The 54,078-nt window shown below is 72.4% G+C and carries 52 protein-coding genes (1 of these 52 running past the window's edge); 24 read left to right on the top strand and 28 right to left on the bottom strand.

What is annotated here, in order from left to right:
• Positions 1-54: 54 nt before the first annotated feature.
• Positions 55-891 (bottom strand): aldo/keto reductase, encoded by an 837-nt coding sequence (locus PT931_RS34830; protein WP_456249976.1) that lies wholly within the window; start codon positions 889-891, stop codon positions 55-57.
• Positions 892-999: 108 nt separating this feature from the next.
• Here PT931_RS34830 and PT931_RS34825 point away from each other — a divergent pair, with 108 nt between their 5' ends.
• The gene (locus PT931_RS34825) at positions 1,000-1,227 is read left to right on the top strand and encodes a DUF6289 family protein (RefSeq protein WP_456249975.1); all 228 of its coding nucleotides are present in this window, start codon (positions 1,000-1,002) and stop codon (positions 1,225-1,227) included.
• 20 nt (positions 1,228-1,247) lie between these two features.
• Here PT931_RS34825 and PT931_RS34820 read toward each other — a convergent pair whose 3' ends face one another.
• The 8 genes from PT931_RS34820 to PT931_RS34785 form a co-directional block, all read right to left on the bottom strand.
• Entirely contained in the window at positions 1,248-1,715 is a 468-nt protein-coding gene (locus PT931_RS34820) for an N-acetyltransferase family protein (protein ID WP_456249974.1), read from the bottom strand.
• Positions 1,712-2,329 (bottom strand): hypothetical protein, encoded by a 618-nt coding sequence (locus PT931_RS34815; RefSeq protein ID WP_456249973.1) that lies wholly within the window; start codon positions 2,327-2,329, stop codon positions 1,712-1,714. The genes PT931_RS34820 and PT931_RS34815 overlap by 4 nt, the downstream gene beginning before the upstream one ends.
• Positions 2,314-3,813, bottom strand: coding sequence for an alpha/beta hydrolase (locus PT931_RS34810; RefSeq protein ID WP_456249972.1), 1,500 nt, complete (start codon positions 3,811-3,813; stop codon positions 2,314-2,316). Before PT931_RS34810 ends, PT931_RS34815 begins: the two co-directional genes overlap by 16 nt.
• 13 nt (positions 3,814-3,826) lie before the next feature.
• Positions 3,827-4,018, bottom strand: coding sequence for a hypothetical protein (locus tag PT931_RS34805; RefSeq protein WP_363726226.1), 192 nt, complete (start codon positions 4,016-4,018; stop codon positions 3,827-3,829).
• An 80-nt stretch (positions 4,019-4,098) separates the two neighbouring features.
• Positions 4,099-5,028 (bottom strand): DNA double-strand break repair nuclease NurA, encoded by a 930-nt coding sequence (locus PT931_RS34800; protein ID WP_456249971.1) that lies wholly within the window; start codon positions 5,026-5,028, stop codon positions 4,099-4,101.
• Between the two features lie 3 nt (positions 5,029-5,031).
• Positions 5,032-7,461, bottom strand: coding sequence for an AAA family ATPase (locus PT931_RS34795; protein WP_456249970.1), 2,430 nt, complete (start codon positions 7,459-7,461; stop codon positions 5,032-5,034).
• Positions 7,461-8,591 carry a metallophosphoesterase family protein gene (locus PT931_RS34790; protein ID WP_456249969.1) on the bottom strand — a complete coding sequence of 377 codons (1,131 nt, stop codon included), beginning with the start codon at positions 8,589-8,591 and terminating at the stop codon, positions 7,461-7,463. Before PT931_RS34790 ends, PT931_RS34795 begins: the two co-directional genes overlap by 1 nt.
• A 97-nt stretch (positions 8,592-8,688) precedes the next feature.
• Complete coding sequence (locus PT931_RS34785; protein ID WP_456249968.1) at positions 8,689-10,407, bottom strand: ATP-binding protein; 1,719 nt, start codon at positions 10,405-10,407, stop codon at positions 8,689-8,691.
• A gap of 120 nt (positions 10,408-10,527) precedes the next feature.
• On the opposite strand from PT931_RS34785, the gene PT931_RS34780 reads away from it, so the two are divergent.
• On the top strand, positions 10,528-11,421 hold the full coding sequence (locus tag PT931_RS34780; protein ID WP_456249967.1) for a 2OG-Fe(II) oxygenase family protein: 894 nt from the start codon (positions 10,528-10,530) through the stop codon (positions 11,419-11,421).
• Here the strand turns inward: PT931_RS34780 and PT931_RS34775 are convergent.
• Complete coding sequence (locus PT931_RS34775) at positions 11,411-12,412, bottom strand: potassium channel family protein (RefSeq protein ID WP_456249966.1); 1,002 nt, start codon at positions 12,410-12,412, stop codon at positions 11,411-11,413. The genes PT931_RS34780 and PT931_RS34775 overlap by 11 nt on opposite strands.
• A 38-nt stretch (positions 12,413-12,450) precedes the next feature.
• Between PT931_RS34775 and PT931_RS34770 the strand changes: the two genes are divergently transcribed.
• Both PT931_RS34770 and PT931_RS34765 read left to right on the top strand, forming a co-directional pair.
• The gene (locus PT931_RS34770; protein ID WP_456249965.1) at positions 12,451-12,774 is read left to right on the top strand and encodes a hypothetical protein; all 324 of its coding nucleotides are present in this window, start codon (positions 12,451-12,453) and stop codon (positions 12,772-12,774) included.
• A 154-nt stretch (positions 12,775-12,928) separates the two neighbouring features.
• A complete protein-coding gene (locus tag PT931_RS34765; RefSeq protein WP_456249964.1) occupies positions 12,929-14,671 on the top strand; it encodes an ABC transporter substrate-binding protein in 1,743 nt (580 codons plus the stop codon).
• Positions 14,672-14,708: 37 nt separating this feature from the next.
• Here PT931_RS34765 and PT931_RS34760 read toward each other — a convergent pair whose 3' ends face one another.
• The gene (locus PT931_RS34760; protein ID WP_456249963.1) at positions 14,709-15,437 is read right to left on the bottom strand and encodes an ArsR/SmtB family transcription factor; all 729 of its coding nucleotides are present in this window, start codon (positions 15,435-15,437) and stop codon (positions 14,709-14,711) included.
• 248 nt (positions 15,438-15,685) lie between these two features.
• On the opposite strand from PT931_RS34760, the gene PT931_RS34755 reads away from it, so the two are divergent.
• Both PT931_RS34755 and PT931_RS34750 read left to right on the top strand, forming a co-directional pair.
• A complete protein-coding gene (locus PT931_RS34755) occupies positions 15,686-16,570 on the top strand; it encodes a GNAT family N-acetyltransferase (protein WP_456249962.1) in 885 nt (294 codons plus the stop codon).
• Positions 16,571-16,686: 116 nt separating this feature from the next.
• Positions 16,687-17,241 (top strand): Uma2 family endonuclease, encoded by a 555-nt coding sequence (locus PT931_RS34750; RefSeq protein ID WP_456249961.1) that lies wholly within the window; start codon positions 16,687-16,689, stop codon positions 17,239-17,241.
• An 86-nt stretch (positions 17,242-17,327) separates the two neighbouring features.
• Here PT931_RS34750 and PT931_RS34745 read toward each other — a convergent pair whose 3' ends face one another.
• Positions 17,328-17,765, bottom strand: a complete 438-nt coding sequence (locus PT931_RS34745; RefSeq protein WP_456249980.1) for an Lrp/AsnC family transcriptional regulator — start codon at positions 17,763-17,765, stop codon at positions 17,328-17,330.
• Between the two features lie 132 nt (positions 17,766-17,897).
• Between PT931_RS34745 and pdhA the strand changes: the two genes are divergently transcribed.
• From pdhA to PT931_RS34730, 3 genes are read left to right on the top strand one after another with little or no spacing between them, the layout of a single operon-like run.
• Positions 17,898-19,052: a pyruvate dehydrogenase (acetyl-transferring) E1 component subunit alpha gene (gene pdhA / locus PT931_RS34740; protein ID WP_456249960.1), complete on the top strand. Its 1,155-nt coding sequence runs from the start codon at positions 17,898-17,900 to the stop codon at positions 19,050-19,052.
• Positions 19,049-20,071 carry an alpha-ketoacid dehydrogenase subunit beta gene (locus tag PT931_RS34735; RefSeq protein WP_456249959.1) on the top strand — a complete coding sequence of 341 codons (1,023 nt, stop codon included), beginning with the start codon at positions 19,049-19,051 and terminating at the stop codon, positions 20,069-20,071. The genes pdhA and PT931_RS34735 overlap by 4 nt, the downstream gene beginning before the upstream one ends.
• The gene (locus tag PT931_RS34730) at positions 20,068-21,462 is read left to right on the top strand and encodes a dihydrolipoamide acetyltransferase family protein (RefSeq protein WP_456249958.1); all 1,395 of its coding nucleotides are present in this window, start codon (positions 20,068-20,070) and stop codon (positions 21,460-21,462) included. Before PT931_RS34735 ends, PT931_RS34730 begins: the two co-directional genes overlap by 4 nt.
• Before the next feature lie 61 nt (positions 21,463-21,523).
• Here the strand turns inward: PT931_RS34730 and PT931_RS34725 are convergent, their stop codons facing one another.
• Complete coding sequence (locus PT931_RS34725; protein ID WP_456249957.1) at positions 21,524-21,706, bottom strand: hypothetical protein; 183 nt, start codon at positions 21,704-21,706, stop codon at positions 21,524-21,526.
• 631 nt (positions 21,707-22,337) lie between these two features.
• Between PT931_RS34725 and PT931_RS34720 the strand changes: the two genes are divergently transcribed.
• Complete coding sequence (locus PT931_RS34720; protein WP_456249956.1) at positions 22,338-24,860, top strand: LuxR C-terminal-related transcriptional regulator; 2,523 nt, start codon at positions 22,338-22,340, stop codon at positions 24,858-24,860.
• A 43-nt stretch (positions 24,861-24,903) separates the two neighbouring features.
• On the top strand, positions 24,904-25,467 hold the full coding sequence (locus tag PT931_RS34715) for a hypothetical protein (protein WP_456249955.1): 564 nt from the start codon (positions 24,904-24,906) through the stop codon (positions 25,465-25,467).
• 27 nt (positions 25,468-25,494) lie between these two features.
• Here PT931_RS34715 and PT931_RS34710 read toward each other — a convergent pair whose 3' ends face one another.
• From PT931_RS34710 to PT931_RS34695, 4 genes are all read right to left on the bottom strand, one after another.
• Positions 25,495-25,800 carry a hypothetical protein gene (locus PT931_RS34710; RefSeq protein ID WP_456249954.1) on the bottom strand — a complete coding sequence of 102 codons (306 nt, stop codon included), beginning with the start codon at positions 25,798-25,800 and terminating at the stop codon, positions 25,495-25,497.
• A 65-nt stretch (positions 25,801-25,865) separates the two neighbouring features.
• On the bottom strand, positions 25,866-26,606 hold the full coding sequence (locus PT931_RS34705; protein ID WP_456249953.1) for an IclR family transcriptional regulator: 741 nt from the start codon (positions 26,604-26,606) through the stop codon (positions 25,866-25,868).
• Positions 26,607-26,773: 167 nt separating this feature from the next.
• Entirely contained in the window at positions 26,774-28,126 is a 1,353-nt protein-coding gene (locus PT931_RS34700) for a hypothetical protein (RefSeq protein ID WP_456249952.1), read from the bottom strand.
• A 104-nt stretch (positions 28,127-28,230) separates the two neighbouring features.
• Complete coding sequence (locus tag PT931_RS34695; RefSeq protein ID WP_456249951.1) at positions 28,231-28,677, bottom strand: hypothetical protein; 447 nt, start codon at positions 28,675-28,677, stop codon at positions 28,231-28,233.
• Positions 28,678-28,959: 282 nt separating this feature from the next.
• On the opposite strand from PT931_RS34695, the gene PT931_RS34690 reads away from it, so the two are divergent.
• Positions 28,960-29,643: a response regulator transcription factor gene (locus tag PT931_RS34690; RefSeq protein ID WP_197004746.1), complete on the top strand. Its 684-nt coding sequence runs from the start codon at positions 28,960-28,962 to the stop codon at positions 29,641-29,643.
• A 76-nt stretch (positions 29,644-29,719) separates the two neighbouring features.
• Here the strand turns inward: PT931_RS34690 and PT931_RS34685 are convergent, their stop codons facing one another.
• A complete protein-coding gene (locus PT931_RS34685) occupies positions 29,720-30,985 on the bottom strand; it encodes a sensor histidine kinase (protein ID WP_363726183.1) in 1,266 nt (421 codons plus the stop codon).
• A 534-nt stretch (positions 30,986-31,519) separates the two neighbouring features.
• Here PT931_RS34685 and PT931_RS34680 point away from each other — a divergent pair.
• Positions 31,520-32,773, top strand: coding sequence for a glutamate-cysteine ligase family protein (locus tag PT931_RS34680; protein WP_456249950.1), 1,254 nt, complete (start codon positions 31,520-31,522; stop codon positions 32,771-32,773).
• An 11-nt stretch (positions 32,774-32,784) separates the two neighbouring features.
• Complete coding sequence (locus PT931_RS34675) at positions 32,785-33,384, top strand: TetR/AcrR family transcriptional regulator (RefSeq protein WP_456249949.1); 600 nt, start codon at positions 32,785-32,787, stop codon at positions 33,382-33,384.
• A 144-nt stretch (positions 33,385-33,528) separates the two neighbouring features.
• Here PT931_RS34675 and PT931_RS34670 read toward each other — a convergent pair whose 3' ends face one another.
• Entirely contained in the window at positions 33,529-34,662 is a 1,134-nt protein-coding gene (locus tag PT931_RS34670; protein WP_456249948.1) for a CaiB/BaiF CoA transferase family protein, read from the bottom strand.
• A 77-nt stretch (positions 34,663-34,739) separates the two neighbouring features.
• Between PT931_RS34670 and PT931_RS34665 the strand changes: the two genes are divergently transcribed.
• Genes PT931_RS34665 through PT931_RS34650 form a run of 4 tightly spaced genes read left to right on the top strand, consistent with a single transcriptional unit; the run spans position 34,740 to position 40,679 of the window.
• Complete coding sequence (locus PT931_RS34665) at positions 34,740-36,314, top strand: AMP-dependent synthetase/ligase (RefSeq protein ID WP_456249947.1); 1,575 nt, start codon at positions 34,740-34,742, stop codon at positions 36,312-36,314.
• Positions 36,307-37,407 (top strand): acyl-CoA dehydrogenase family protein, encoded by a 1,101-nt coding sequence (locus PT931_RS34660; protein WP_456249946.1) that lies wholly within the window; start codon positions 36,307-36,309, stop codon positions 37,405-37,407. Before PT931_RS34665 ends, PT931_RS34660 begins: the two co-directional genes overlap by 8 nt.
• On the top strand, positions 37,407-38,618 hold the full coding sequence (locus tag PT931_RS34655; RefSeq protein ID WP_456249945.1) for an acetyl-CoA C-acetyltransferase: 1,212 nt from the start codon (positions 37,407-37,409) through the stop codon (positions 38,616-38,618). The genes PT931_RS34660 and PT931_RS34655 overlap by 1 nt, the downstream gene beginning before the upstream one ends.
• 3 nt (positions 38,619-38,621) lie before the next feature.
• Positions 38,622-40,679, top strand: a complete 2,058-nt coding sequence (locus PT931_RS34650; protein WP_456249944.1) for a 3-hydroxyacyl-CoA dehydrogenase NAD-binding domain-containing protein — start codon at positions 38,622-38,624, stop codon at positions 40,677-40,679.
• Between the two features lie 42 nt (positions 40,680-40,721).
• Here PT931_RS34650 and PT931_RS34645 read toward each other — a convergent pair whose 3' ends face one another.
• Positions 40,722-41,288: a TetR/AcrR family transcriptional regulator gene (locus tag PT931_RS34645; protein ID WP_456249943.1), complete on the bottom strand. Its 567-nt coding sequence runs from the start codon at positions 41,286-41,288 to the stop codon at positions 40,722-40,724.
• Positions 41,289-41,346: 58 nt separating this feature from the next.
• On the opposite strand from PT931_RS34645, the gene PT931_RS34640 reads away from it, so the two are divergent.
• On the top strand, positions 41,347-42,477 hold the full coding sequence (locus PT931_RS34640; RefSeq protein WP_456249979.1) for an FAD-dependent monooxygenase: 1,131 nt from the start codon (positions 41,347-41,349) through the stop codon (positions 42,475-42,477).
• Positions 42,474-42,944, top strand: a complete 471-nt coding sequence (locus tag PT931_RS34635) for an LIC_13387 family protein (RefSeq protein WP_456249942.1) — start codon at positions 42,474-42,476, stop codon at positions 42,942-42,944. The genes PT931_RS34640 and PT931_RS34635 overlap by 4 nt, the downstream gene beginning before the upstream one ends.
• A gap of 267 nt (positions 42,945-43,211) precedes the next feature.
• On the opposite strand, the gene PT931_RS34630 is transcribed toward PT931_RS34635, so the two are convergent.
• The 3 genes from PT931_RS34630 to PT931_RS34620 all read right to left on the bottom strand — a co-directional run bounded on the left by PT931_RS34630 (position 43,212) and on the right by PT931_RS34620 (position 45,843).
• Complete coding sequence (locus PT931_RS34630; RefSeq protein WP_456249941.1) at positions 43,212-44,090, bottom strand: hypothetical protein; 879 nt, start codon at positions 44,088-44,090, stop codon at positions 43,212-43,214.
• A complete protein-coding gene (locus PT931_RS34625; protein WP_456249940.1) occupies positions 44,083-44,580 on the bottom strand; it encodes a sigma-70 family RNA polymerase sigma factor in 498 nt (165 codons plus the stop codon). Before PT931_RS34625 ends, PT931_RS34630 begins: the two co-directional genes overlap by 8 nt.
• A 339-nt stretch (positions 44,581-44,919) precedes the next feature.
• A complete protein-coding gene (locus PT931_RS34620) occupies positions 44,920-45,843 on the bottom strand; it encodes an aminoglycoside phosphotransferase family protein (protein WP_456249939.1) in 924 nt (307 codons plus the stop codon).
• 192 nt (positions 45,844-46,035) lie between these two features.
• Here PT931_RS34620 and PT931_RS34615 point away from each other — a divergent pair, with 192 nt between their 5' ends.
• Positions 46,036-46,983: an SCO2522 family protein gene (locus tag PT931_RS34615; protein ID WP_456249938.1), complete on the top strand. Its 948-nt coding sequence runs from the start codon at positions 46,036-46,038 to the stop codon at positions 46,981-46,983.
• A gap of 8 nt (positions 46,984-46,991) precedes the next feature.
• Here PT931_RS34615 and PT931_RS34610 read toward each other — a convergent pair whose 3' ends face one another.
• Positions 46,992-48,938: an SCO2521 family protein gene (locus PT931_RS34610; RefSeq protein WP_456249978.1), complete on the bottom strand. Its 1,947-nt coding sequence runs from the start codon at positions 48,936-48,938 to the stop codon at positions 46,992-46,994.
• 144 nt (positions 48,939-49,082) lie between these two features.
• Here PT931_RS34610 and PT931_RS34605 point away from each other — a divergent pair, with 144 nt between their 5' ends.
• Positions 49,083-49,391, top strand: coding sequence for a hypothetical protein (locus PT931_RS34605; protein ID WP_456249937.1), 309 nt, complete (start codon positions 49,083-49,085; stop codon positions 49,389-49,391).
• A 646-nt stretch (positions 49,392-50,037) separates the two neighbouring features.
• On the opposite strand, the gene PT931_RS34600 is transcribed toward PT931_RS34605, so the two are convergent.
• Entirely contained in the window at positions 50,038-51,108 is a 1,071-nt protein-coding gene (locus tag PT931_RS34600; RefSeq protein WP_456249936.1) for a helix-turn-helix domain-containing protein, read from the bottom strand.
• A gap of 438 nt (positions 51,109-51,546) precedes the next feature.
• Here PT931_RS34600 and PT931_RS34595 point away from each other — a divergent pair, with 438 nt between their 5' ends.
• Both PT931_RS34595 and PT931_RS34590 read left to right on the top strand, forming a co-directional pair.
• Positions 51,547-51,759: a hypothetical protein gene (locus tag PT931_RS34595; RefSeq protein ID WP_456249935.1), complete on the top strand. Its 213-nt coding sequence runs from the start codon at positions 51,547-51,549 to the stop codon at positions 51,757-51,759.
• The gene (locus tag PT931_RS34590) at positions 51,752-52,120 is read left to right on the top strand and encodes a hypothetical protein (protein WP_456249934.1); all 369 of its coding nucleotides are present in this window, start codon (positions 51,752-51,754) and stop codon (positions 52,118-52,120) included. Before PT931_RS34595 ends, PT931_RS34590 begins: the two co-directional genes overlap by 8 nt.
• Before the next feature lie 213 nt (positions 52,121-52,333).
• Here the strand turns inward: PT931_RS34590 and PT931_RS34585 are convergent, their stop codons facing one another.
• The 3 genes in view from PT931_RS34585 to PT931_RS34575 are tightly spaced (at most 16 nt apart) and all read right to left on the bottom strand, a layout consistent with a single transcriptional unit that may run on beyond the window.
• Entirely contained in the window at positions 52,334-53,086 is a 753-nt protein-coding gene (locus tag PT931_RS34585; RefSeq protein ID WP_456249933.1) for an alpha/beta fold hydrolase, read from the bottom strand.
• Positions 53,087-53,102: 16 nt separating this feature from the next.
• A complete protein-coding gene (locus PT931_RS34580; RefSeq protein WP_456249932.1) occupies positions 53,103-53,978 on the bottom strand; it encodes a ribonuclease Z in 876 nt (291 codons plus the stop codon).
• On the bottom strand, positions 53,971-54,078 hold the 3' portion of the coding sequence (locus PT931_RS34575; protein ID WP_456249931.1) for an N-acetyltransferase family protein. Its footprint extends 390 nt past the window's final position; only the last 108 of its 498 coding nucleotides appear in the window; its start codon lies off the right edge, out of view — the gene reads right to left on this strand; the stop codon is at positions 53,971-53,973. The genes PT931_RS34580 and PT931_RS34575 overlap by 8 nt, the downstream gene beginning before the upstream one ends.

Below are 54,078 nucleotides of genomic sequence, written 5' to 3'. Positions count from 1 at the left end.
SCCCCCCCCCCCGCCGGSGGGGCCGCCGGGCGCCCGGCGCCCCCCACGGCTCGGTCAGCGGGTCAGGGCCGAGATGGCCGCGAACTCCTCGTCGGTCAGCTCGACCGCCCGGGCCCCCATGTTCTCCTCCAGGTGCGCCACCTTCGACGTCCCCGGGATCGGCAGCATCACCGGCGACCGGCGCAGCAGCCACGCCAGCGCCAGCTGCACCGGCGTCGCGGCGTGGTTGCGCGCGATCTCCTCCAGCGGGCCGCCGGGCCGGGCCAGGTCGCCGGTCGCGATCGGGTACCACGGGAAGAACGCGATCCCGTGCTTCTCGCAGTGGTCGACGACGGGCTCCCAGTCCCGTTCGACCAGGTTGTACATGTTCTGCACGCTCACGACCGGCACGTACTCGCGGGCCTGCTCGATCACCTCGACCGTCACCTCGGACAGCCCGACGTGCCCGATCTTGCCCTCCCGCCGCAGGTCGGCCAGCTCGCCGAACTGCTCCTCCGCCGGCCGGGTGGGGTCGACCCGGTGCAGCTGGTAGAGGTCGATCCGCTCCAGCCTCAGCCGGCGGAGGCTGTCCTCGACCTTGGCCCGCAGGTCGTGGCCGTCCATCACCCACCGCCCGGGGCCGGGCCGGTTGAAGCCGCCCTTGGTCGCGATGACCAGATTCTCCGGGTACGGGTACAGCGCCTCGGCGATCAGCTCCTCCGACACCGCGGGCCCGTACGAGTCGGCCGTGTCGATCAGGTTCACCCCGAGGTCGACGGCGCGGCGCAGCACCCGGACCGCCTCGTCGTGGTCGGCCGGCGGGCCCCAGACGCCGGTGCCGGTGATCTGCATGGCCCCGAACGCGAGCCGGTTGACCGTGTGCTCTCCGCCGAGCACGAAGGTAGATGTCATGTCGGAGACGATACCGGGCCGTACCCGACGGACATTGAGGTTGGTCATTGACCTGGGGGTGGTGGGGCGCGACGATGACGGCACCCACCGTCCAGAGAGGACTCAGACATGATCCGTCGCGCGATGCTCGTCGGCGCACTCGTCGTCGCGGGGCTCACGGCCACCGCCGTCCCCGCCCAGGCCTTTCCCGAGGGCCCTTTCATGGTCGTCTACGCCTACTTCTCGGACGCCGCCAAGACGCAGCTCATCGGCCAGACGTGGAATGCGGGCTGCGGCTCCGCCGGCTCGTGGGGCGCGACCACCGGCTACCGGACCGTCTACTTCACGGCCTGCTGACCACGGTCGGGCAGGGGGCACTACACGGGCGCGCCCGGTCCCGCCGGCAGGGTGAGCTTCATGCCCTCGTGGCTGGCCACGAACCCGAGGTCCGTGTAGAACCGCTGCGCGTCGGTCCGCGACTTGTCCGTGGTCAGCTGGACCAACGCGCAGCCGTGCTCCCGGGACGTCTCGATCAGCCACTCGAACATCCGCCGGCCCAGGCCCCCGCCCCGCCGGTCGGCCCGGATCCGGACCGCCTCGATCAGCGCCCGCTCCGCGCCCTGCCGGCTGATCCCGGGGATGAACGTCAGCTGCGCGCAGCCGACCACCTCCCCGTCGTCGTCCAGCACGATCAGCCGGTTGCGCGGGTCGGCGGAGATGTCGGCGAACGCCTTCTCGTGCCGGGCGTCGACCACCCCGGTCTCGCGGCGGGCGCCGAGCGGGTCGTCGGCGAGCAGGGCGAGGATCGTGGGCAGGTCGGCCCGGGTGGCGTCGCGGAAGATCATGTCCCGATCCTACGATCCATGATCCGTTCGGTGGCCTCGAGGACCTGCCACCACCAGGACACCGCCCGGTACCGGTGCGGGGCCGCCACCGCGCCGAGCACCCCGGCGTCGAGCCGGCCGGCCCGCTCGGCGGCCTCCGTGACCAGGCTCGTCGCGGACAGCACCCGGGGCGCGGCCAGCAGCGCGAGGGGCCGGCCGCGGCTGGCGAACAGCGCGCCGAGCATCGTCACCGCCGCGTCGAGCGCCTCCGGGGCCACCGAGCCGGTGCTGTCGGCGGGCAGCGGCTCCCACCCGCCGGCCGGGTTCAGATACTGCGGGCGGGCCTCGGTGGGCAGGGACGCGGCGAGGATCCGGCCGATCCCGAACAGATCGAAGACCTCGACGACGGGTACGGGTGCGGTGTCCCGACCCTCCTCCGGAGGAGGGCGGTCGGCCGGGGTCCCCTCCGGCGCCTCCGCCGGGCTGGACGGCGCGGGGCGCCCGCCCAGGTGCCCGGCCAGGGCCTCGGCCGTGGGGAACAGGTACACCGTGTCGGGGCCGCCGAGGAAGTCCCGCCCCGACCACAGCACGTGCCCCGACCCGGACGGCAGCCGCAGGATCAGGTGGCGGGGCATACCGTGTCCGGGGCCGGGGCCACCAGCTCGATCAGGTACCGGTTGACCGCCTCGGTCACGCACCGCGTCTCCGGGTACGCCGTGTGCCCCTCGCCGTCCCAGGTCAGCACCCGCCCGGTCCCGAGCAGCCTCGCGAGCGTGGGCGTCTGCTCGTACGGCGTCGCCGGGTCGCCCCGGGTGCCGACCACGAGCAGGGGCGGCGCGCCGGTGGCGGCCCCGGCGGCGTACGGGTCGCGCCCGCCCGGCCAGTAGACGCAGCTCAGCAGCCCGATGGCGAGGTTCGCGCCGAACAGCGGGTACTTCGCCCGCCACTGGCCCTGCAACGCCCGGACCTGCTCGGCGGTCGGGTCCTTCGCGGAGTCCGCGCAGTTCACGGCGGTGTTGGCGTCCAGCAGGTTGGAGTAGTGCCCCTTGGCGTCGCGGCCGTAGTACCCGTCGGCGATCGTGAACACCCGGTCGGGGTTCCCGTCGCGCACGTCGGCCAGGGCGCGGGCGAGTTCGGGCCAGTCGCCCCGCTGGTACAGGGAGCCGACGATGGCCAGGAACACCCAGCCGGCGGTGGCCTTCCGGGAGCCGCGCGCGGCAGGTTCCCGGCGGGCGGCGGCCATGATCCGGTCCACTGTGGCCCGGGCGTCGCCGCCGAGCGGGCAGGTCGAGCCCGCCGTCCTACACCAGGCGGCGAAGTGGGTGAACGCGCGCTCGAAGCCGGCGGCCTGGCCCTCGGCGGAGGCGACGGCGTCCTTGTCCGGGTCCACGGCCCCGTCGAGCACGGCGGCCCGGACCTTCCCCGGGTACCGGTGCGCGTAGACCGCGCCGAGCAGCGTGCCGTACGAGTAGCCCAGGTAGGTGAGCTTCTCGTCGCCCACGGCCACCCGGATCGCCTCGATGTCCTGGGCGGTCTGCCGGGTCGAGTACACCTTGAGGGTGGTGCCGTACTTCGCCCCGCAGCCCTCGCCGATCCTGCGGAACTGCGCGGCCACCTCGGCGAACTGGGCGTCGCTCACCGGGTCGGGCTCGGCGGCGGTCGCGGCGTCCTTGTCGGCGTCGGACACGCACTCGACCGGGGTGGACCGGCCCACGCCGCGCGGGTCGAACCCGATCACGTCGAACCGGCGGAGCAGCTCGACGGGGGCGGCCGAGGCGAAGTACGCCGCGTAGTCCACGCCCGAGGAGCCCGGCCCGCCCGGGTTCAGCACGAGCGAGCCGATCCGGTCCCGCTGGCCGGTGCGGCGGGCCCGGATCAGTGCCAGGTCCAGGGTCGCGCCGGCCGGCTGGGCCCAGTCCTGCGGGACGGTGAGGGTGCCGCAGTCGAGGGCGGTGTTCGCGGGAACCCGCAGGCCCCGGCACGGGGTCCACTCCAGAACCCGGGCCGCGCCGGACGGTTTCGGGGCCGGCTCGTCCCACCGGCCCGTCGGGCCGGTACAGCCGGCGAGTGCCGCCGTCAGGACGAGCAGGACCGCGACACTTCTGTTCCCCGTGGACATCCGGGCAACGGTATCAGCGCAGCGGGTCGCGGCCCGTCACGTCGAGGACGAGTCGCCGCAGGTCGGCCAGGTCGCCGGGCGGCGGGGGATACACCCCGGTGAGCACCTGGGCCAGGCAGTCGGACTCGGCGGCGTCGAGGGGCACCTGCCACCGGCGGCCGTCCGTCCGGACGTCGAGGAAGTGACCGTGATTGTCGTGATGCACAAAGGCGTACATGAATATGACCTCCCAAATTGGAAAACGAGAACATATCCAGGAGGTGACGGGTACGAACCAAGACTTGTTCAGACCACGGCGAGTCGCAGCGAACGGTGCAGGAGTCGCGCGTCGCCGAGCAGCGCCCGGAGCCGCCGTTCCAGGCCGCCGATCGGCAGCAGGTTCTGCGGGGCGCGCGGGTCCTTGTAGGGGCTGGACGCCAGCCGGGGCAGGGTCACGGCCGACAGGTCGGCGAGCGCGACGGCCTCGGCCAGCGACAGCTCCGCCGGGCACTCGACCCGCACCACCCCGGCCCAGGGCGCGCCGTCCCCGCCGGGCAGCTGCACGTACCAGCTCAGCCGGGGGAACGGGCTGCCCAGCCGGAAGATGGGCGTGCGCTGCCCGGAGTCCAGCACGTTGACGACCGACGTGTGCGACGGCGGCAGGTACTGCGCCCGGTGCGTCTTGATGTACCCCAGCACCCGGGGCAGCGAGGACCGGCCCTGCAACGGCCCGTCCACGATCAGGAGGTCGTGGTCGTCCCCGGCCTGCTGGGCGACCCGGATCTCCAGCTCGCGCAGCTTGGCCTGGATCCCGGCGTCCAGCTTGGCCGGGTCGTCGCTGCCGACCGGCACGGAGATGTACGTGGCGCCGCGCACCGGCATCGCGGCGACCCGCTCGGCGGTGAACAGGGCCCGCTCGACCAGCGGGGCGTCCAGGGTGGCGCTGCCGGCGGCGAGGTCGCAGGTGACCACCCCGGCGGCGTAGGAGGCGGCGACGCCCAGGCTCGGCGGGCCCGGTTCGCCCGAGTCGAGCCAGACCCGGGCGTCGATCCGCCGGACCCCGTCGACCAGCCGGATCAGCCGGGCCTCGGCGACGGTGCCGGGGGTGACCGGCCGCCAGTCCGACATCTCCAGGTCGGTCTCGACCTCGGTCTTGCTGGGCGTCCGGTCGTCGCCGGAGAGGGAGGTCCCGTAGCCGGGATCCCACGTGTCGACGTGCATTCTCACACCGGACATCTCTCAGGTCACCCGCTCCACATAGGCGCTCTGCGCGTTCTTGCGCACCTCGTAGCGCACCGGGATCCGTTCGGCCAGCGCGGGGACGTGGGTGACGACGCCCACGAGCCGGTCGCCGCGCGCGGCCAGGTTCTCCAGCGTCGCGGCCACCACGTCCAGCGTGGCACCGTCGAGGGTGCCGAACCCCTCGTCGAGGATGATCGCGCCGAGGGTGGTGGCGTTGCTGGACATCCCGGCCAGCCGGTCGGACAGCGCCAGGGCCAGGGCGAGGGACGCCTGGAACGTCTCCCCGCCGGACAGGGTGCGCACCGCGCGGTGCTGTTCGGCGTCGTGGTGGTCGACGACGTAGAAGTCGCCCTTGTCGTGCCCCAGCTCGTACTGCCCCGAGGACAGCTCCATCAGCAGCGTCGACGCGCCGTCCACGAGCTGGTCGAGGGCCTCGGCGAGCAGCCAGCGCTTGAAGTTGTTGGCGTTGAGGTGCTGGGCGAGGGCCTTGGCGACCGTGACGTCCCGCTCGTGCCCGTCGCGCTCGGTGCGGAGCCGGGCGGCCCGGTCCCGGGCGTCGGTCAGGCCCGCGAGCAGCGCGGACGCGCGTTCGACGGCGACGGCGGCGTCCCGCACCGGGCTGCCGGTCCGGGGCACCTCGGCGGCGGCGAACAGCGCGTCGACGGCGGCCCGGGCGGCGGTCAGCGCCCCGGCGGCCCCCGACGCGACCAGCGCGGCCCCGTCGCGGGCGGCCCGCAGTGTCGCGGCCCGGTCGGCGGCCCAGGCGGCGAGCGCGGCCCAGGAGCCGGCCAGGTCCTCGCGGTCGGCGGCCGGCGGGCCGAGCACGGACAGCCCGTCGCGGACCCGGTCGTAGCCGGCCCAGGCGCGCTGCACGGCCCCCCGGGCGGCGTCGAGCTCGTTGCCGCAGGTCAGGCGGTGTCTGCGCAGGGTGCGCAGTTCGGTGCCGGCCGCGTCGAGGCGCTTGGTGAGGTCGTGCGCGGCGGCCAGGGACGCGGCGACCTCCACCCGGTCCGGCTTGCCGACGAACCAGGCCGTGGCCCGTTCCAGCCGGGCCCGGGCGTCGTCGAGCTTCGTGCGGGCCGCGGCCTCCTCCCGGTCGGTGTCGCGGTGCCGGCGCAGGGCGGACTCGTGCCCGGTCCGGGCCGTGGTCACGTCCCGCTCGGCGGCGGTCAACAGCGCGCTGGCGGGTACGCCGGGCACCTCGTCCACCGTCCGCAGGCACACCGGGCAGTCGTCACCGGCCCGCAGATGGCCGCGCAGGGCCGCCGCGAGTTCCCCGGTCCGGGCCGCGTCCCGGGCCGCCTCGGCCGCACTCAGGGCCCGCGCGGCACCCTCCAGCGTGGACGTGGCGGCGGCGTGCGCGCCCTCGGCGAGGGTCAGCGCGGCGGCGTGCCGGTCGATCTCGGCGGGGATCTCGTCGGCCCGCTCGTACGCGTCGAGGAGTTTGGCCAGGCTCGCCGGGTCGCCGGCGGTGTCCCGGGCGCGGAGGAGCTGCTCCTCGGCGGCCTCGGCGGCGGCGACCTCCGCGTCGGCGCGCGCGACGGCCGCGAGCGCGTCGGTGGCCCGGACCACCAGGGTGTCCGTGTCGGCGGGGGCGGTGACCGCGCCGATGGTGCGGAGCTGCTCCTCGGCGGCGCGCAGGGCCCTGGCGGCCTCGTCGGCGGCGCTCTCCGCCCCGGCCAGGCCCGGCAGCGCCGCGTCCACGTCGGCGGCGAGCGCGCCCAGCTGCTCCAGCCGCCGGCTGGCGTCGGCGAGCGCCTCGTCGGTCGGCACCCCGCCGGCCAGTTGGCGCTCGATCGACTTCAGCTCGCCCTCGGCGACGAGCGCGACCTCGTGGGCCCGCTCCCGGACGGAGTCGTAGACGCCCAGGCCGAGCAGGTTGACCAGGATCTGCTGCCGGCTCGCGGGCGTGGCGTGCAGGAACTCGGCGAACGCGCCCTGCGGCAGGATCACGCACGTCACGAACTGCTCGTACGGCAGCCCGACGGCCTTCTCCACCGCCGCGTCCATCTCGCTGGGCGAACCGGCCAGCACGTCCCCGAGCTGCTCGGCGTCCAGCCCGGTGTCCAGGGTGGACAGGTCGAAGTCGGGGTGCAGCCGCTCCAGCCCCGCGTGTTTGGTCTGCGGGGTGCCGGCCTTGCCGATCCGGCGGACCACCCGGGTCGCCACGTACCGCGCGCCGCCCGCCTCGAACACGAGCCGCACCCGGGCCTCGGCGGCCGAGGGGCCGAGCACGCCGCCCACCCCGCCGCGCTTCCCGGACCGGGGCACCGTGCCGTACAGGGCGAAGCAGATCGCGTCCAGCAGGGTGGACTTGCCCGAACCCGTGGGCCCGACCAGGGCGAACAGGTCCGCGCCGGTCAGATCCAGGGTCGCCGGCTCCCGGAACACCGTGAAGCCGGCGACGTCGAGCCGTAGCGGACGCATCAGTGCAGCTCCGTGTAGATCTTGTCGAACAGCTCGGCGACCGCGGGGTCGTCGTGGCCGGCCTCGGTCAGGTAGCTGGAGAACAGTTCCTTCGCGCCCCGCCCGGCCCGCACCGCCCGGTCGGCCTTCCGGGCGTCGGCGAGCATCGCCGGGTCGACCCGGATCTCCAGCGCGTTCGGCAGGAAGGACTGGGCCTCCTCGCGCAGGCCGGCCCGGGGCTTCTCCGAGACGTACGCCCGCAGCCAGGCGTCGCCGGTGTCCAGGGCGCGCAGCTCCTCCAGGGTGCCGCGCACGGTCCTGAGTTCCCGGGCGCTGCGGATCGGCACCGGGCGGACCTTCGCCGGGGTGTCGGGGGACACCTCCACCAGCACGGCGGACGGCTGGTTGTCGGCCTCGCCGAAGTCCACGGCGAGCGGGCTGCCCGAGTACTGCACCCGGGTCGGGCCCACCACGTCCTGGGTGCGGTGCAGGTGCCCGAGGGCCACGTAGTGCGTGCTGGTCGGGAACACGGCGGTCGGCACCGCGTACTGCGCCACGGTGTGCGCCTCGCGTTCCCCGCCGCCCATCCGGCCGCCGACCATGGTCAGGTGCGCGGTGAGCAGGTTCACCGAGTCGCCGGTCTGGTCCTTCGTCAGCGCGCGGACCAGCCGGGCGACGTGGTCGGCGTACAGCTGGTCGGCCTCGGCGGAGGTCAGGTCGAACATCTCGGTGGCCCGGACCGCGTAGCGCTGCGACAGCCAGGGCAGGGCCGCGCACCTCCACGGTTCGCCCGCGTCGGTGATGCCGGTGATCAGCAGGTCCCGGCTGATGATGCCGCGCATCGAGATGCCGGCCGCCTCCGCCCAGCTGCGGTGCGCCTCCAGCGCGGGGCCGTTGTCGTGGTTGCCGGCGATCGCCACCACCGCCCCGGCATTGCGGCGCAGTGCGGACAGGGTGCGGACCACCAGCTTCTGGGACTCCGCGCCCGGGGCGGCCGTGTCGTAGAGGTCACCGGCGACGATCACCAGGTCCGGGTGCTCGGCGGCGCACAGCTCGACGAGCTCGCCCAGTACCCGGATGTGCTCCTCTGCTCTGGCATTGCCTTTCAGGACCTTTCCGACATGCCAGTCGGAGGTGTGCAGAATCTTCACGCGCACTCCGTCCGGGCCGCCGGTTCGCTCATGTGTGCCATCGTGCCCCATCGGCGCCGATCATCACGGGCAGGCACGCCGGTGCGCTCTCGCCGGTCTAGAACGGGATGTCGTCCAGGTCGTCCCCGGCCAGCGAGAACGGGTCCGCACCCTGCGTCACCGAACGCTGCGCGCCGACCGGCATCGCCCCCGCCTCGCTGGGCCGGGTCGCCCACGACGGGAACGGGAACTCCACGACCAGCGGCACCGGGATCTCCGGCTGCGCGATGAACATCGTGCCCGGCTTGGCCAGCAGCACCCGCTGGCGCTGCGAGGCCGGCAGGAAGCCGTACTCCGGCCGGGACGCCTCCGCCGGGTCCAGCCGGCCGACCACCCGCACCGCCGAGTTGCCGACGATCCGGCGCTCCACCTCGCTGGCGGTCTGCTGCGCGCCGATCAGGATCACGCCCAGCGACCGGCCCCGCTCGGCGATGTCGAGCAGGATCTCCTTGATCGGGCTCGTCCCGTCCCGCGGCGCGTACTTGTTCAGCTCGTCGAGCACCACGAACTGCAACGGCTTCGCCGAGCCCGCCTTCTCCTTGCGCTCGAACTCCGTCCGCAGCGTGACACCGACCACGAACCGCTGCGCCCGGTCGGGCAGGTTGTGCAGGTCCACGACGCTGACCTGCGCCTCGGACGTGTCGATGCCGTGCGGCCGGCGCGGCAGGTCGCCCCGGATCAGCCGGCCCAGGTCCTTCTTGCTGCCGATCAGGCGCCGGCTGAACGCGTTCACCGTGCCCAGCCCGATGGCCTGACCGCCCCAGGTGGTGCGGGTCTCCTCGTCGGCGAGCTGCGCGCACACGTAGTCGACCAGGTCCTCGTACGAGTTGAGCCGCTGGCCGTCGACCACCACCCCGCCGTCGGCCGGCGTGGCCACCTTCGCCAGGTGCGCGGCGACCTGGTGCACCACCATCGTGTACTGCTGCCGCTCGTCGTCGGCGTCGGCGAACACGAACGGCAGCAACCGCAGGGAACAGAAGTCGGCGAGGGTCCAGTAGAAGGCGTCCACGCCCGTCGTCCGGCACGCCACGTCCGGGGTGCCGGCGGCCGACCCGGCGCGCGGCGGCGCGAACACGGCCACCGACCGGAACGGCCCGGCCGGCATCCCCAGCTCCGCGTACTTCGCCCGGGTGTCGTCGTCCAGCTTCGCGTTCGGGTGGTCGAGGAGCAGCAGGTCCTCGCCCTTCACGTTGAAGATCAGCGCCTTGGTGTTGGCGACCTCCGCGCCGAGCACCCCGGAGTGGAACACGGAGTACAGCAGCCAGGTCGCGAAGCTCGTCTTGGTGGCCACGCCCGAGATGCCCGAGATGGACACGTGCGCGCCCCGGGTGCCGTCGAGGAAGTCCGCGTTGAGGAACACCGCCGCGCCGTCCCGGCCCAGGCCGAGGGGGATCCGGCGCTCCATCCGGTCGAAGTACAGCGCGGAGGCCCGCTCGTCGCCCGTCGCCCGGTGCACGGCGCTGCCGGGGCGCGGCGGCACGTACACCTCGGGCTCGACCCGGGTCGTGGTCACCTCTGCCGCCTCCTGCACCTCGGCGGGCAGCTGACCGGCGGAGATCGCGAACACGTCCGACTCGAACTGCGCGCCCTCGTGCCGGGCCCTGACCTGGGTCACCACCCCGGAGATCGCCACCGGCTCGCGGCCGGGCACCTCACGCCGGGTGACGACGACATCGTCCAGTTGCAGGTACGCCCCCGGTCTGACGGCCACCCAGAAGGCCAGGGGCGTGGCGTCCACCGTGCCGAGCACGAGGCCAACGGGATCGCTCTGCGTCATGTGCCCCATCGTGCCCTACCGCCGCCCGCGCCGCCGCCGGGCCGCCCAGGTTCGCACCCGGGTCGTGCGGCGCGGCGTCGACGGGTCCTGCGCCCGAGCGGGAGGCATTAATATGAATGGATGCGTATCGCCATGATCGACTGCGCCGGCGCGCACGCGCCCGAGGAATTCACCCGATCGCTGCACGAAACTGGTTTCGCCGTCCTCACCCGGCATCCGGTTCCCCCCGGGCACGTCTCGGCGATGGCCGTCGAGTGGCTGCGGTTCTTCGGCGGCGGGGCGAAGTTCGGCTACCGGAACACGGTCGGGCAGGACGGCTACTTCCCGCCCGACCCGGCGCCGGAGGGCGAGCCGTCCCGCGATCACAAGGAGTTCTTCCACGTCCGCCCCGGAGGGGTCTACCCCGGGGAGGTGTCGGACCAGGCGCTCCGGCACTTCGACGCCGCGCTGGCCCTGGCCAGGACGCTGCTGACCTGGTTGCAGTCGCACACGCCCCGGGACCTGTCCAGCCACTGCGGCACCCCGGTGGCGCGCATGCTGGACGGCTCCTCCGGGTCGGTCCTGCGCATTCAGCACTACCTACCTCTGGACGCGGGGTTGCGGGCCGGCCCGCTGCGCGCGGTCGCGCACATGGACCTCAACCTGATCACCATTCTGCCCACGCCCAGTGAGCCCGGCCTCGAGGTGCAGGACGTCCACGGCCATTGGCACGAGATTCCGCGCTCGGAGGGGTCACTCGTCATCAACGTGGGGGAAATGCTGGAACTCCTCAGCGGCGGGTACTTTCCCGCGACGCCGCATCGGGTGCGCCATCCCCGCGAAAACGAGGCATCGGGTTCGCGGCTGTCGTTCCCGCTCTTCCTGCATCCCGCGGCGGAGGTGGTCCTCACGGAGGGTACGACGGCGGAGACGTTCCTGAGGCGCAGGATCGCCGAGTTGCGGGGTCTCGGCTGGCGGCCGGCACCCGGTGGCGACGGCCGGACGACGTCCGGGCGGGCCCCCGCTACGTCGTGATGACGACGAGCAGGTCCCCGGCCTCGATGGTCGTCACCTGGTCGTAGTGGTACTTGCGCCCCGCCCGCAGGATCGCCACGATCAGCGCGTCGCACTCGGCCGGCGGCTTCCCGACCTCCCCGGCCGTCGGCGCCCGCTCCACGATGTCGAGCCCCTCGCCGGGGACCAGCAGCTCCGACATCGTGTCGGAGATCTCCGGGTTCGTGGTGGCCACCCCGAGCAGCCGGCCGGCCGCCTCCGAGGAGGTGATCACCGAGGTCGCGCCGCTCTGCCGGACCAGCGGCCCGTTCTCGGCCTCGCGGACGCTGACCGCGATCACGGCGTCCTTGTTGAGCTGGCGGGCGGTCAGGGTGACGAGGACCGCGGTGTCGTCCCGGTCCGCGGCCACGATGATGTGGCTGGCCGCCCCGGCGGACGCGTGCCGGAGCACACTGCTGCGGGTCGCGTCGCCGAGCACGCCCGCGTACCCGTCCGCCGTCGCCTCCTTGACCAGCTCCGAGTTGCGGTCCACGACCACGATCTGCCCCACCGGCACCCCGTTGCGGACCAGCGTGTCGATGGCGCTGCGCCCCTTCGTGCCGTAGCCGACGACGACGGTGTGTGCGCGCAACGTGGACCTCCACCGGGTGAGCCGCCACTGCTGGCGGGTGCGTTCGGTCAGTACCTCGAAGGTGGTCCCGATCAGGACGACCAGGAAGGCCACCCGCAGCGGGGTGACGACCAGGATGTTGACGATCCGGGCGGTGTCGCTGACGGGGACGATGTCGCCGTAGCCGGTCGTGGACAGGCTGACGGTCGCGTAGTAGAGCGCGCCGAGCAGGTCCAGGCTCTCGTGGTTGTTGTCCTTGTACCCGTCGAGGTCCACCGCCACGGCCACGAACATCACCGCGAGCAGGGCCAGCGCGATCAGTACCCGGCGGCCCATCCGGCGCAGCGGCCCGACCTCGGGCAGCGGCAACCGCACGTTCGCTGGCTCAAGTCTGCCCGTCACGCTGAGTAGCCTACCGGGCGTCGCCTACTCTTGGTCCCGTGAAGACACGTGGAAACATCGCCGCCGCCCTGCTGGCCCTGTTCCTGGCCGTCCCCGCCCTGGCCGCCTGCAGCTCCGACGGGGCGAAGACCAGTTGCAGCCTCGACTCTTGCACCGTCACCTTCGACCGGGGTGTCGCGGCGTCGACCAGCATCCTCGGTGTCGAGGTGAAGTTCGTCGGCGTGGACAACGGCCAGGTCAAGATGTCCGTGGCCGGCCAGGAGATCACCGCGCCGGTGTCGCAGGAGACCGACGTGGCCGGGATGAAGGTCACCGTGCAGAACGTGACGGACACCGAGGTGGTCGTCCAGATCGCCCGCTGAGCCGCCGGTCGCCGGGCACCCTGCCGGGTGCCCGGGCCGCGACCTCCGTGAGACCCCGCCGTGACAGTAAGGCTGGGAACGAAAGGCCTACCCTCCCGCGCGCCCCGCTTCCTACGGTCGGACCAGGAGATCCGACTCGACACAGGAGGCCGTGATGCGGCGGAGCGCAGTACAGCTCGTCGTGGGCGCACTGGCCGTCGGCCTTGCCCTCACCGGGTGCGAGAGCACAGGAAACACGGGCACGGACGGCGACAAGAACGCAGTCAAGCAGGACATCATCATCGACCGCGAGGGCAAGACGCCGACCCCGGCGCCGGAGGTTCCGGGCGCGAAGAAGGGCGGCCAGATCAACTGGCTGCAGGACGGCGAGTTCCAGCACTTCGACCCCCAGCAGATGTACTACTCGGACTCGCTCAACGTGGGTACCCAGGTCATGTTCCGCATGCTGACCACGTTCGTGGAGGACCCCAACGGCGGTCCCCTGAAGCTGGTGGGCGACCTGGCCACGAACACCGGCGTGTCCTCCGACGGCGACAAGACGTGGACGTACACGCTCCGCGACGGGATCAAGTTCGAGGACGGCTCGCCGATCACCTCGAAGGACATCTCCTACGGCGTGGCCCGGTCGTTCAGCACGTACGGCGACCAGGGGATGCAGTACATCCAGAACGCGCTGGACCCGAAGCGGGCGTACAAGGGGCCGTACTCCGGTGACCTGAACGTGCCGGGGATCAAGACGCCGGACGACAAGACGATCGTGTTCACGTTCCCGCAGCCGCACGCGGAGTTCCCGTACCTGGCGGCGTACCCGACCGTGGTCCCGGTGCCGAAGGCGAAGGACAGCAAGGAGAAGTACGAGGACGAGTGGGTGGCCTCCGGCCCCTACAAGCGTCAGGTGCAGAAGAAGGACCAGTTCATGGTCCTGGAGCGCAACCCGCACTGGGACGCGAAGAGCGACCCGGTCCGGCACCAGTACGTGGACACCATCAAGTTCGACTGGTCCGTCAACCGCACCAGCCAGACCAACCGGCTCAAGGCCAGCGAGGGCGACGACCGGACGGCCGTGATGTCGGCCTCGGTCGCGCAGCAGGACATCTCCACGGTGTCCGGTGACCCGGCGCTGAAGGGCCGGACGATGGAGGCGGCGACGCCGTTCACCAACTTCGTCTACATCAACACGACCCGGGTCACCGACCTGGACGTCCGCAAGGCGCTGAACTACGCGTTCGACCGGGACTCGTTCGTCAAGGCCCTCGGCGGGCTGAAGGTGGCCCGGCCGGCGACCACGATCCTGGCGCAGACCGTGCCGGGCTTCAAGAACTACGACGTGTTCCAGGCCGGCCCGAGCGGCGACATGTCCAAGGCCAAGAAGCTGGTCGAGGGCAAGAAGGTCCCGAAGCTGGGCTACTGCTTCCCGAACACCGCCAACGGCCAGAAGAACGCGGCCGTGGTGCAGGCGGCGCTCCAGCGCGACGGCGTGTTCGACGTGGCGCTGGTGCCGGTGGAGACCAAGGAGTACTCCAACGTGGTCGGCGCGTCCGCGACCACCTGTGACCTGATCGCCAACGGCTGGGCGGCGGACTTCCCCGACGGGGCCAGCACGCTGCAGGTGCTCTTCGACGGCACCGGCATCCGGCCCACGGGCAACCAGAACCTGTCGTACCTGAACGTCCCGTCGCTCAACGAGGAGTTCGCGAAGCTGGCCCTGATGGGCGACCGCGCGAAGGCCGCCCCGCTCTACGGCGACCTCGACGAGAAGATCATGCGGGAGTACGCGCCGGTCATCCCGACGCACTACGTCCGGGCGTACCAGCTCAACGGCACCAAGGTGGGCGGCGCGTTCATGAGCCCGCTGTACGCGCAGGTCAACCTGACCGGCATCTACGTCAACCCGTAGACGCCCGCTGACCGCCGCCCCGGCCCGGGGGCGGCGGTCACCGCGTCTCCAGCATCCGTTCGCCGAGCGGGGTCAGTGAGTGCAGCACGGACTGCCCCGCCCGGCGGGTGCTGATCGCCCCGGCGGCGCGCAGGATCGTCGCGTGCTGGCTGGCGGTGGCGGCGGAGACCCCGGTGCGGAGAGCCAGTTCACTGGTACTGGCCCCGCCCGCCGACAACACGCTCAGCATCGCCGCCCGGGCCCGTCCGATCAGGGCACCCAGGTCGCGGGGCTCGGGGGCGGGTTCGGCCGCCGCCGGGTACACCAGGATCCGGTCCTCGTGCAGTTCCGGCCGCCGCCAACAGAACACGGAGGGCTGCAACAGGAGCCCGCCGCCGTCGAGGCGCACCTCCCGGTCGGGCCCCGGAACCTCCAGCACGGGGGCGTCCCACCGCACGGCAGGGTGCAGCGTACGCAGCAGCAGCCCCGTCCCGCCGTCCAGCAGCGCCCGGTTCCGCCCGGCCCGGTCGGCGGCCACCCGGGAACGGATCTGCTCCCAGTGCGGGGCGACGGCCAGTTCCCGGAACCGTTCGGCGGCCGTCGCGTCGGCCCGGTCCGTCAGCGCCCGGGGCAGCCGGCCGCGCAGGCCGCGCCGCCAGTCCCCGAACGGGGAGGGGCCGCCGTCGAAGAGCACCCGCAGCCCGTACCGCAGCTCGAGGTCGGCGTCGGGTTCGGTCGCGACGCTGGTGTTGGCCACATCGGCCAGGGTGAAGTGAATTCGGAGCATGGGGACACCTCCGACCGCAGCGTAGGGTCGCGCGGGTCACGTCCCTCCACGCCGGACGATCACGTTCCCATTACCTTGATCACGATTGGGCATCCTTTGCGCCCTGCCGGTGATCCAGGTCATGCGATACCCGCCAACCGGCGTCTTCCGTCCACTTTCCGCTGCTGGACGCGGCCGGGGGACCGCGGAGCGGGTCGTTCCCGGGAAATCCGGCTGCCCGATCACCCCGCGGGGCCTAGATTGCGTGCATGACCCAGTGGCGCCCCCTCTCCGTGACCGACCTGCCCGCCCTCGCGGCCCTGACCCGGTCGGTGCTCGCCGTCGACGGCGGCCTCCCGCAGTCGGCCGACGAGGGTTTCCTCCGCGGCCGGTACCTCGGCGGCGAGGCGCTCGGCGGCTTCGAGGACGACGCCCTGATCGCGGCCGCGGCGGTCCGCCCGGTCGGACCGGCCACCGGCACCGCCGGCCAGCCGGGGATCGGCCTGACCGGGATCGTCGGCCAGGTCGCACCCGCCCACCGGGGCCGCGGCCTGGGCCGGCACCTGCTCGACTGGAGCCTGGCCCGCGCGGCCCGTCCCCGGGTCGAGTCGGAGTCCTGGACCCCGGCCGTCGACCGCCTCCTCACCCGCTACGGCCTCGAACGCACCTTCGGCGAGCTCGTCATGACCTGCCCGCTCGCGGACCTGACCGTCGTGCCGTTCCCGCCGGGCGTGACCGTGGAGGAGTGGCGGTCGGGCAACGAGGCCGACTTCTTCGCCGCGTACGACGGCTCCTTCCGGGACCGGCCCGGCTTCCCCGGCTGGTCGGCCGAGGAGTGGATCGACTGGATCAGCGGGGACGAGGACGACTTCCGCGCGGACTGGGCGCTGCTGGCCCGCGACGCCGACGGCACCCCGGCGGGTTTCTGCGTCGCGAGCCCCGACCACGCGATCGGCCAGGCGGGGGTGCGCCCCGGGTGGCGCCGCCGGGGCCTGGGCCGGGCGCTGCTCACGGAGTCGGCCCGCCGGATGCGCGACGAGGGCGCGACCTCGGTCCTCCTGATGGTCGCCACGAACAACCCGTCCGCCACGGCGCTCTACGAGTCCCTGGGCTACACCGAAACGGGCCAACGCGCCCGCTACGAACACGCCTGACGACCCGGTCGGCCTAGTCTGATACCTGCCAGGATCACGCTGACAGTGAACGGCGGCGGGGCATGAATATCGAACAGCCGTGCGAGAATGGTCCGGATGGCGAAGGAGGTGTCCCGATGAGCGTCGCCGAGGTGTTCGACCACTCGAATCAGCCTTGGACGGAAGAGTCCTACTTCGCGCTGGGCGAGACGCTCAACCGGATCGAACTGTTCGATGGGAGCCTGATCGGGAGTCCGTCCGCCAGCCGGGTGCACCAGGCCATCTCCCGGCGACTGGCGAACCACCTGGAAACCGCCGTCGCGGCTGAGTTCGAGGTCAATGAGGCCATCAACCTCAGGCTGCGGCAGGATCGGATCTGCATTCCTGATGTCGTCGTCATCGATGACGTCCCCGCGGACCCGGTCGAGGCGGAACACGTCCGGTTCGTCGCGGAGATTGTTTCCCCAGGTAATCCGGGGAACGACAGGGTGGTCAAGTTCCACGTCTACGCGCAGGCTGGTATTCCGTGGTACCTGCTCGTCGAGACCGAAGGCGGGGATCTGGTGCTCAAGCTCTACCGACTCGAGTCGGGCGCTTACACGGAGCACGCCGTCGCCAAGGGGGACGAGTCCCTGCGGATCACGGAGCCCTTCACCGTGGACCTGTGCCCGAACAGCCTGCTCCGCCGCTGACCGGCGCGCCTGCTGAGGCCACGCGCGCCTGGCCTGGTGCGCCGACCCGTGGCGCTTCCCGCTCTCGTGGGGTCCCTGGCCCCGGGCTAGTGCGGCCCCGCGCCCGTGGCCTCGTCGAACACCAGCCACGTCCTGGTCCCCTTCACCCCGGGGATCTCCTGGATCTTCTCCAGCACCAGGTGCCGCAGCGCCGCGTTGTCGGGCGCCCGGACGAGTACGAGGATGTCGAAGTCGCCGCCGACGAGCGCGATGTGGTCCACGTACCGGATCACGCGCAGCCGGGCCACCACCTCCCGCCAGGTGTTCTGCTCGATCGTGACCATCACGTACGCGGGCGTGCCCAGTCCGGCGCGCTCGGGGTTGAGCCGCGCCCCGAAGCCGAGGATCACCCCGTCGGCGACGAGCCGGTCCACCCGGGCGTACGCGTTGGCGCGGGAGATGTGCAACTTCTCGGCGAGCGCGCGCATCGAGAGCCGTCCATCGACGGCCAGCTCGGTCAGGATCCTGTGATCCAGGTCATCCAGAGGTCTCGCGGTATCCGGTTTGTCCGGCACGGAAAAAGACGATTGGTCGCTCACAACCGTCGAGCCTAGCCGATTGTCGCGACCTGGGAGACCAGGTTGATCAGGCGTCTCGAAACGCGGCACCATGCGGATATGACAACGACGTCGACACGGGGCAAGTCGCCGAGGACCACGGCACGGGCGGTCGCCAAGACCAGTCCGGAGGCCAAGGCCGCCAGCGCGCTGCTGCCCGCCGAGCGCCCCATCCGCTTCCTGGACGAGCGGGGCGCCCGCGTCGACGAGCACCACGGCTACAGCGAGCCGCCGGTCGAGCTGCTCACGCAGGCGTACCGGAAAATGGTCGTCGGTCGTCGCTTCGACCAGCAGTGCACCGCGCTGACCAAGCAGGGCCGGCTCGCCGTGTACCCGTCGAGTCACGGCCAGGAGGCCTGCCAGGTCGGCGGCGTGCTCGCCCTGCGCGCCGACGACTGGATGTTCCCGACCTACCGCGAGTCCGTCGCGCTCGCCACCCGGGGCATCGACCCGGTCGAGGCGCTGACCCTGCTGCGCGGCGACTGGCACTGCGGCTACGACGCGGCCGCCTGGCGCACCGCCCCGCAGTGCACCCCGCTGGCCACCCAGACCATCCACGCGGCCGGCGTGGCCTACGGCGAGAAGCGCAAGGGCAACGACTCCGTCGCGCTCGCGTTCATCGGCGACGGCGCGACCAGCGAGGGCGACTTCCACGAGGCGCTCAACTTCGCCGCCGTGTTCGGCGCGCCCGTCGTGTTCCTGGTGCAGAACAACGGGTACGCGATCAGCGTCCCGCTCGCCAAGCAGACCAAGGCCCCGTCGCTCGCCTACAAGGGCGTCGGCTACGGCGTCCGCTCCGAGCGGGTGGACGGCAACGACCCGGTCGCCGTGCTCGCCGTGATGCTCGCCGCCGTCGAGCACGGCCGCAGCGGCAACGGCCCGTTCCTGGTCGAGGCGCACACCTACCGGATCGACGCGCACACCAACGCCGACGACGCCACCCGCTACCGGGAGGCCGGCGAGGTCGAGGAGTGGCGCACCAAGGACCCGGTCGCGCGGCTGGCCGCGTACCTGCGGTCCGTCGGGGCGCTCGACGACGCCCTCGAAGCCCGGATCAAGGACGAGTCCGAGGTGTACGCGGCGAACCTGCGCGAGCGGATGAACGCCGACCCGGTCCTCACCCCGACCGACCTGTTCGAGCACGTCTACGCCACGCCCACCCCCCAGCTCGTCGCCCAGCGCGCGCAGCTCCTCGAAGAACTGGCCGCCGAATGAGCACCACCGCCGCCCTGGCCGCGCCGACCGTCACCATGGCCCAGGCCCTCAACACCGCCCTGCGCGACGCGCTCAAGGACGACGACCGGGTGGTCGTGTTCGGCGAGGACGTCGGCGCGCTCGGCGGGGTCTTCCGGATCACCGACGGGCTGACCCGGGACTTCGGCGAGGACCGGTGCTTCGACACCCCGCTCGCCGAGGCCGGCATCATGGGCTTCGCGATCGGGATGGCCATGGCCGGGTTCCGCCCGGTGGTGGAGCTGCAGTTCGACGCGTTCGCGTACCCGGCGTTCGAGCAGATCCTGTCGCACGTGGCCAAGATGCGGAACCGGACGCGCGGCGCGATCACGCTGCCCATCGTCATCCGGGTGCCGTACGCGGGCGGCATCGGCGGCGTGGAGCACCACTGCGACTCCTCCGAGGCGTACTACGCGCACACCCCCGGGCTGAAGGTCGTGGCCCCGTCGACGGTCGCGGACGCGTACTCGCTGCTCCGCGAGGCGATCAACGATCCCGACCCGGTCGTCTTCCTCGAGCCCAAGAAGCTGTACTGGTCCAAGGACGAGGTGTCCCTGCCGGCAGCGACCGCCCCGTTCGGCAAGGCCGAGGTCCGCCGGGCCGGCACCGACGTGACCCTGCTCGCCTACGGGCCGTCGATGCCCGTGGCGATGGCCGCCGCCGACGCCGCCGTCGAGGACGGGTGGAGCGTCGAGGTCGTGGACCTGCGCACCATCAACCCGTACGACGACGCGACCATCGAGGCGTCCGTCCGCAAGACCGGGCGCTGTGTCGTCGTCACCGAGGCGTCCGGCTTCGCCGGGGTCGGCGCGGAGATGGCGGCCCGGGTGCAGGAGCGCTGCTTCCACGCCCTCGCCGCCCCGGTGCTGCGGGTGGCCGGCTACGACATCCCGTACCCGCCGCCGAAGCTGGAGCACCACCACCTGCCCGGCGTCGACCGGGTACTGGACACCATCGCCCGGCTCCAGTGGGACGACGTCCCGTTCGTGGGGTCCCGATGACCAGCGTGTTCAACCTTCCCGACCTGGGGGAGGGGCTGACCGAGGCCGAGGTCCTCGAGTGGCGGGTCGCGGTCGGCGACACCGTCGGGATCGACCAGATCGTGGTCGTGGTCGAGACGGCGAAGGCCGCCGTGGACGTGCCGTGCCCCTACGCGGGCACGGTGCTGGAACTGCACGGCGCGGCCGGTTCGGTCGTGGACGTCGGCAAGCCCCTGATCACGATCGGCTCCCCGGACGGCCGGGTCACGCCCGACACCTACCGGGACGAGGAGCGGGCCGGCGCGAAGGCCCCCGAGTCCAAGGGCTCCGGCAACGTCCTCGTCGGCTACGGCACCGCCGAGATGACCGGCCGCCGCCGTCGCCGCCTGGGCGCGGTCCCGGCCGGCCACGCCCCGGGCGGCACGACGACCACCGGCGCGGGCGCCACCGCCACGGCCACGGGAGCGGCCGCCGTCGCGGGCGCCCCCGGCGTCAACGGCACCGGCACCGCCGTGGCCGGGAAGCGGGCCCCGCTCGTCATCTCGCCCATCGTCCGCCGCCTGGCCGCCGACAACGCGGTCGACGTCGCGACCCTCGCAGGCTCCGGCCTCGGTGGCATCGTCACCCGCCGGGACGTCGAGTCCGCGATCGAGGCGGCCCGCGTCCCGGCGCCGACGCTGGTGGTGGTGCCGCAGGCGACCGCTCCGGCCGGTACCCGTCGTCTGGGTCTGCTCGACGAGCGGGTCCCGATCAAGGGCCAGCTCAAGGCCATGGCCGACCGGCTGACCCGCAGTCGCCGCGAGATCCCCGACGCCACCACCTGGGTCGACGTGGACGCCACGGGCCTGATGAACGCGAAGAACGAGCTGGCCGCCGGCTACCCGGACCACAGGGTCGGCGTCCTGGCCCTGCTCGCCCGGATCACGGTCGCCGGCCTGCTGCGCTACCCGCAGCTCAACGCGCAGGTGGACGGCGACGAGCTCGTCCGGCTGCCGTACGTGAACCTCGGGTTCGCCGCGCAGACCGAGCGGGGCCTCGTGGTGCCGGTCATCCGGGACGCGCACCTGCGGTCCACGGTGGAACTGGCCGACGAGATCGTCCGCCTGGTGGAGCTGGCCCGCGCCGGCCGCCTGGGCCTCGCGGACATGACGGGCGGCACGTTCACGCTGAACAACTACGGCGGGTACGGCGTCGACGGCTCCACCCCGATCATCAACCACCCGGAGGCGGCGATGCTCGGCGTCGGCCGGATCATCGACAAGCCGTGGGTGGTGGACGGTCAGCTCTCCGTGCGGAAGGTGACCCAGATGGGTCTCACCTTCGACCACCGGGTGTGCGACGGCGGGGTGGCCGGCGGCTACCTGCGCTACGTCGCCGACCGGGTCGAACGGCCGATGTTGCTGCTCGGCTGACAGACGGGGCCGGGGCTCTCCGCCCGGCCCGCGGACGCTCGGGTCGTGGGCCCCCAACGGCTCACGACTCGAGTTCGACGACCTTGATCCGCTGCTCGCCCGCCGCCACGGCCGGATCGTCCCGCCAGCGGTCGAACATGGCCAGTGCCTGGCCCCGGTCCCGCAGTTCGGTGCACTCCAGCACGAGCTCGCTGCCGGCGGCGTCGCGCGGCAGCCGGGTGCGGACGACCTGCCATTTGCCCACCGGCCACGTGGCGGGGCGGGTTTCCCCGTGATAGACAGGGGAGGCGTTGAATGGACGCTGCTCCACGAGTGGCTCCAGTTCTTCCGTGAGAATCGGGACGGGCGTCCCGGCGACCAACCACGTCGCCCGTCCTGGTTCGCTCTTTAACAAATCCTTTCACTGCCGCGCGAAGATCTACAAGTGCCCAGGTAGACGCATATTCGCAAGCCAGAGGGCCTGTAGCGCCACGATTCCACACAGTCCCCACAGGACGAATTGATCACGTTGCGTCGCGGCCCCATGACCCATTGTATTGACGTGCATCGTCGCACGCTCAGGATGCGGGGACCTTGTCACCGTGCGGTCCACGTATGACCGGCGGAGTGCGGATCGGTGCCGCGGCGTACCCGGAAAATGGGGTTTGTGCCCGTGACGCGACGGATGCCCCCGCCGCCGCTGCGGAGTGCGACGGGGGCACCGTGCTCGCCCACCCGCCGAGGGCCCGGCCGCCAGTGCGTGTGCGGGGCCGGGTGCGGGAGGCGCCCGAGGCGGGTGTGCGACACCTACCTGGGAGGATGCTCCCGGTTCGATGGTCCGGGTATCCATCCGTAGGGGACACGTGAACAACTCCTGTGGTTAGGTGGACGGATCCATGACTACGACTCCGTTCGTCGGCCGCGACGGCGTCCTCGCCACCCTGCGGGCGACGACGCCGGTCGGGTCGTGGGTCGTGTTCGTCGAGGGCGAGGCGGGGGCGGGGACCTCCCGACTGCTCCGTGAGTGGCTCGGTGACCGTCCGGCGCTGAGGTTGGCGTGTCCGCCGTTGGACCGGCCGGTGCCGTGGGCGCCGTTCGAGGCGGCCGGACCGGATTCCGCTCGGTCTGAAACCGCCGCTGTCGTCCCCGCCGACGCCGGGGCCGACCGGCTCGCCACGATGCGCCGGCTCCGCACCCTGCTGACCGGCCTCGTCGTCGTCGAGGACGCCCAGTGGCTCGACCCCGACTCCCGCGACCTGCTCCGCTGGGTCCTGGCCCGGCCGCCGCGCGACCTGCGCCTCGTCGTCACCTACCGCCCCGAGGAACTCCCCGCCCCCGGCTCCCCGCTCGGCCTGGTGACCACCCCGCTACCGTGCACGACCGTCCGGCTCGCCCCGCTCACCGCCGCCGACGTCGCCCGCTGGGACCCGGCCGCCCAGGTGCTGGTCGCCGCCAGCGGCGGGGTCGCGGGGGTGATCGCGGAGCTGCTCCGGCACGGCGACGCCCCCACCCTGGCCGCGCTCGTCGGGGCCCGGCTCGCCCGGCTGCGCGGCCCCGCCCTCGCCACGGCCCAGGCGGCGGCCGTGCTGCACGACCCGGCCCCCGAGGACACCCTGGCCGCCGTCGCGGGTGCCGACGGGCTGCTGGGCGCGCTGAAGGCCGGGATCCTGGTGGAACACCCGGGACTCCGCTACGGGTACCGGTCCCCGCTGGCCGCCCACGCCGGCTACGCCCTGGTCCCCGGCCCGGTCCGGCGGCGGATGCACCTGCGCGCGGCGGCGGCCCTCCGCGACCGGGGGGTGCCCGCCGCCCTGGCCCGGCACAGCCGCCTCGGGGGCCAGCGTGCCGACTGGCTCCGGTTCGCCGAGGAGGCCGCCGAGAGCTGCCTGGCCGACGGTGACCTGGAGGTCGTGGTCGGCCTGCTCCGCGACCTGCTGGCGGAGAGCACCGAGGACGACCTGGAGCTGCTCCGCCGGATGATCGAGGACCCGCGGCTGCCGGCCGCCGCGCGCGCCGAACTCGGCTCGGACCTCGGTGCCGTCCTGATGGACCGGCTCGGCCACGAGGGCGAGGGCCGGTGGGTCCTGGACCAGGCGCTGCGGGAGACCCCCGCCGAGCCGCCCCTGACCGCGCGGGCGCTGGCGGCGCTCGGGTTCCCGTACATGCCGCCGGGGGATCTGCGTGCGCACCGGGAGTACCTGGCCCGGGCCGCCGCGTGCGGGGACGAGGACCCGGCGGTCAGTACGGCGGTGCTGGCCAACCAGGCGGCCCTGCTGATGGTCACCGGCGACCCGGAGGCGTGGCAGGTCGCCGAACGGCTCGTCGCGCTCGGGGACGAACCCGGCCGCCGCCGACAGGTGTGCCGGGGGCTGAGCAACCTCGCGGACGCCGCCGCCTGGCTCGGGCACTACCGGGCGGCCGAGGACTTCCTCCGGGCCGGCAGCCTGCTGGCCGTCCGGCCGTACGACACGGCCTCGAACGGGACGGCGTTCCGGCTGGACTGGGCCCGGGGCCACTGGTCGGGGCTCGCCGAACGGGTCACGGCGGAGGTCGACCGGGCAGCCAACCAGTGGTGGGCCGCCGAGGGCAACCTCGTCCTCGGCCTGCTCGCCCTGGCCCGGGGCGACCGGCCCCAGGCGGACGCCCGGCTGCACGCGTCCGGGCTGGGCTGGGCGGACGAGGCCTCCGTCCCCGTGGTCGCCGCCGCGTCCGGCGCGCAGGTCCGGCTGCTGCTCGGCAACGACGACGTGGCCGGGGCGGCCCGGCTCGCCGACGAGGCCGTGGCCCGGGTCCGGCTCAAGGGCATCTGGACCTGGGCGGCTGAGCTGCTGCCGTGGGCGGTGACCGCGCTGCGCCGGGCCGGCCGGCCGGTGGACGCCCTGGTGGCCGAGTACGCCGCCGCGATCGAGGGCGCGGACGCGCCGCTGGCCATGGCGGCCCTGGCGTACTGCCGGGGCGAGTACGCCGCCGCCGAGGAGCGCTACGCGGCCCTGCCCCGGCCGTACGAGGCCGCGCTGTCCGCCGAGGCCGCCGCCCGGGACCGGCTCGGGAACGCCGCGACCCCGGGCGCCGCGGACGCGCCGGGCCGGCTGACGGCGGACCGGACGGCCGGGCTCGCGGAACTGGGGGCGGTCGCCGAGCGGTTCGCGCTGCTGGGGGCGGGGTGGGACGCGGCGCGCTGCCGGTACACCCTGAGGGTGCACGGCGTGGTGCCCGCGCAACGGGGCGGCCGGCCCGGCTACGGCAGGCTGCTGTCCCCCCGGGAACGGGAGGTCGCGGCGCTCGCGGCGGCCGGGCAGACCAACCGGGAGATCGCGGACGTGCTGTTCCTGTCGCCGCGGACGGTGGAACAGCACGTGGCGACGGCGATCCGCAAGCTCGGGGTGGCCTCGCGCGCGGACCTGCCACCCGCACCCTGAGCGCCACGGTGGACATGCGTAGCGGGCGCGTTACTGTGGGGCGATGGTCTTGCGGCACCGGGATGACGGCGTGCACCTCGTCCTGCGTCCCGGCGGCGGCACCTCCGGCGCGCTGGCCCGCTACCTGGTCGTCGGCACCCTCGTGGCCGCGGTGCTCGCGGCGCTGCCCGTCGGCGTGATCGCCGGCCTGTTCCGGCTGTTCCCCGGCCACTCGGGCGGCACGGCCAACGCGCTGACCGCCCTGGGCCTCATCCTCTTCGGCTACTACCTGGTCCTCACCGTCGTCGGCGCCCGGCAGATCTGCCGCCTGGAGCTGTCCCCGCCCGACGCGCCGACCCAGGTCCGGGTCGTCCGGCTCGGCCGGTCCGAGCTGGTGCCCGTGGCCCGGCTGCACGGCATCGTCCTCGTCGAACACGTGCAGGACGGCCGGGAGCCGCACGCCGCCGGGGTCTCCGTGGAGCTGGACGTGGGCCGGGGGCCGGAGCGGTCGCGGTCCCGGCTGGAGGTCGACCCGCGCGCGCTGGCGGGGGATCTGACGGCGCTCGGGCTGCCGGTGGAGGTCCGCACGCACACGTTCACCCGGCCGCGCCGGCGCAACCGGAGGTAGCCGCACCGCGCCGGGTCCGGCGGGGCCTCAGCCGTAACTGTTCAACAGGGTCGTCGCGAACCAGATCGCGTGCCCCGGATACGAGAACGACTTCGGCCCGATCGACACCGTCCAGCTGCCGTCGATCTGCCGGACCAGCAGTTGGACCTGGTAGGAGTACCCCCGGACGCTGCCGCCGAGCGCCTGCACCGTCACCTGGCGGTCCGAGCCCGCGGACTGGCGCAGCGTCACCACCCCCGCCTCGACGTCGTCGAGCACCCAGAGTGGACCGATCGTGGCCAGCCGGGTGACGAGACCCTCACGGGCCGCTCGCAGACGGTCGGCGTAGGTCATCCTCAAACTTTACTGGAATCTCCTGTTGTGCTGATAAGTCGTGTTCAGTTGATGAATGACTGTCCCTACTCGACGGTCAGCAGTTTGATCAGGGTCAGCGCGCACTGCCGCAGGACGCGTTCGACCTCGGCGCGCCGGTCGGCGTACTCGAGGACGGGCACCGTCACCGCGAGCGCCCCGTGCAGGTGCCCGTTGGGGGAGCGCACCGGCACGGCGATCGCGGCGTGGGGCGGGAGGAACTCGCCGACGTCGGAGGCGACCCCGGTCCGGCGGGCGGTGGCCAGGACGTGGGCGAGCCGGGCGTCGGGCGAGCGGTCGCGGAGGTACTCGCGGCGCTCCTCGTCGCTGACCGCGCTGAGCAGGGCGCGGCCGAGGGCGCTGCGTTCGCCGACGGACCGCAGCCGGGCCGTCGTGAAGGGGGCGCGCGGCGTCTCGGGGCAGTCCACCGCGTCCACGACGGTGACGGCCCCGTCGCGGAGCCGGCCGAAGTAGGCGGGCGCGCCGACCCGTTTGTGCACGTCGCGGAGGATCAGCCGGACGGCCGGGTCGAGGTCGAGTTTGCGGTACCAGTGTTCGTAGAGGGTCGCGAGCTGCTCGCCGAGGCCGTAGCTGCCGTCGTCGTTGCGGATCAGGTAACCGTGGTAGTGCAGGGTGCCCAGCATCCGGTACGCGCTGGGTAAGGGCAGTTCGGTCCTGCGGGCGACGGCCTTGGCGCTGGCCCCGTCACCACATTCCGCGATGGCCTCGAGTACCCCGAGAGCCCTTTCCACCGAGCCTATGAGCCCTGCCGGGCGCAGCTCAGGCATGGCTTCCCCCTCATCGAAGACGGCATCTGTCCCAGCGAACCCTAGGCGGGCGTGGACGTGGTCCGGCGGACACGATGTCCGCCGGACCACACCCCCTTTTTCCGGGTACGGGGCCTGGGCGCCCCGCCCGCCGTGCCCCCGGTGCCGTCGGCCGGGGCACCGGGCCGCTACGCCTCGAAGCCGTTCCGCCGGCGCCGGGCGAGCCGGAGCAGCAGCAGCCCGCCGCCGACCAGCGCGAGCCCGCCGGCCGCGTACCCGGCGATCTGCGCGCCCGTGACCGGCAGCCCGCCGCCGCCGGACGACAGCACCACCGGGGTCGGGGAGTTCGCGCCGCCGGGCGGGGTGGGCGTGCCGGTGGAGGGGTGCCCGGGCGTGCCGGTCGGGTGCGGGTACCCGGATTCCGACGGGGTCCCGGGCGTGGGGGTCGAGCCCTGCGAACCCGGGGCGGTCGCCGCCGCCGACAGCAGGCCCAGTCCGAGGTCGGCGACCGTCGCCCCGGCCAGGGTGACCCGCAGCCGCAGGGTGGCGGCCGCGGCGCGCACCGCGCCCCGGTCGGTGACCTCGGACGTGACCTGCCCGACGCTGAGCCGCACGCCGAGCACCGCCGTGGCCCGGTCCGAGACGATCCGGGCGGGCAGCGCGCGGGCGGCCACGGTGGTGTCGACGGTGGCCTCCGGGGTGTCGAGCCGCTGGACCTGGCCGCCGGGCAGGGTGACCTCCAGCAGCGGCGCGTCGTAGCGGACCGCCGCCTCGGACCGCCGGGCCGCGGAGACCACGGTCAGGCTCGGTTGGTGCAGGACCCGGACCCGGATCTGGTCGAACAGGGACACGTCGGCGATCCCGGTGGCGGCGGTGGCGGAGACGCCGACCCCGCCGCCGGGGAGCCGGACCGTCTCGGTGGCCGTGCGGGCGCTGGCGACGGAGCCGATCCGGACGAGCGGGGTGGGGCGGGTCACGCCGCCCAGGAGGCTCTCCAGGAGCGGCAGGTGCGGCGCCCCACCCTGGAGCACCTCCGCGCTCGTCACGGCCGTACCCGCGGCGCTGAGGGCCGCCAGGCGGCCACAGCCGTAGTCGTCCTGCCACCGGGCGGAGGCGGTGGACTCGCCGACCCGCGCGCCGACCAGGCCGCCCGCGTCGAGGGCCCGGGCGACGGTGCTGACGGGGCGCGGGTTGTCGGCGGGCGCGGTCTGGCGGGCCACCGCGCCGGGCAGCGGTACGGACAGGCCGAGGATCTGCGCGTCGGCGTACCGGGCCTCGGCGGTCGTGGCGGTCCGCCGCGTGCTGTCGACGTCGGCGTGCGCGGTGGCGACCCGCGCGTCGGCGAGGGGCGGGAGCCCGACACCCAGCGGGCGCAGGTCGAGCAGGCCGAGGTGCAACAGGGTCGCGTCGGCGGAGGCCGTGTAGGGGGCGGGGTGGCACACCGGGGCGGCGCCGGCGTGCGCGGAGGTCGGGGTCGCGAGCACGCCGGTCAGCAGGACGAGCAGCGCCGGGGCGGTACGACGGACACGGACCGTCGACATGGGACAGACCTCCAGGGCCGGGGATTGTTGATCACGGGGACCAACGGGCCGTGCCGACGGAAGTCACGGGGTGCGGCAAAAACGTCGCGTGCCGAGAAAACGGACTAATAGTCCTCTTCGTACACTGTTACGGTCGGCTGGCGCGACTTCGACCAATAGGCATATATCGTACTCACGTGATCGTACCCGACAAACCGGACCACGATGTAGTCCGCCTCCAGCCGGTACGCCTCGTACGAGTACCCGCTGCACGGCGCGAGCTCGATGAGGTCCACCTTGCCGGCCGAGTAGTAGAACATCGCCGAGCCGCCGCTCGTGGAGGCGTTGCGGACCTTCGGGGCCGCGCTCGACGTCGTCGGCGCGACGGTCGCCCGGTTCGGCCCGAATGTGGTCTCCGGGGTGGGAGTCGCCTTCATGTCCGGAGTCGGGGTGGTTTTCGGCGTCGTCTTGGTGTTCGGGGTGGGGGTGGTGCCCTCGTCGACCAGGATGTTCATGGTCGGCGTCGGCGAGGGGGTGTTGCCCGGCGTCCGCCCAGCGGACGGCGTCGGCACGCCGGGAGTCCTGGTGGGGCCCGCGGGCCCGCCGATGCGGGGCGGCGGGGGCGTCACTGGCGGCAGCGTAGCTACTACTTTGAGTGAAGGCCGAGCGGCAGGAATCGGGAAATGTGGGACATCGGCGAGAGTGGCCGGCCGAGATGCGCGCACGCCGAGCCACGCCACGGTCACCGCCACGACAGTGACGGAGGTCCAGGCGGCGACAATGCCGAGAGCACGACGCACGTCGTTATTCTCCCGAACCTTGGCCCAAAGGCAACCCTAGATTACGGTCACATTATGGCCCGGGTGCTGCTGGTTGAGGATGACGCGGAGATCCGCGTGGCTCTGGTTCGTGCCCTTACTCAGCGTGACCATGTGGTCCGCGCTGTCGGTGAGGCCATGACGGGTATCAGGGAGGTGACCGGATGGGACCCCGATGTCGTCGTGCTGGACCTTGGGCTGCCCGATCTCGACGGGTCCGTCACGCTCTCGATGATCCGCGCCGTGTCCCGGGTGCCGGTTCTGATCGCGACAGCCCGTGACACGGAGTACGAAATCATCCGGATGCTCAACGCCGGAGCGGACGACTACCTGATCAAGCCGTTCTCCGCCGACCACCTGGCCGCCCGGATCTCGGCCGTCCTGCGCCGGGCCACGCCCCGCGAGCACGCCGCCGAGCTGATCGAGGTGGGCGGCCTGCGCCTGGACCTCGGGGCCCGCGACGCCAGCTTCGACGGCACGCCGCTGCGGCTGTCCAAGCGCGAGTTCGACCTGCTGGCCTATCTGGCGGCCCGGCCCGGCCGGGTGGTCGGGCGGCGCGAGCTGCTGACGGAGGTCTGGCACACGCCGTACGGCGGGGACGACCAGACCATCGACGTGCACGTGTCCTGGCTGCGCCGGAAGCTGGGGGAGTCGGCGGCCCAGCCGAAGTACCTGCACACGGTGCGGGGCGTGGGCGTCAAGCTGGTCGCGCCGGAGTAGCCCCGCCCGGGCCCGGTCGCACGCGCCCGCGGGCGTCCGGTGCCGGGCGCGTGCCCGATGCGGCTCCGGTCCCCGCCTACCGGCGGAACGCGAGCGTGATCCGGGTTCCGCCCAGCGGGCTCGGCCCCACGGTCAGCGCGCCGCCCGTCGACTCCGCGACCCGGCGCGCGATGTCCAGCCCCAGTCCGGTGGACTCCCCGCCGCTCACCCCGCGCAGCATCGCCTCGTCGGGCGTGCCGATCCCGGGGCCCGCGTCGTCCACGACGAGCCGGACCCGGTCCTCGCCGGCGAGCACGGACACCTGGTAGGCCGTGCCGGGCGGGGTGTGCTGGAAGACGTTGCCGAGCACGGTGTCCAGCGCCGAGGCGGCGTCGGCCCGGCCCACGGCCACCGGTACCTGCCCGGTGAGGCCCTTGCCCCGCCAGGCGCGGCGCTGGTCGGCGGCGAGCACCGCCCAGTACTTGGTCCGGTCGGCGGCCACCGCCGCGATGTCGCACCGGGCCGGCTCCACGTCGTGCAGCGGCTCCCGGGCCTCCTCGATGATCGAACTGAGCTCCTGCTCGGTCTGCCGGGCGGCGTCGAGCACCCGGTCGCGTTCGAGGCCGGGCGGCAGCGCCTCGGCGTTCAACCGCAGGGCGGTCAGCGGGGTACGCAGCCGGTGCGACAGGTCCGCGAGCAGTTCGCGCTCGTTGGCCAGCAGGATCCGGAGCCGCTCGGCCATCTCGTTGAACGCGGCCCCGGCGGTGGCGATCTCCGGCGGGCCGCCCGGGACCACCCGGACGTGCACGTCGCCGGCCCCGAGCCGCCGGGCCGCGAACGCCAGTTCCTCGCTCGCCCGGACCGCGCCCCGCGCCATCCAGGAGGCCACGAAGCACGCGATCACCAGCAGGACGAGGCCGAGGAGGGCGGGCAGTCCCCACGCGGTCCGCATCTCGTGGGTGAGGGTGGCGTGCGGCACGTACCCCTCGACGACCACGCCGTCCATCGCCGTCAGGTAGGACGTGCCCTTCGGGGTGGACACGGTGATCGAGCTCTTGCTGACCCGGGCGCGGAGGAAGTCGTCGTCGGAGGCGTGCCGGCCGCCGCCGATCGTGGTCCCGTCGGGCAGGGTCATGCCCAGCCGGGTCTGGCGCTCGGCGGGCAGCATCGCGAGTGCTTTGCGGAATTCGGCAGGGTCCGCCGTCGTGTGGGCGAACTGTGCCAGGGCGTCGGCGTCCCGCTCGGCCTGGAACAGCACCTGGGTGCGGGTCGAGTGGTAGGCGACGGCCGCGAGCGGCACGGCCCAGGCGAGGGTGACCAGAGCCCCCACCGCAAGAGCCACCAGCACGAACCTGCGTCTCATTCTGGCAAGGTACGCTGGCGCGCCCGCTTAACCAATCGGCCGACTCGATCTTTGTCGGCGGAGTGGTTAAGAAGGTGGCGTTTTTCCCAGGTGCTGGGCATACGGCAAAGCGTCTCTGCGCGGATACGACCCGTCTGGCCGACTCGACCTTTCCGGGTCCAGCCGTCATGATGGCGACGGTCCCACAGTCTGGTACGCCCGCGGCCGCGCGCGGGGTGGACCGGACTGCCCCGGTGGCCGTGCCGTTCCGGCGGCTGGATCGTTGTCGTGTGGTCGGATCGCACCCCTCCGGGTGCCTCCGGGGCGACGGTCCGGCACGTGGTGTTTACAGTTTCGTGGTTCTTTCTTAGTGGCGTGACGGTGGCCGGGTGGTGCCAACCGAGCGACGCTTGGGGACACGAACCGGAGACGCGCCGATTATCGGTGGTGTCGCTGGACAAAATGGCTTCCGAGCCCGCTAATAGAGCACACCTCTCACGTCGTGTGCCGTGAGGCGTCATGTCGTCGCATTCAGTCGGTCCGCAGGAGGGGGCGGTGAACGCAGTGCTGATCCAGAACATGCTGTCCGAGAAAGAAGCTACGGCCTATGTGGCCAGCGCGGGGTTCCGCGCCGGTTCTGTGGGTTCGGTCGGTACTGAGCTGGAATGGCTGGTGCGCGACCCGAGCGCCCCGCTGTCCCGGCCGGCGCCCGACCGGTTGCGCGACGCGGTGCGTGACCTGCCCGATCCGTTGCCCGGTGGCGGCCGGATCACGATCGAGCCGGGCGGCCAGCTGGAGCTCAGCTCCGGGGTCGGCGCGTCGCTCGCCGAGTGCGTCGCCAACACCCGCGCGGACATGGCGCTGCTGACCGCCGCCGTGGAGGCCGCCGGGCTGCGCCTGGAGGGCGGCGGGCTGGACATGCTCCGGCCGGCGTTCCGGGTGCTCGACACCCCCCGCTACGAGGCCCTGGAACGGTTCAACGACCGCTCGGGCCCCGAGGGCCGGGTCGTGGCGTGCAACTCCGCCTCGGTGCAGGTGTGCCTGGACTCCGGGGACGACACGGACGGCTGGCTCGGCTACCGGCGGCGCTGGTGGCTCGCCGACGCGATGGGCCCGATGCTGCTGGCGATCTTCGCCAACTCGCCCGGTACGGCCGGCGGGCACCGGTGGCGCTCGACCCGGCAGGTGCTCCGGTTCGCGATGGACTCCGGCCGGACCCGCGCGCCCCGGATGACGGACGACCCGCGCAAGGAGTGGGCCCGCTACGCCCTCGCGGCGAAGGTGTCCGTGGTCGCCTCCGAGGACGGCGCGGACTGGACGGCCCCCGAGGGGCTGACGATGCGCGACTGGCTGCGCGGCGGCGGCCCGCGCCCGGCGACGTACATCGACCTGGAGATGCACCTGGGCACGCTGGTCCCGCCGGTGCGCCCGCGCGGGTACCTGGAGTTCCGCATGATCGACCAGCAGGACGGCGAGAACTGGGTCGTCCCGGTCGCGCTGGTCACCGGCCTGATGGACGACGCGGTGACCGCCGAGCGGGCCGCCGAGGTCGTGCGCCCGCTCCGGTCGCTGCGCCGGAACCACGACTGGGTGACGGCGGCCCGGCGCGGCCTGGGCGAGCCCGGGCTGACCGAGGCGGCCACGGCCTGCTTCGACCTGGCCCTCGAGGGGCTCGACCGGCTCGGCGCGCCCGCCGACATCCGGGAGCGGGTGGCGGACTTCGCGCAGCGGTACACGGTGCGGGGCCGGTGCCCGGCGGACGACGTGGCCGCGCGGCGGGTGCGCGCGGCGGTGGCCGTCGCCGCGTAATACTGACGGGCATGACGTCCAACCGGCAGGAACGCAGTGAGCGGACCCGCGAACGGCTCCTCGACGCGACGGTCGAGAGCCTGATCGAGATCGGGTACGCCCGCACGTCCATGCAGGAGGTGTGCACCCGCGCGGAGCTGTCGCGCGGGGCACAGCTCCACCACTTCCCGACGAAGGCCGGCCTGATGGCGGCCGCGATCGAGCACCTGACCCGCAGGCAGACGGAACGGGTGCTCCTGGTCGGCGAGAACCTGCCCGAGGGCCCGGACCGGATGGAGGCCCTGATCGACCTGATGTGGGAGGGCTTCTCCGGCCCGCTCGCCAAGGCGTCGATCGAGCTGTGGGTGGCGTGCGCCAACGACCCGGAGCTGCGGGCGGTGATGCTGCCCGTGGACCGGACCCTGGCGCACGCGACGTTGGAGCTGTGCCGGAAGTACGCGGGGACCGCCGACCCGAAGGTGGTGGAGACGATCGGCTGGCTGACGATCGACCTGCACCGGGGGATCGCGGTGGACGAGCTGCTCGGCGGGGACCCGAAGCGCCGGGCGCACCTGCTGGAGACGTGGAAGCGGATGGCCGTGCAGACGCTGCGCGAGGCCGCGAAACCCTAGAACCCCCCGACGGGTACGAGGGGCGCGCGGCGCTCCGGCCGGGCACCCGGTCACCCGGGCGGGCGGCTTTCCGGGCGCGCCGTGGCCGCCGGGCGGGGACTCCGGGCCGGCGGTTCCGGCGCGCGGGCCCGCGTACCCGTCGGGTCAGGTTTGAATGATCGCGCCGGACGCGAGCAGCCCCTCGATGTCGGGCACGCCCCATTCCCGCAGCGCCTCGACCGTGTGCTCCCCGGGCCGGGCGGGCCGGCGGCCCAGTGCCCCGGGCGTGCGGGAGAACCGGGGCGCGGGGGCCGGCTGGACCACCCCGTCGTGCGCCACGAACGTGCCCCGCCCGGCGAGGTGCGGATGGTCCGGGGCCTCCAGGAACGTCAGCACCGGTGCCACGCACCCGTCGGAGTCGGCGAACACGGCGGCCCACTCGTCGCGGGTCCGGGTCGCGAACCGGGCGGCGATCACCGCGCGCAGGGCGGCCCACTCGGACGGGTCGTGCCGGTCGGGCGCGTCCTCCAGATCGAGACCGGCGAGCAGCGCCGCGTAGAACCGCGGCTCCAGGGCCCCCACGGCCACGTGGCCGCCGTCGGAGCATTCGTAGACGTCGTAGAACGGGGCGCCGGTGTCGATGAGGTTGGTGCCGCGCCGGTCCTGCCAGAAGCCGCCGTGCAGCAGCCCGTGCACCATCGTGGTGAGCAGCGCGGAGCCGTCCACGATCGCGGCGTCGACCACCTGGCCCCGCCCGGAGCGGCCCGCCTCGAACAGGGCGGCGAGCACGCCGACGGCGAGGAACATGGCCCCGCCGCCGAAGTCCCCGACCAGGTTGATCGGCACCTGCGGCGGCCCGCCGGCCCGCCCGACCCCGGACAGAGCGCCGGACAGCCCCAGGTAGGTGATGTCGTGCCCGGCGGTGTGCGCGAGCGGCCCGTCCTGGCCCCAGCCGGTCATCCGGCCGTAGACGAGCCGGGGGTTGGCGGCGAGGCACTCCTCGGGGCCGACACCGAGCCGTTCGGCGACCCCGGGGCGGAAGCCCTCCAGAAGGACGTCGGCGCCCGCGACCAGCGACAGCACGAGCGCGGCGGCGTCGGGGTGCTTGAGGTCCACGGCCACGGACCGCCGGCCCCGGTTGAGCAGGTCGTGTTCGGGTTCGCCCAGCCGGAGGTGTCCCTCCGGGCGTTCCAGCCGGATCACCTCCGCGCCCAGGTCGGCCAGCAGCATCGCGGCGAACGGCGCGGGGCCGATCCCGGCGAGTTCGACGACCTTCAATCCGGAGAGCGGTCCGGGCATGTCTTCCTCCGTGGCTCGGCCTGTGCTAGAAAACACATGCAGTCTAGACTGTTTGCGAACCGACGAGGAGACCGTGGATGGAACCGGAAGAGGCCTACCCCGCGGCCCTCGCGGCGCCCACCCTCTGCGCGGCGCTGCGGATCACGGCCGCCGCCCGCCCCGACCAGATCGCCGTCCGCGACGCCGCGGGCACCCTCGAACTCACGTACTCCGAGCTGGTCCGCCGGGCCGAGCGCCTCGCCGCCGGGCTCGCCGCCCTCGGGCTGCGCCGGGGCGACACGATCGCGACGATGCTGGTCAACCGGCCCGAGTTCCACGTCGTCGACATCGCGGCCATGCTGCTCGGCGCGGTGCCGTTCGCGGTGTACAACACGAGCTCGCCCGAGCAGCTGGCGCACCTGTTCGCCGACGCCGGACCCCGGATCGTCGTCACCGAGCCGCGGTTCGCCGACCGGGTCCGGGCCGCCGGGGTGCCCACCGTGCTCCTGGTCGACGAGCTGGCCGCCCTGGAGCGCGACGGGTTCGTCGAGGCCGAGGTCGGGCCCCGCGACCTGGTGACCCTGATCTACACCTCCGGCACCACCGGGCCGCCGAAGGGCGTCGAGCTCGACCACGGCACGGTCCTGGCCCAGATCAACGGGGCGCACCGGGCGCTGGGCATCACGGCCGGCGGGCGGACCGTCTCGTACCTGCCGATGGCGCACCTGGCCGACCGGTGGATCTCGCACTACACGGCCATCCTGGTCAACGGCGGCACCGTCACCTGCTGCGCCTCGGTGGACGAACTGCTGGCCACGGTGCCGGAGGTCCGGCCCACGGTGCTGTTCACCGTCCCGCGCCTCTGGCAGAAACTGCGCGCCATGCTCGAACCCGTGCTGCCCGCCGAGCTCACCCCCGAGGTCGGCGCGGCCGTCCGGGCCCGGATGGGGCTCGACGCGTGCCGGTGGCTGATCGTGGGCTCCGCGCCGACCCCGGTCGAGGTGCTCGACTTCTTCGCCGGCCTCGGGATCGAGATCCTGGAGGGCTGGGGCCTGACCGAGACCTCCGGCGGGGCGTGCGTGAACCGGCCGGGCGCGGTCCGGCGCGGCACCATCGGCCAGCCCTACCCGGGGCTGGAGCTCGCCCTCGCCGACGACGGCGAACTGCTCTGCCGGGGCGACATCCTGGTCCGCGGCTACCGCAACGACCCCGAGGCGACGGCCGCGCTGTTCACCGCCGACGGCTGGCTGCGCACCGGGGACATCGGAAAGATCGATGCCGACGGGTACGTGTCCATCGTCGACCGCAAGAAGGAGCTCATCATCAACGCGGCCGGCAAGAACATGTCCCCGGCGAACATCGAGGGCCAGCTGAGGGCCGCGAGCCCGCTGATCGGGCATGCGGTGTGCGTGGGCGACGGCCGGCCGTACAACGTGGCGCTGCTCGTGCTGGATCCCGATCTGGCGGCGGAGCACGCGGACGTGGCGGGGGAGGTGGCGGCGGCGGTGGAGCGGGCCAACGGGCGGCTGTCCCGGGTCGAGCAGATCAAGCGGTACGTGGTCCTGGACGCCGACTGGCAGCCCTCCGGGGACGAGCTGACCCCGACCCTGAAGGTGAAGCGGCGCACCATCCACGCGAAGTACTCATCGGAGATCGAGGCCCTGTATGTCTGATCTTGACCAGCTGCGGGACCTGGCCCGGGTGTTCTTCGCCCGCGAGTCGACCCCGCACCAGGGCCGGTTCGCCGAACAGGGGCACGTCGACCGCGACCTGTGGCGGAAGGCCGGGGCCGCCGGGCTGCTGTGCCTGAGCGTGCCGGAGGCCTACGGGGGAGGGGGCGGCACGTTCGCCCACGAGGCGGTGCTGCTGGAGGAGCAGGCCCGGGCCATGGACTCCAGCTTCGGCAACGCCGTGCACAGCGGGATCGTGGCGCACTACCTGGTGGAGTACGGCACCGAGGAGCAGAAGCGGCGCTGGCTGCCCGGCATGGCGTCGGGGGAGCTGGTCGGGGCGATCGCCATGACGGAACCGGGCACCGGCTCGGACCTCCAGGCCGTGGCGACGAAGGCCGAGCGGGACGGGGACGACTACGTCCTGACCGGCTCGAAGATGTTCATCACCAACGGGTACCTGTGTGACCTGGTGATCGTGGTCGTGCAGGCCCCGGGCGGGCTCTCGCTCCTGGTGGTGGAGTGCCCCGCTCCGGGGTTCACCCGCGGCCGGCCGCTGCGCAAGATCGGGATGCACGGCCAGGACACCTGCGAACTGGCCTTCGACGGCGTGCGGGTGCCGGTGGGCAACCTGCTCGGCGAGGAGGGCGACGGCATGGCCCAGCTCATGACCCAGCTGCCCCAGGAACGCCTGATCATCGCCGTGAGCGCGGTGGCCGTGATCGAGGGGGTGCTCGCCCTGACCATCGACTACGTCAAGCAGCGCGAGGCGTTCGGCCGGGAGCTGATCAAATTCCAGAACACCCGGTTCAAGCTCGCCGAGTGCGCCACGGCCGCCCGGGTCGCCCGGGTGTTCGTCGACGACTGCGTCCGGTCCCACCTGGCCGGGGAGCTGGACCTCCAGACGGCCGCGATGGCCAAGTACTGGACCACCGAGCAGCAGTGCGCGGTCGTCGACGAGTGCCTGCAACTGTTCGGCGGGTACGGCTACATGGCCGAGTACCCCATCGCACAGGCATATGTTGATTCCAGAGTCCAGAAGATCTACGGCGGGACGAACGAGATCATGAAAGAACTCATAGCGAGGTTTCTCTGATGACCGAGGCATTCATCTACGACGCGCTGCGCACCCCGCGCGGCCGGGGCAAGAAGACCGGCTCCCTGCACGAGGTCAAGCCGGTGACCCTCGCCGTGGGCCTGCTGCGGGCCGCCCTGGACCGCAACCCCGGGCTCGACCCGGCCCGGATCGACGACGTGATCATGGGCATCGTGTCCCCGCTCGGCGACCAGGGCAGCGTGCTGCCGAAGATCGCCGCGCTGGCCGCCGGGCTGCCCGTGACCGTGGGCGGCACCCAGCTCAACCGGTTCTGCGCCTCGGGCCTGGAGGCCGTGAACATCGCGGCGCAGAAGGTCCGCTCCGGCTGGGACGAGCTGATCCTCGCCGGGGGTGTGGAGTCCATGTCCCGGGTGCCGATCGGCGCGGACGGCGGCGCCTGGTACGCGGACCCGGAGACCAGCCACCAGGTCGGGTTCGTGCCCCAGGGCGTGGGCGCGGACCTGATCGCGACCATCGAGGGCTTCTCGCGCACCGACGTCGACAGCTACGCGCTGGAGTCGCAGCGCAAAGCCGCTGCCGCCCGCGCGGAGGGCCGGTTCGACAAGTCCCTGGTGCCGGTGCTCGACCGCAACGGCCTCACCATCCTCGACCACGACGAGTTCATCAAGCCGCAGAGCACCCTGGAGGGCCTCGGCAACCTGCCCGCCTCGTTCGAGGTGATGGGCCAGGTCGGCGGCTTCGACGCGGTGGCGCTGCAGAAGTACCCGCACGTGGAGCGGATCAACCACGTGCACGGCCCCGGCAACTCCTCCGGCATCGTGGACGGCGCGGCCCTCGTCCTCGTCGGCAGCGCCCGCGCCGGCCAGGAACTCGGGCTCACCCCGCGCGGCCGGGTGGTGTCCGTGGCCGTCAGCGGGGCCGACCCGGTCATCATGCTCACCGGCCCGATCCCGGCCATAGAGAAGGCCCTCGCGAAGGCCGACCTGACCATCGACCAGATGGACCTGGTGGAGATCAACGAGGCGTTCGCGGCCGTACCCATGAAGGTGGTCCGGGATCTGAAGATCGACCCGGAGAAGGTCAACGTCAACGGCGGGGCCATCGCGCTCGGCCACCCGCTGGGCGCGACCGGCGCGATGCTCGTCGGCACCGTCCTCGACGAGCTGGAGCGGCGCGGCCAGCGCTACGGACTGATCACCCTCTGCGTCGGCGGCGGCATGGGCGTCGCGACGATTATCGAACGGATCTGACGGATGACCTTCTTCCACTACGACCGCGACGCGGACGGCATCGTCACCCTCGCCCTGGACGGCGAGGGCGCCGTGCCCACCATGGACGCCGAGTTCCGGGCCTCGCTGCGCACCTCACTCGACCGGCTGGCCGCCGAGCAGGACCTGCGCGGCGTCATCGTCACCTCGCGCAAGCGGGCCTTCCTCGCCGGCGCCGAGTTGACCGAGTTCCTCGGCGCCGGCTCCGCGCGGACGCTGTTCGACATGCTCACCGAGGTCAAGGCCGACCTCCGCCGGCTGGAGACCCTCGGGAAGCCCGTCGTCGCGGCGGTCAACGGCACGGCCCTCGGCGGCGGCCTGGAACTGGCGCTGGCCTGCCACCACCGGATCGCCTCGGACGACCCGCGCGCGGAGTACGGGCTGCCCGAGGTCATGCTCGGCCTGCTGCCCGGGGCGGGCGGCGTGACCCGGACGGTGCGGATGCTCGGACTCGCCGACGCGCTGATGAACGTCCTGCTGCGCGGGACCCGGCACCGGCCCGACGCCGCCCTGGAGGCGGGGATCGTGGACGCGCTCGCCCCCGCCGACCAGGTGCTGGCCAGGGCCCGGGAGTGGATCCTGACCGACCCGGAGGCCTCCCAGCCCTGGGACCGGCCCGGCTACAGGATGCCCGGCGGCACCCCGTCCAGCCCGAAGCTCGCCGGCACGCTGCCGGCCTTCGCGGCGACGCTGAGCCGGGAACTGAAGGGCGCGAACTACCCCGCGCCCCGGGCGATCCTCGCCGCCGCCGTGGAGGGCGCACAGGTCGACGTCGACACGGCGTTGCGGATCGAGAGCCGGTACCTCGTCAGCGTCGCCACCGGCCAGATCGCCCAGAACATGATCGGCGCGTTCTTCTTCGACCTCCAGGCCATCAACAGCGGGGCCTCGCGCCCGGTCGGCCCGCCGCGCTGGAAGGCCACGAAGGCGGCCGTCCTGGGGGCCGGGATGATGGGCGCCGGCATCGCGTTCTCCTGTGCCAAGGCCGGGATGCAGGTCGTGCTCAAGGACGTGACCCTGGAGGCCGCCGAGCGCGGGAAGGCCGCGGTGGCGAGGATGGCGCGCCGCACCCCGGAGATCATGGACCGGGTGCAGGCGACCGATTCCCTGGCCGACCTCGCCGGCTGCGACCTGGTCATCGAGGCCGTCTTCGAGGACGCCGCCCTCAAGCAGCGGCTGTTCGCCGAACTGGAGCCCGTCGTGGCCCCCGGCGCGCTGCTGGCGTCCAACACGTCCTCGCTGCCGATCACCGAACTGGCCACGGCCGTCCGGGCGAGCGAGAACTTCGTCGGCCTGCACTTCTTCTCGCCCGTCAACAAGATGCTGCCCGTCGAGATCATCCGCGCCGACAAGACGAGCGACGAGACCCTGGCCAGGGCCTACGACGTGGTACTCCAGATCAAGAAGACGCCCATCGTCGTCAACGACCGGCGCGGCTTCTTCACCAGCCGGGTGTTCGGGGCCTACGTCCTCGAAGGGCTCGCGCTGCTCGGCGAGGGCGTACCCGCCGCGACGATCGAGCAGGCCGCCCAGCAGGCCGGGTACCCGGTCGGGCCGCTCGCCGTGATCGACGAGGTGACGCTGACCCTGCCGTACAAGCTGCGCCAGGAGACCCTGAAGGCGGCCGAACGCGACGGGTTCGCCTACCCGCACCACCCCGGCGAGGCGGTGCTGATCCGGATGGTCGAGGAGTTCGACCGCAGGGGCCGGTCCACGGGCGGCGGGTTCTACGACTATCCGGAGGACGAGCCGAAGACGCTGTGGCCGGGGCTGGCGGCGTTCAGCGCCCCGCCCGGCGCCCCGCCCGCCGTGGCCTTCGAGGAGATCCAGGAGCGGCTGCTGTACGCGCAGACGGTCGAGACCCTCCGGTGCGTCGAGGAGGGGGTCGTCGCGGCCGGCCCGGACGTGAACGTGGGGGCGATCCTGTCGATCGGGTTCCCGCCGTGGACGGGCGGGCCGCTGCGGTTCCGGGACCAGACGCCGGGGTTCGCGGCCCGGGCGGCGGAGCTGGCGGAACGGTACGGGGCGCGGTTCGCGCTCTGAGTGGGGGACGGTCCGGGCGGCACAGCCCGGACCTCTTCCGTCTCAGCCCCCGGTCGCCTCCCAGGCTCCGACCACGACCCGCACCCGCTCCCGCAGCCCGTCGACCTCCACGGGCACCGCCCCGCGCACCAGCTCGTCTACGAGCAGCCCGTCGAGCAGCGCGATGAACAGCCGGGCCCGCTCCGGGGAGCCGAAGTACCGCGCTCCCCGGGTCAGGAACCCCTGGGACAGCGCGCCCCCGACGGCGCCGAGCTCGTGGCGGGCCTGCGGATCGAGCATCAGCAGCATCCGGGCGCGGCTGCGGGCCCGGGCCGGCCCGAGCCAGTGGGTCAGCAGCTCCACGGCCAGATCCGCCACGGGTTCGGGCGTCGCCGCCAGGGCGCGGGCCGCGACGCCCTCGACGTCCACGGTGTCCAGTGCGGAGATCCGGCCGAGGACGGCGCCGAGCAGCGCGCGCCGGCTCGGGTAGTGGTAACTGCACGTCCCGGCGGGCAGCCCGGCGCGGGTCTCGACGGCGCGGTGGGTCAGGGCGCGCAGGCCGTCGTCGCCCACGAGGTCGATCGCTGCGTCGGCGAGCAGGGTCTTGCGATCTGTGTCACTGGTACGCACCACTCCGATGCTACAGGCGTAGTGTTCGCTACACCTGTAGTGGAGAGCTGGTGGTGTGATGCGGCACAACGGGCACGCCGTCGTCGTGGGCGGCGGGATCGGCGGACTGGCCGTGGCGGGCGCGCTCGGCCGGACCGGCTGGCGGGTGACCCTGCTGGAGAGACAGCCCGCGATCGCGGCCGCCGGGGCGGGGCTGCTGCTGGCCGCCAACGCGGTACACGCGCTGCGGGCCCTGGGACTCGGCGCGGAGGTGGCCCGGATCGGTACCCCCGTCGCATCGGTCGGGTTCCGGCGACCCGACGGGACCTGGCTCAGCCGGATGGACCCGGCCCGGGTGGCGGCCCGGCTCGGCGCGCCCACCCTGGCCGTGGCCCGACCCGCCCTGCACGCGCTGCTCCTCGACGCGCTCGGCCCCGCGGTCGACGTGCGCACCGGCACCGAGGTGCGCGTCCTCCCCGAGGCCGACCTGGTCGTGGGCGCCGACGGCATCGGCAGCGCGATCCGGGGCCTCCTCGCGCCCCGGTCCCGCCTCGTCGACACCGGACACGTCGCCTGGCGGGCGCTGGTCCCCGCCGGACGCGCCCCGACCGGCGCCACCTTCGGCGAGACGCTCGGCGCGGGCCTGCGGTTCGGGTGCGCGCCGCTGGGCCCCGACGGCGTCTACTGGTACGCCACGGCCCCAGGCCCCGCGCGCACCACCCCGCCGGCCGCACAGCTCCGCGACCTCGCCGACCGGTTCGCCGGCTGGCACGCGCCGATCGGTGACCTGATCGCCGCCACCGACCCGGCCGACCTGCTGCACCACCCGCTCGCCGGCATCCACTCCGTACCCCCCATGGCGGTCGGCTCTGTCGCCCTCGTCGGCGACGCCGCGCACCCGATGACCCCGAACCTCGGCCAGGGCGCGTGCCAGGCGCTGGAGGACGCGGTGACCCTCGCCGCCCTCCTCGCCACCGACGACATCGCCCCCGCCCTGGCCCGCTACGACCGCGAACGCCGCCCCCGGGCCGCCCGGATCGTCCGGCGGTCCCGGTCGGCCGGCCGGTTCCTCCAGGCGGGCTCGCCCCTCGGCACCCGACTGCGCGACCTGGCCCTGACCGCGACCCCGGCCCGGTTCGCCGAGTCGGGCGCGGTCGCCCTGGCCGGCTGGACACCCCCCACCCTCCCCGAAGGAAAGGTCACCCCATGAAGACCCGCACCCTGTTCCGTGTCGGCGCCTGGTCCTGGGTCGTCACCGGCGTCGGGCACACCGTGCTCGACACGCTGATGTCGCTCCGCCCGACCCCGCCGGCCGACGAGGCGATCACCGCCGCGATGAAGGCGCACACCCTGGAGATCGGGGGCATCGCGCGCAGCACGAGCGACCTGCTCAACGGGTTCAGCATCGCGATGGGGCTCGCGATCGCGCTGGTCGGGGTGCTGTTCCTGGTCGTGGCCCGGTCGGTGCCCCAGCTGGTCGGGGTCACGTGGCTCGGGCTGGGTGCCTCGTTGACGATGCTGGCCCTGGCGGCCGTGCTGATGCCCAGTCCGCCGATCGTGCTGTTCTCCGTCGCCAGCCTCGGGTTCGGGTTGTCGTTGGTCGGGCGCCGACGGCACGCTGAGGCGCCGGGCTCCCTGGCTCCGGGGGCCGGGCGGGGCGCGGCGCGGGTCGCCTGACCGCGCGGCACCTGACCGTGCCGCACCTGACCGCGCGGCACCGGGGCGGGCCCGGCGGCCTGCGGCGCGCCAGAAACGGCCCGGGGCGGCGCGTCCGGAAGCCTGCGGCGGCGCGCCAGAAACGGCCCGGGGCGGTGTGCCCGAAGGCCTGCGGCGGCGCGCCCCGGAAACGGCCCGGGGCGGTGACTCCCAAGTCACCGCCCCGGACCTCCGCCGATCGGGCCAGGACCGGCCCCGTGGTCCCACCCTGGCCCACCGCCAGAGCGCCTAGCGCAGCACCGCCGCCCGCTCCACCGCCTTCGCCGCGACCTGGCGGAGCTCCGCCTCGTGCCCGTTGTCGTTCTCCCAACCCAGATCGCTGACCAGCACGATCACGTCGCCCACCCGGACCAGCGCCACGTAGGTCCGGTGTTCGGAGACCGGACCCCCCGGCACATAGGAGGACAGCTTCGTGTTCCGCAGCACGACCGAGTCGTCGCCCAACCCCGCCGGGCCGAGGATCTGCCACGCGCCGGAATCGGAGCCCGGGTCGCCCGGGCACCGCCCCAGCTGCTCGCGCACCTCGCCGAGGAACGTGGCGGCGCCTCCGGCCCGGTAGACCGACACCCGCCCCTGCACCGTGGTGATGGAGCGCAGGTTCTGGCGCGCGTAGTCGTCGGGCAGGGCCATGATCCCGGCCAGCGTCCGGGTCCGGACCCGCTGGCCGTCGCTCGGGTACCCGCCGCACACCGAGAGGGTCGTCGCCCCCCACAGGTCGTCGGCGTCGAGTTGGACGCTCGCAGTGTCCGCCGAGCCCAGTTTGAGGTCCGAGGCCCGCAGCATCGCGCCGTCCGGGATCGGCCCCGGATCGGGCACCCGGGAGGGACTCGCGCTCGCGCTCGGACTCGCGCTCACGGACGGGCTCACGGACGGGCTCGCCGACGCCGAGGCCCCGGGCGGCGGCGGCACCGGCCGCTCCCCGCCAGCGAACGAGGACACCCCGAACGCCACCCCGCCGACCACGACCAGCGCCGCGACCCCCGCCATGACCGCCGTCCGCCGGGTCCTCCGCGCACCCCGCCGACGGATCGCCGCCGCACCGGGCATCAGGACCGACTCGGTGTCGCGGGTCAGGCCACCGAGGGCATCAGTCAGGTTCTCAGACATTTTCGGTCGCTTCCCATGAGTCGGTGAGCAGTACTGCCAGTGCGGAGCGGCCCCGGGACAGCCGGGCCTTCACGGTGCCGGCCGGCGTGGCCGTGGCCGCGGCGATCTCGGCGACGGACTGCCCGCACAGGTGGTGCAGCACCACCGCCTCCCGCTGGGCGGCCGGGATCCGGGCCAGCGCCGCCATGATCGCCACATTGTCGGGTGAGGGGCCGGCGCTGACATCGGGCTCGGCGAGCCGGACCCGGGCGGCGAGCCACCGTTTCGCGGTCCGCCAGGTGCCGGCGGCCAACCGCCAGCCGACGGTACGGACCCACGCCTCGGGGTCGTCGTAGGTCGAGAGCCGGCCCCAGCGTTGCCAGGCGCGGGCGTACGCCTCCTGGGTCACGTCCTGGGCCGTGTTCAGGTCGCCGCACACGGCGTAGAGATAGGTCAGTACCCGTCGGTGGGTGTCCCGGTAGAACTGGTCGAAGCTTTCCGTTCCGCTCATGCGCGCCGTCCTGTTGTCGGTCTACGCAGTCATACACACCGCACGCGCCACCCGGTTGCACGCACCCGGGCACAGCTTTCCGGCGCCCGCACCGAGGTGGGCGGTGCTGACTCCCCGAGCCACGAAAAGCCAGATCGAACACAGCATCTGATTACGAGTGGGGCGGTGCCCCGACGCGCATCGGCCGGAGCCGAGGATGTCCACTCCGGCCCGGGCCCGGCGCCGGTGACGCCAGCTCCGGGCCCAGCCCGCCCGCCAACCCGAGCCGGGGATGCCAGCTCCGGGCCCAGCCCGCCGCCGACCCGGGCCGGGGATGTCCGCCCGGCGCCGCCCGGATCCCTACGCCCGCCCCGACGCGTACTCCGCGAGAATGCGGTCCAGCGTCCGCCGCGCGCTCCCGGCCTCCTCATCGACGTCGCCGAGCGAGTCGGCGCAGATCGAGAGCGTCTTCCACAGCGCCCACCCGCGCCCCCGCGCCCACTCCGCCTCGTCGACGGCGAGGACGTCCCGGAACGCGTCCCGCCCCTCGACGGTCAGCAGAGTCCACGCGACCGCCAGATCACACGCCGGATCGCCGACTCCACAGGTCCCGAAGTCGATGACGGCGGCCAGCCGCCCGTCCGCGAGCAGCAGGTTCCCCTGCGCGACATCACCGTGGAACCACGACTCGGCCCCGTCCCACGTCGCGTCCAGCGCGTCCCGCCAGATCTCGGCGACCAGCTCTCCGTCGACATGGCCGGCCAACGTCACGAGGGCGTCCCGCACCTTGTAGTCGTAGGTCCGCAGGGTCCCGCCCCGGAACCAGTTGTGCGTGCCCGGACGCGGACCGTCGGCCGGATCGACCCGCCGCAGCGCCGCGAGGAACCCGGCCAGGTCGCCCGCGAACCGCACCGGGTCGGCGATCCGGTCGGCGCGCGCCGTCTCGCCGTCGAGCCAGAAATAGACCGACCACGGGAACGGGTACCCCTCACCGGGTTGGCCCTTCGCCACCGGCGTGGACACCGGCAACGGCAGGCGGGGCGCCAACTCCGGCAGCCACCGGTGCTCCTTCTCCACCGCCAGCGCGTACTCCGCCGCGCTCGGCATCCGGACCGACAACTCGGCCCCGAGCCGGAACGTCCGGTTGTCCCAGCCGCCGGGCTCCACCGGCGTGACGGGCAGATCGGCCCACCGCGGGAACTGGGCGGCCACCAGCCGGCTCACGAGTTCGGCGGGGACGTCGACGCGCTGGGGCGGGGCACCCAGTTCCGGTGTGTCGCTCACAGACGGGGGTCCCTTTCTGTCGACGGTTCGCCGCCAGAGCACACCAGCGGGCACCCACCGTGTCAACGCGATTCCGCGCGCCAGGACGCCCGGGTCTGGTCATCGTTCGGTCGGTGGGTCAGGGGCCGGGGCTGGCTAGAATGCGTGACGATCGTCCATCGGCCGACTTGTCCTGCGAGCTGAGGAGTGTTGATGACTGATCCTTCGGCGGACGTGAAGGTGAGGTTCGAGCAGTCGGAAGCCCGCGGGAGAGTCGAAGCTGAGCCTCTGTCGCACGTGTCGATCGACCTGGGGCGGCCGGCGAGGGCACACGGTCCGATCGGACCCGACGCTCTCCGTCGTCATCTCACCCAGGCAGTTCCGTGGGTGTCCGCAGCTCGGCAGGGTAGTCGTGTGCGGGTGAGCACGTGCTACCTGGTGGATGACTATCTGAAAGACGTCCCGTCGCCGCTGGACTACCTGCCGGCGCTACTGGATGCCGCCCGCGAATGCGGACTTGGTCTCGACTATGTGGCCCGCACTTCGGCGCTTGCCCACTCGTCCGGCCTGTCACCCGCGCAATTGTTGGTTGGGCGTCTGGTAGCCGAACCCCTTCCGGGCGACGTGGGTGCGAGGCCGCCTCTGGAGGTGACCGGATGGCTCACCAACGGCCGGCGTTCTGTCGACCTTCCGCCGGGCGAGACGGCTGGGCGGGGCGCGTGGAATCCCCCCAGTCAGACTTCTGCGGTCGACCACTCGATCTTCGCTGACATCCAACTGTGGGGCGACGCCCAGGACGGGCAGCGTCCGTGGTCAGCCGCCTTGTTGGTCGCTGTGTGGCAGGCCCTACGTCTGGGTGCACTCCGTGATCATGGACGTGTTGGTCTCCGGCCACAGCCATGGGACGGTGGATGGCCAGAGCGTTGGGCTGATCTGCCGCCCATCGTCAAACTGACTCCCAACGCGGCCCCTTTCGCGGCCTATCGAAGCCTGTCCATCACGAACTTCGCTGGGACTCAGACCGCTTTCGCCGTCCGAACCATCCTCGACCAACTGATGGTGGACGAGGAGGTGTCCGGGCAGGTGCTGGATCGTGCCGCGAGGGAAGGCATCACGCTGTCCGCCAGCCTCATCGAGCGGATCAGCTACGTTCTCCTGTGAACCCGACGTCAGTCATCGTCCATGTCGACCTCGCGGATGAGTTCGCGCAGCCTGACCGCGCTGGCGGCCAGGTCGCTGGTCGCCCCCGCGGAGGAGATGATGCCTCGCGCCTGACGTGACAGTACGACCAGAGCCTGTGCGGTCGTGTCGAAATGATCTTTTATCGGCTGTGTCGTGCCCGTGTTGATGGCCTGCTGGATGGCGTCGGTGTCTTCGTCGTGATCGCGATCTGCGAGCTGCCGGAAGGTGTCCTGCGCCTCATGAAGTTGTCGACGGATATTGTCGGCTTCGGGCGAGTCGGCCCACGTCAGCCCCTGGCGACGCAGCTGGGGGCCGAGGTTCTCGCGGAAGGCCCACCACTGGGCTTCGGCATTGCGTAGCGCTGTGAGTGCGCTGTCGAGTTCGGCCCGGCTGTCCCAACTCATGTCGCATATCGCGCGCCAGCCGATGAAGATTTCCTCCAACTGGGTGTCGTACTGCTCGTCCGTCTGGGTCGGGATGAGTTCCTCCGTCAGTCGGTGCACCTGCGAGACGAGGTCGGTGACCGTCTCCGGGTCGAGTACCACCTGGCGGATCGTGACCACCAGGTCGTCCATAGACCGCAGGGCCGCTTGGACGACCCGTTCGTGACGTTGGTGTCTTCGCGTTTCGCGAGCGGAGATCCGTTGGATCACCATCAGGGCGATCGGGATGCCGATGAACGCACCCGCGAGTGACGAGACCAGGTTCACCGTGAACTGCAGGCCCGACCACCAGTCCCGGATATCGGCGAGCACGCCCACGCCGGCGATGGCGAGGCCGAGAGTCCACATGAGGATGCTTCCCACCCGAATGCCGAGGCTCGTCTCCGACCACGTTCGGGTGAGCCACCTGGGGCGCAGGGCGCGGCCGAGTGCGTGCCGCTTCGACGGCACGTTCGCGTGGACGGCGGACGGCAGATCCTCGGGCAGTGGGAACGAGGACGCCAGTCTGCGCTGGGACGTGCGCCGTTGGGGCGACGATGTTCGCTCTCCCGGTCTCGTGGCCGTGACCAGTGCGGCGGTGTCGGCTGCGTCCAGCCCCGTACGCAGCCGGTCAACGAGCGCCTCCCACTGGCGGCTCATTCGTGTGCTGTTCTCGAGGCTCCGCCACCGTGCTGCGGCATGCTCGTCGGCACGAGCGCCGGGCATCCACAGCGGGACAAGGAGGTCGAACACGGGCCGGAGCCGAGCGGACGCCTGCCGGGTGTCGATGTCACCCAACCTGTCCGCCACGGCGATGATCGATGTCAACAGCCAGTCGTGCAGCGCCAGATCCTCGCAGTACGCCAATGCCGGTCCGAGCTCGCCGTCGTGGACGTCGATCGTGACCGTGCGCGTCGATCCCCCATCTAGGCGGAACACCATGCGGGATTCCTCGCCGACGACCGCTGTCCAGCGAAGGTGGGTACGGAGGAGACGCAGCCGTGCCATCTGGTCGAGGCCGGGGTCGACCTGCAACGTTCCGTACAGCCTCGACCCGATGGCGCCCATGTCGATACGTTCGGTCTGCCGGTCCTTGACGAAAAGGCCAGCCAACAGCGTCGATGCGGAAAAACGTCCGGCGACCTCCAGGACTCCAGGACGGCCGAGGTAGTGCTGCCAGCCCTGACGGCTGTGCCGCCCTTCGACCACGAAGGCGTACGACGAGACCTGCAGGACCTGTCCGCCGGTGACGACGGCTCTGGAGGCGACCGTGCCCACCGCGCGCTTCGGACTCATACCCCCCAACGGCCCGTCGACACCGACATAGTGTGTCGGTGAGGTCGCCTGCCGAATCGGCCGTTCGTGCGATCGGACAGGCTCGCCAGGGACAATGGCGAGCAGTCGCGCCACGTCGGAGTTCGTCAGGCTTGTGGAGTGCGGAAGCAGGCCGGTATGGATCTCACCGATGACTACCCGCGGCCCAACCGGAACCTCTCCACGCGTTGAAACCATCGCGGCAGTGCCTCCACCGGTAGCCCCATTGTTGGCTTTCACAGTGTCACCAGTGGAACCTGCGGAGACAAGGAGTCGCGGACACCCCAGCCGGCCCGTCCCCGGACCGGCGCCCTGGCCTAGGCTCGGGTGGTGGGAAGCAGCGTGAGCAAGTGGCTGGTGGGCGATCGTCATGTCGCGTCGCTGGTGTTCGTGAGCGGAGATTTTCCCTGGCTCCACGGGCGGATGGAGCCAGGCCCGGACTTCGCGCTCGCGGCGGAGTACTTCGGGCCCGGGCCGGCCGATGGGCGATGGCTGGCGGACGAGGCCCTCGCGGCAGCGGGATACCCGCCGTCGACCTGGCTGCTGATCGACGAGGACGATGACGAGCCCTGCTATCTGCACGCGCTCGTGCTGCGGGAGGGTGACGCGGCGTCGTGGCGCTTCGGCCTCGACCCGCTCGACCTCGACTAGAAGAACCCGCTGAGGGCTGTCCCGCAATTGATCTTTGGCTCACTTCGGGTGTAGTCGGTCGCTGGTGGTCGGGGCGCCTATCCGGCGAGACCAGGAACCTCACGCCGCCTCCCCGCCTTCCGTAAGGCGGCGATGCCACCAGAGGTCAGCACGCCACTGCCGGCGATCAGCGAAGGGATCAGGCAGCGTGCGGTAGAGGTAAACGGCGTCCAAGGAGGCCACCTGGTGTTGCAACTCGGCGCGGGACCGCAAAGGCAGCTTCGCCAGCACTTCCGCAAGCACGGCACGCGCGTGCCTCACATCGTCGAGAGAGCAACCTCGACACGAGCAGTGAGCAGCCTGGGGATACAAGGGCCGCAGGCCAGGCTGTCGCACGAACGCTCGATACCGCCGCAGCGCGCGGGCTGTTGCACCGGGGAAGACGTAGTAGTCGCCCGAGAGGTGCTCAATTCGATGTATTGCCAGGCTGGTACGGGTGGACAGCCCGTGGATCCGACTCGGCGGTGGATCCTCCCAGATGCGGGGACCAGACTGTTGGACGAGCAGGTCGCCAGGCCGTCTACGCGGCATGGGCCCTTCGGATTGCGGTCATGGCCATCATCCTGCCAGCCCGACGCCTCACAGCCAAGGACCAACGGGACAGCCCTTACGTCGTGATCTGCTCGATTTCCGCGAGCATCAGGCGCAGAGACTGACTGTGTTTTTCTGGGGGAAGCTTGTTGAGGGCGTCGCGGGCATAGGTAGCCCCTCCGCTGGGATCACCTGACCGGGCCATCATGAGCCCTCTGTGCAATTCGATGTGCGTCGCGAAGCGGGGTAACGTGCCGGGTCGCGTTCGATCCGCGACCTCCTGGGCGTGGACGGCCTTCTGCTCCTCGCCGAGTCGGGACAGTAGGAGACTGCTGATGGTGGCCATGCGCCATTCAGGTATTGCGAAGTCGGAAATCTGCTCGGACGAACCGACGAGGTCGAACGTTCTCTTGGCGTCGTCCAGTGTTGCCAAGCTCGCACGCTTGTCGCCTCGCAGTCCTTGCACGTGGGCTAGGCCGAGCAGAGCATTGAGCCGCCCGAGCGAAGGCTGGTCACTCAGTGCGAGGGCATGCTCTGCGAGCGTCAAGGCGATCGGAAGGGAAGCGCCCTCATACGCAAGCGCGAGGGAGGCCCTGCCCCGAACCCAGACGCGTGTATTCGTGTGCTCCGAACGGTCGGCAATCTTGCCGGACAATCGGTACCAGGAAATGGCCTCTGCCGATTCCTTCGTCGTCTTGCCGTACACGGTCATCACTCGGGCGGCGATCGCCCACAGTTCCGGCGTTCCGAGACTCTGTTGAAGAATGACGAGGTCACCGGCGAGTTGATTCTGCAACTCGCCCGCACCTAGGGTCATGTAGTTGTAGCCATAGCCTTCCACCCTGTCACTCCAGTCGCCGTTCCTGTCGCGACCGTCGAGCGCGGCGGTGAAGCCATGGCGCAACAGTTCGGATGCGGCGATCGGTGCGACGACACTCGCGGCCAATCCCGTCAGGACACCACGGCGATCCACAGACTCTCCCAGCACTCTTTCGTATGCCAAAATCACGTCGGGACTGGCGCGCTTGACGCCGGTCTCAACATTCCCGAGATGACTTTTGCTGTAGTTGGTGCGACGCGCCATGGAGGACAAGCTGATTCCAGCCGCCTCTCTGGCAGCTCTCAGGCTCAGTCCTACGGCGTCCACGGGTTCCAACTGTGCACAGCCGAGCCTCCCTTTGGCTACGGGTGACTGACAACGGAAGACGATGGAAGACTACCTCCCCTGTGTGTCAGGAAGACAGGAGAAGACCGCTTGAACCTACTGTGAGTGGGTTTCATTGGACACGATTCGCATAGGGCGCTTCCCGTTGGTGGTAACCACATCGACCGGATGGTTCGGGCGGTGGTGGTTCCCAGCACACCATCGGCGGGAAGCTGCCCACTCATGTGGAAGGAGGCGGGAGATGCGCGACGACGCGGTTGTGATGTCGGTTGAAGAGGCTGAGGACGTCATGCGGAAGCACACGGAGTCCCCGGGAGGCTGGTGTCTGGGTTGCCGGAAGCCTGGAACGGAAGACGTGTTGTGGCCGTGTGCGGGCCGGCGAATCGCCTTCCAGATGTTGGTCGTCAGGGGGTTGCTGGCATGAGCGACCTGACGGTGGCCGAGCAGGTGCCGCAGTCTCCCATCACGGCGTTGATTCGCCTCCTGTCCGAGCTGGTCCTGGACGTGCACAAGGCCGCTGAAGGGGCGGACCTGTGCATCGGATGCGCGTTGGCGTCGGGTGCCGGGCAGTCGTTTCCCTGCTGGCCGGCTGACACCGCGCGACACGCCTTGCGGGTGGTGGGCGGTGGGTGACTACTACTCGTCGGCGGCAAACAGGGTCGCTCGATCTCAGGTCGCCGCGCGCAGCGCCGACAGCACGACGACCCCGAACTCATCTGAACCACACCCGCCGCGCCGTTTCGCCATGCGGCGTTGGGACGATCCGACGGGCGTCAGCGGTACGGGGATCGTGGCCTACGGGGTCGCGTGGACCGACGACAGAGTCGTCATGCGGTGGTTGGGGTCCACGACTGGCGTCACTCAGGTCGCCGTGTTCGATTCGATGGATGACCTGATGCGCATTCACGGTCACGGGGGTCGAACGGAAGTCGTATGGGTCGATCCCTACGTGCAGGACCCGGGAGAGATCCGTATCGGCGGGTATATCGACTGACCTAAGCGCCCGGAGTCGACCCACGCTCGGGAGCCGGCCACCTATTTGATCCTCCGCCCGGCGTGGGAAACCGCTTGAGTGTCCCCACTGCGGGCCGTGCCCGGACAGCCCTCCGATCGGCCGATGCGCGCCCGGCGCCGCCCCACTCGTAACCAGATGATGGGGTTGATCTGGGGGTTGGCGCTCGCCGGGCCGCGGCACCCTGGCGGCAGGCTAGCGGGCGGACTCGAGGAAGGATTCGATGACCGTGGCCAGTTGGACCGGGGTCTCGTGCATCGGGTAGTGGCCCGCGTTGGCCATCGCGCACAGCTCCGCGTTCGGGTAGTGCGCGAGGAAGGTGGCGTCCATCAGCGCGGGGGCGACCGCCGGGTCGTGCTCGCCGACGATCACCTTGACGGGTACCGGGTTGCCCGCGATCTCCGGGGCGAAGTCCGCCCGGCCCCACTCGGCCAGGTACGCGGCGAACGCGTCGCGGGAGGAGGTCGCCACCGAGTGCGCGACCATCGCGTCCAGCCAGGCGCCGCTGTTGCGGTTGCCCGTGGTGAAGTCGATGATGATCCGCCGGTTGTCGGGGGAGTCGGCCGCGCCGGAGAACAGGGCCCAGCCGGCCTCGTCGAACGGGAAGCCCGAGGCGGGGATGGGCGCGACGCCGACGAGCCGGCGGACCCGGTGCGGGGCGTCGGCGAGGACCCGTTGCGCCGCCGTGCCGCCCATCGAGTGGCCGATCAGGGAGAACGTGTCCCAGCCGAGGTCGTCGGCGAGGGCCAGCACGTCGGCGGAGATCTCCGCGAGGGTGTACTCGCCGGGCTCGTCCCTGCGCGCGCCGTAGCCCCGGTAGTCGGGGAAGGCGTACGTGAACGCCGTCCCGTCCAGGTAGCGGGGGAGCGAGCCCCACTCGTCGCCGGTGCCGAACCAGCCGTGCAGCGCGATGACCTTGTGCTCCCCGGAGCCGTGCAGCGTGACCATAGGCGGCAGTCTATCGTCACATCCGGCGGGGCACCGGGATCCGGTCCAGGTCGGCCGCCACGTACAGCTCCCCGGAGAACTCCTCCCGCGCCTCCTCCTCGAACGAACCCATCTCCGTGTACCGCTGCGAGAAGTGCGTCAGCACCAGCGCCCGCACCCCGCTCTCCGCCGCGACCCGCGCCGCCTGCCGCGCCGTCAGGTGCCCCACCTCGGCGGCCAGCCCGGCCTCGGCGTCCAGGAACGTCGACTCGATGACGAGCATGTCGACCCCCTCGGCGAGCGCGTACACCCCGTCGCACAGCCGGGTGTCCATCACGAACGCGAACCGCTGGCCGCGCCGCACCTCGCTGACCTCCGCCAGCAGGGGGCCGCCCTCGCGGATCAGCGCGGCCACGGCCGGGCCGGCGATGCCGCGCGCGGCCAGCTCGGCGGGGAGCATCCGCACGCCGTCGGGTTCGACCAGCCGGTAGCCGAAGGCCTCCACCGGGTGGTCGAGCCGGGCGGCCGACAGCCCGCCGCCGAGCGGGCCGTCCCCGGTCACCGGCTCCTCCACCAGGGTGGCGCGCTCGTGGAAGGCGGACGCGTAGCGCAGGCGGTGGAAGTACTCGGCGCCCGAGGCCGGGTAGTGCGCCGTCACCGGGTGCTTCACCTGGTCGAGGGACAGGCGCTGCACGATGCCGGGGACCCCGAGGCAGTGGTCGCCGTGCAGGTGGGTCACGCACAGCCGGGTGATGTCGGAGGCGGCCACCCCGGCGTACTGCATCTGGCGCTGGGTGCCCTCGCCCGGGTCGAAGAGCAGGCCCTGGTCGTCCCAGCGCAGGAAGTACCCGTTGTGGTTGCGGGTCCGGGTCGGCGCCTGGGAGCCGGTGCCCAGCACGATCAGCTCACGCATACGTGTACCGCAGCTGGGTGGTCTCCGTGTCGCCGAGCATCGCCGTCCGCCGGGTGCCGTCGGGTTTCCAGCCGCACTTCCCGTAGAACGCGATCGCCCG

This window comes from Longispora urticae, from assembly GCF_053902585.1.
Note: the sequence above shows the minus strand (reverse complement) of the source record. Positions and strands in the feature narration are given on the sequence as shown.

Bases quoted from the DNA above. Each gene is read 5' to 3' on its own strand.
- PT931_RS34830 (WP_456249976.1), bottom strand. From the start codon at position 891: ATGACATCTACCTTCGTGCTCGGCGGAGAGCACACGGTCAACCGGCTC.
- PT931_RS34825 (WP_456249975.1), top strand. From the start codon at position 1,000: ATGATCCGTCGCGCGATGCTCGTCGGCGCACTCGTCGTCGCGGGGCTC.
- PT931_RS34820 (WP_456249974.1), bottom strand. From the start codon at position 1,715: ATGATCTTCCGCGACGCCACCCGGGCCGACCTGCCCACGATCCTCGCC.
- PT931_RS34815 (WP_456249973.1), bottom strand. From the start codon at position 2,329: ATGCCCCGCCACCTGATCCTGCGGCTGCCGTCCGGGTCGGGGCACGTG.
- PT931_RS34810 (WP_456249972.1), bottom strand. From the start codon at position 3,813: ATGTCCACGGGGAACAGAAGTGTCGCGGTCCTGCTCGTCCTGACGGCG.
- PT931_RS34800 (WP_456249971.1), bottom strand. From the start codon at position 5,028: ATGTCCGGTGTGAGAATGCACGTCGACACGTGGGATCCCGGCTACGGG.
- PT931_RS34795 (WP_456249970.1), bottom strand. From the start codon at position 7,461: ATGCGTCCGCTACGGCTCGACGTCGCCGGCTTCACGGTGTTCCGGGAG.
- PT931_RS34785 (WP_456249968.1), bottom strand. From the start codon at position 10,407: ATGACGCAGAGCGATCCCGTTGGCCTCGTGCTCGGCACGGTGGACGCC.
- PT931_RS34780 (WP_456249967.1), top strand. From the start codon at position 10,528: ATGCGTATCGCCATGATCGACTGCGCCGGCGCGCACGCGCCCGAGGAA.
- PT931_RS34765 (WP_456249964.1), top strand. From the start codon at position 12,929: ATGCGGCGGAGCGCAGTACAGCTCGTCGTGGGCGCACTGGCCGTCGGC.
- PT931_RS34760 (WP_456249963.1), bottom strand. From the start codon at position 15,437: ATGCTCCGAATTCACTTCACCCTGGCCGATGTGGCCAACACCAGCGTC.
- PT931_RS34755 (WP_456249962.1), top strand. From the start codon at position 15,686: ATGACCCAGTGGCGCCCCCTCTCCGTGACCGACCTGCCCGCCCTCGCG.
- PT931_RS34750 (WP_456249961.1), top strand. From the start codon at position 16,687: ATGAGCGTCGCCGAGGTGTTCGACCACTCGAATCAGCCTTGGACGGAA.
- pdhA (WP_456249960.1), top strand. From the start codon at position 17,898: ATGACAACGACGTCGACACGGGGCAAGTCGCCGAGGACCACGGCACGG.
- PT931_RS34735 (WP_456249959.1), top strand. From the start codon at position 19,049: ATGAGCACCACCGCCGCCCTGGCCGCGCCGACCGTCACCATGGCCCAG.
- PT931_RS34730 (WP_456249958.1), top strand. From the start codon at position 20,068: ATGACCAGCGTGTTCAACCTTCCCGACCTGGGGGAGGGGCTGACCGAG.
- PT931_RS34720 (WP_456249956.1), top strand. From the start codon at position 22,338: ATGACTACGACTCCGTTCGTCGGCCGCGACGGCGTCCTCGCCACCCTG.
- PT931_RS34715 (WP_456249955.1), top strand. From the start codon at position 24,904: ATGGTCTTGCGGCACCGGGATGACGGCGTGCACCTCGTCCTGCGTCCC.
- PT931_RS34710 (WP_456249954.1), bottom strand. From the start codon at position 25,800: ATGACCTACGCCGACCGTCTGCGAGCGGCCCGTGAGGGTCTCGTCACC.
- PT931_RS34705 (WP_456249953.1), bottom strand. From the start codon at position 26,606: ATGCCTGAGCTGCGCCCGGCAGGGCTCATAGGCTCGGTGGAAAGGGCT.
- PT931_RS34700 (WP_456249952.1), bottom strand. From the start codon at position 28,126: ATGTCGACGGTCCGTGTCCGTCGTACCGCCCCGGCGCTGCTCGTCCTG.
- PT931_RS34690 (WP_197004746.1), top strand. From the start codon at position 28,960: ATGGCCCGGGTGCTGCTGGTTGAGGATGACGCGGAGATCCGCGTGGCT.
- PT931_RS34685 (WP_363726183.1), bottom strand. From the start codon at position 30,985: ATGAGACGCAGGTTCGTGCTGGTGGCTCTTGCGGTGGGGGCTCTGGTC.
- PT931_RS34675 (WP_456249949.1), top strand. From the start codon at position 32,785: ATGACGTCCAACCGGCAGGAACGCAGTGAGCGGACCCGCGAACGGCTC.
- PT931_RS34670 (WP_456249948.1), bottom strand. From the start codon at position 34,662: ATGCCCGGACCGCTCTCCGGATTGAAGGTCGTCGAACTCGCCGGGATC.
- PT931_RS34665 (WP_456249947.1), top strand. From the start codon at position 34,740: ATGGAACCGGAAGAGGCCTACCCCGCGGCCCTCGCGGCGCCCACCCTC.
- PT931_RS34660 (WP_456249946.1), top strand. From the start codon at position 36,307: ATGTCTGATCTTGACCAGCTGCGGGACCTGGCCCGGGTGTTCTTCGCC.
- PT931_RS34655 (WP_456249945.1), top strand. From the start codon at position 37,407: ATGACCGAGGCATTCATCTACGACGCGCTGCGCACCCCGCGCGGCCGG.
- PT931_RS34650 (WP_456249944.1), top strand. From the start codon at position 38,622: ATGACCTTCTTCCACTACGACCGCGACGCGGACGGCATCGTCACCCTC.
- PT931_RS34640 (WP_456249979.1), top strand. From the start codon at position 41,347: ATGCGGCACAACGGGCACGCCGTCGTCGTGGGCGGCGGGATCGGCGGA.
- PT931_RS34635 (WP_456249942.1), top strand. From the start codon at position 42,474: ATGAAGACCCGCACCCTGTTCCGTGTCGGCGCCTGGTCCTGGGTCGTC.
- PT931_RS34630 (WP_456249941.1), bottom strand. From the start codon at position 44,090: ATGTCTGAGAACCTGACTGATGCCCTCGGTGGCCTGACCCGCGACACC.
- PT931_RS34625 (WP_456249940.1), bottom strand. From the start codon at position 44,580: ATGAGCGGAACGGAAAGCTTCGACCAGTTCTACCGGGACACCCACCGA.
- PT931_RS34615 (WP_456249938.1), top strand. From the start codon at position 46,036: ATGACTGATCCTTCGGCGGACGTGAAGGTGAGGTTCGAGCAGTCGGAA.
- PT931_RS34610 (WP_456249978.1), bottom strand. From the start codon at position 48,938: ATGGTTTCAACGCGTGGAGAGGTTCCGGTTGGGCCGCGGGTAGTCATC.
- PT931_RS34595 (WP_456249935.1), top strand. From the start codon at position 51,547: ATGAGCGACCTGACGGTGGCCGAGCAGGTGCCGCAGTCTCCCATCACG.
- PT931_RS34585 (WP_456249933.1), bottom strand. From the start codon at position 53,086: ATGGTCACGCTGCACGGCTCCGGGGAGCACAAGGTCATCGCGCTGCAC.
- PT931_RS34580 (WP_456249932.1), bottom strand. From the start codon at position 53,978: ATGCGTGAGCTGATCGTGCTGGGCACCGGCTCCCAGGCGCCGACCCGG.